44 protein-coding genes and 3 pseudogenes are annotated in these 48,000 nt (G+C 66.8%); 25 read left to right on the top strand and 22 right to left on the bottom strand.

Annotation, left to right across the window (positions count from 1 at the left end; translation table 11 throughout):
- Both phaZ and VNW74_RS21305 read left to right on the top strand, forming a co-directional pair.
- On the top strand, positions 1-783 hold a 783-nt coding region (gene phaZ, locus VNW74_RS21310; RefSeq protein ID WP_325680451.1), incomplete at its 5' end, for a poly(3-hydroxyalkanoate) depolymerase.
- A 55-nt stretch (positions 784-838) separates the two neighbouring features.
- Complete coding sequence (locus VNW74_RS21305; RefSeq protein WP_325680448.1) at positions 839-2,101, top strand: acyl-CoA dehydrogenase family protein; 1,263 nt, start codon at positions 839-841, stop codon at positions 2,099-2,101.
- Positions 2,102-2,284: 183 nt separating this feature from the next.
- On the opposite strand, the pseudogene VNW74_RS21300 reads toward VNW74_RS21305, so the two are convergent.
- Positions 2,285-2,476, bottom strand: a pseudogene (locus VNW74_RS21300) (DUF664 domain-containing protein); the annotation flags it as partial.
- A gap of 118 nt (positions 2,477-2,594) precedes the next feature.
- Here VNW74_RS21300 and VNW74_RS21295 point away from each other — a divergent pair.
- From VNW74_RS21295 to VNW74_RS21285, 3 genes are all read left to right on the top strand, one after another.
- On the top strand, positions 2,595-3,146 hold the full coding sequence (locus VNW74_RS21295; RefSeq protein ID WP_414686741.1) for a TetR/AcrR family transcriptional regulator: 552 nt from the start codon (positions 2,595-2,597) through the stop codon (positions 3,144-3,146).
- The gene (locus tag VNW74_RS21290) at positions 3,146-3,985 is read left to right on the top strand and encodes an enoyl-CoA hydratase/isomerase family protein (RefSeq protein WP_325680444.1); all 840 of its coding nucleotides are present in this window, start codon (positions 3,146-3,148) and stop codon (positions 3,983-3,985) included. The genes VNW74_RS21295 and VNW74_RS21290 overlap by 1 nt, the downstream gene beginning before the upstream one ends.
- An 89-nt stretch (positions 3,986-4,074) precedes the next feature.
- The gene (locus VNW74_RS21285; protein WP_325680442.1) at positions 4,075-4,752 is read left to right on the top strand and encodes a class I SAM-dependent methyltransferase; all 678 of its coding nucleotides are present in this window, start codon (positions 4,075-4,077) and stop codon (positions 4,750-4,752) included.
- On the opposite strand, the gene VNW74_RS21280 is transcribed toward VNW74_RS21285, so the two are convergent.
- Both VNW74_RS21280 and VNW74_RS21275 read right to left on the bottom strand, forming a co-directional pair.
- Positions 4,730-5,218, bottom strand: a complete 489-nt coding sequence (locus tag VNW74_RS21280; RefSeq protein ID WP_325680441.1) for a YbaK/EbsC family protein — start codon at positions 5,216-5,218, stop codon at positions 4,730-4,732. The genes VNW74_RS21285 and VNW74_RS21280 overlap by 23 nt on opposite strands.
- 11 nt (positions 5,219-5,229) lie before the next feature.
- Positions 5,230-6,078, bottom strand: coding sequence for an NAD(P)-dependent oxidoreductase (locus tag VNW74_RS21275; RefSeq protein ID WP_325680439.1), 849 nt, complete (start codon positions 6,076-6,078; stop codon positions 5,230-5,232).
- Positions 6,079-6,355: 277 nt separating this feature from the next.
- Here VNW74_RS21275 and VNW74_RS21270 point away from each other — a divergent pair, with 277 nt between their 5' ends.
- Both VNW74_RS21270 and rsrA read left to right on the top strand, forming a co-directional pair.
- Positions 6,356-7,051, top strand: coding sequence for a sigma-70 family RNA polymerase sigma factor (locus tag VNW74_RS21270; RefSeq protein WP_414686740.1), 696 nt, complete (start codon positions 6,356-6,358; stop codon positions 7,049-7,051).
- 56 nt (positions 7,052-7,107) lie between these two features.
- Complete coding sequence (gene rsrA, locus VNW74_RS21265; RefSeq protein ID WP_325680459.1) at positions 7,108-7,353, top strand: mycothiol system anti-sigma-R factor; 246 nt, start codon at positions 7,108-7,110, stop codon at positions 7,351-7,353.
- 13 nt (positions 7,354-7,366) lie between these two features.
- On the opposite strand, the gene VNW74_RS31935 is transcribed toward rsrA, so the two are convergent.
- Entirely contained in the window at positions 7,367-7,441 is a 75-nt protein-coding gene (locus VNW74_RS31935; RefSeq protein WP_414686739.1) for a 50S ribosomal protein bL37, read from the bottom strand.
- Positions 7,442-7,511: 70 nt separating this feature from the next.
- Positions 7,512-8,249, bottom strand: coding sequence for a hypothetical protein (locus tag VNW74_RS21260; protein ID WP_325680435.1), 738 nt, complete (start codon positions 8,247-8,249; stop codon positions 7,512-7,514).
- A 384-nt stretch (positions 8,250-8,633) separates the two neighbouring features.
- Between VNW74_RS21260 and VNW74_RS21255 the strand changes: the two genes are divergently transcribed.
- Together VNW74_RS21255 and VNW74_RS21250 are read left to right on the top strand one after the other, a co-directional pair.
- A complete protein-coding gene (locus VNW74_RS21255; protein ID WP_006245864.1) occupies positions 8,634-8,849 on the top strand; it encodes a biotin/lipoyl-binding carrier protein in 216 nt (71 codons plus the stop codon).
- Between the two features lie 37 nt (positions 8,850-8,886).
- Complete coding sequence (locus VNW74_RS21250; protein WP_325680433.1) at positions 8,887-10,392, top strand: sensor histidine kinase; 1,506 nt, start codon at positions 8,887-8,889, stop codon at positions 10,390-10,392.
- Between the two features lie 68 nt (positions 10,393-10,460).
- Here the strand turns inward: VNW74_RS21250 and whiB1 are convergent, their stop codons facing one another.
- Together whiB1 and VNW74_RS21240 are read right to left on the bottom strand one after the other, a co-directional pair.
- Complete coding sequence (gene whiB1, locus VNW74_RS21245) at positions 10,461-10,715, bottom strand: transcriptional regulator WhiB1 (protein ID WP_324855696.1); 255 nt, start codon at positions 10,713-10,715, stop codon at positions 10,461-10,463.
- A gap of 265 nt (positions 10,716-10,980) precedes the next feature.
- On the bottom strand, positions 10,981-11,949 hold the full coding sequence (locus tag VNW74_RS21240) for a diacylglycerol/lipid kinase family protein (protein WP_325680431.1): 969 nt from the start codon (positions 11,947-11,949) through the stop codon (positions 10,981-10,983).
- Positions 11,950-12,019: 70 nt separating this feature from the next.
- Between VNW74_RS21240 and VNW74_RS21235 the strand changes: the two are divergent.
- Positions 12,020-12,449, top strand: a pseudogene (locus VNW74_RS21235) (hypothetical protein).
- On the opposite strand, the gene VNW74_RS21230 reads toward VNW74_RS21235, so the two are convergent.
- The 3 genes from VNW74_RS21230 to VNW74_RS21220 are packed head-to-tail and all read right to left on the bottom strand — an operon-like array spanning position 12,401 to position 14,566.
- Positions 12,401-12,883, bottom strand: coding sequence for a GNAT family N-acetyltransferase (locus tag VNW74_RS21230; protein WP_325680429.1), 483 nt, complete (start codon positions 12,881-12,883; stop codon positions 12,401-12,403). The pseudogene VNW74_RS21235 and the gene VNW74_RS21230 sit on opposite strands and share 49 nt — an antisense overlap.
- Positions 12,880-13,977 carry an isochorismate synthase gene (locus tag VNW74_RS21225; protein WP_325680427.1) on the bottom strand — a complete coding sequence of 366 codons (1,098 nt, stop codon included), beginning with the start codon at positions 13,975-13,977 and terminating at the stop codon, positions 12,880-12,882. Before VNW74_RS21225 ends, VNW74_RS21230 begins: the two co-directional genes overlap by 4 nt.
- On the bottom strand, positions 13,967-14,566 hold the full coding sequence (locus VNW74_RS21220; protein WP_325680425.1) for an acid phosphatase: 600 nt from the start codon (positions 14,564-14,566) through the stop codon (positions 13,967-13,969). The genes VNW74_RS21225 and VNW74_RS21220 overlap by 11 nt, the downstream gene beginning before the upstream one ends.
- A gap of 108 nt (positions 14,567-14,674) precedes the next feature.
- On the opposite strand from VNW74_RS21220, the gene VNW74_RS21215 reads away from it, so the two are divergent.
- The gene (locus VNW74_RS21215; protein WP_325680423.1) at positions 14,675-15,472 is read left to right on the top strand and encodes a ParA family protein; all 798 of its coding nucleotides are present in this window, start codon (positions 14,675-14,677) and stop codon (positions 15,470-15,472) included.
- An 80-nt stretch (positions 15,473-15,552) separates the two neighbouring features.
- Here VNW74_RS21215 and VNW74_RS21210 read toward each other — a convergent pair whose 3' ends face one another.
- Positions 15,553-16,767 carry a hypothetical protein gene (locus VNW74_RS21210; protein ID WP_325680421.1) on the bottom strand — a complete coding sequence of 405 codons (1,215 nt, stop codon included), beginning with the start codon at positions 16,765-16,767 and terminating at the stop codon, positions 15,553-15,555.
- Between the two features lie 21 nt (positions 16,768-16,788).
- Complete coding sequence (locus tag VNW74_RS21205) at positions 16,789-18,330, bottom strand: DEAD/DEAH box helicase (RefSeq protein WP_414686738.1); 1,542 nt, start codon at positions 18,328-18,330, stop codon at positions 16,789-16,791.
- 300 nt (positions 18,331-18,630) lie between these two features.
- Between VNW74_RS21205 and VNW74_RS21200 the strand changes: the two genes are divergently transcribed.
- Positions 18,631-19,326 carry a ferritin-like fold-containing protein gene (locus tag VNW74_RS21200; RefSeq protein WP_325680419.1) on the top strand — a complete coding sequence of 232 codons (696 nt, stop codon included), beginning with the start codon at positions 18,631-18,633 and terminating at the stop codon, positions 19,324-19,326.
- A gap of 31 nt (positions 19,327-19,357) precedes the next feature.
- On the opposite strand, the gene VNW74_RS21195 is transcribed toward VNW74_RS21200, so the two are convergent.
- Entirely contained in the window at positions 19,358-20,023 is a 666-nt protein-coding gene (locus tag VNW74_RS21195) for an MmpS family transport accessory protein (protein ID WP_325680417.1), read from the bottom strand.
- A 357-nt stretch (positions 20,024-20,380) separates the two neighbouring features.
- Between VNW74_RS21195 and VNW74_RS21190 the strand changes: the two genes are divergently transcribed.
- Positions 20,381-20,629, top strand: a complete 249-nt coding sequence (locus VNW74_RS21190) for a DUF3107 domain-containing protein (protein ID WP_325680415.1) — start codon at positions 20,381-20,383, stop codon at positions 20,627-20,629.
- Here the strand turns inward: VNW74_RS21190 and VNW74_RS21185 are convergent.
- Positions 20,616-21,284 (bottom strand): TetR/AcrR family transcriptional regulator, encoded by a 669-nt coding sequence (locus VNW74_RS21185; protein ID WP_325680413.1) that lies wholly within the window; start codon positions 21,282-21,284, stop codon positions 20,616-20,618. The genes VNW74_RS21190 and VNW74_RS21185 overlap by 14 nt on opposite strands.
- Before the next feature lie 184 nt (positions 21,285-21,468).
- On the opposite strand from VNW74_RS21185, the gene VNW74_RS21180 reads away from it, so the two are divergent.
- From VNW74_RS21180 to VNW74_RS21170, 3 genes are all read left to right on the top strand, one after another.
- The gene (locus VNW74_RS21180) at positions 21,469-22,500 is read left to right on the top strand and encodes a DUF3152 domain-containing protein (RefSeq protein ID WP_325680411.1); all 1,032 of its coding nucleotides are present in this window, start codon (positions 21,469-21,471) and stop codon (positions 22,498-22,500) included.
- Positions 22,501-22,617: 117 nt separating this feature from the next.
- Entirely contained in the window at positions 22,618-23,805 is a 1,188-nt protein-coding gene (moeZ, locus tag VNW74_RS21175; RefSeq protein WP_325680409.1) for an adenylyltransferase/sulfurtransferase MoeZ, read from the top strand.
- 128 nt (positions 23,806-23,933) lie between these two features.
- On the top strand, positions 23,934-24,788 hold the full coding sequence (locus tag VNW74_RS21170) for a TIGR02569 family protein (protein ID WP_325680407.1): 855 nt from the start codon (positions 23,934-23,936) through the stop codon (positions 24,786-24,788).
- A 3-nt stretch (positions 24,789-24,791) separates the two neighbouring features.
- Here VNW74_RS21170 and VNW74_RS21165 read toward each other — a convergent pair whose 3' ends face one another.
- Positions 24,792-25,088, bottom strand: coding sequence for an MGMT family protein (locus VNW74_RS21165; RefSeq protein WP_325680405.1), 297 nt, complete (start codon positions 25,086-25,088; stop codon positions 24,792-24,794).
- 2 nt (positions 25,089-25,090) lie between these two features.
- Positions 25,091-25,870, bottom strand: a complete 780-nt coding sequence (locus VNW74_RS21160) for an alpha/beta hydrolase (protein ID WP_325680403.1) — start codon at positions 25,868-25,870, stop codon at positions 25,091-25,093.
- A 77-nt stretch (positions 25,871-25,947) separates the two neighbouring features.
- On the opposite strand from VNW74_RS21160, the gene VNW74_RS21155 reads away from it, so the two are divergent.
- The gene (locus VNW74_RS21155; protein ID WP_325680401.1) at positions 25,948-29,124 is read left to right on the top strand and encodes an ATP-dependent DNA helicase; all 3,177 of its coding nucleotides are present in this window, start codon (positions 25,948-25,950) and stop codon (positions 29,122-29,124) included.
- 5 nt (positions 29,125-29,129) lie between these two features.
- Positions 29,130-32,516 (top strand): ATP-dependent DNA helicase, encoded by a 3,387-nt coding sequence (locus VNW74_RS21150; protein ID WP_325680455.1) that lies wholly within the window; start codon positions 29,130-29,132, stop codon positions 32,514-32,516.
- On the opposite strand, the gene VNW74_RS21145 is transcribed toward VNW74_RS21150, so the two are convergent.
- Positions 32,513-32,908, bottom strand: a complete 396-nt coding sequence (locus VNW74_RS21145; RefSeq protein ID WP_325680399.1) for a hypothetical protein — start codon at positions 32,906-32,908, stop codon at positions 32,513-32,515. The two genes, VNW74_RS21150 and VNW74_RS21145, sit on opposite strands and share 4 nt — an antisense overlap.
- A gap of 39 nt (positions 32,909-32,947) precedes the next feature.
- On the opposite strand from VNW74_RS21145, the gene VNW74_RS21140 reads away from it, so the two are divergent.
- Together VNW74_RS21140 and nudC are read left to right on the top strand one after the other, a co-directional pair.
- Positions 32,948-34,015 (top strand): potassium channel family protein, encoded by a 1,068-nt coding sequence (locus VNW74_RS21140; RefSeq protein WP_325680397.1) that lies wholly within the window; start codon positions 32,948-32,950, stop codon positions 34,013-34,015.
- Position 34,016: 1 nt separating this feature from the next.
- A complete protein-coding gene (gene nudC / locus VNW74_RS21135) occupies positions 34,017-34,940 on the top strand; it encodes an NAD(+) diphosphatase (RefSeq protein ID WP_325680395.1) in 924 nt (307 codons plus the stop codon).
- A 2-nt stretch (positions 34,941-34,942) separates the two neighbouring features.
- Here the strand turns inward: nudC and mrx1 are convergent, their stop codons facing one another.
- Positions 34,943-35,197, bottom strand: a complete 255-nt coding sequence (gene mrx1, locus VNW74_RS21130) for a mycoredoxin Mrx1 (protein ID WP_325680393.1) — start codon at positions 35,195-35,197, stop codon at positions 34,943-34,945.
- An 87-nt stretch (positions 35,198-35,284) separates the two neighbouring features.
- Here mrx1 and VNW74_RS21125 point away from each other — a divergent pair, with 87 nt between their 5' ends.
- From VNW74_RS21125 to VNW74_RS21115, 3 genes are all read left to right on the top strand, one after another.
- Positions 35,285-37,483, top strand: a complete 2,199-nt coding sequence (locus VNW74_RS21125; RefSeq protein ID WP_325680391.1) for an ATP-dependent DNA helicase UvrD2 — start codon at positions 35,285-35,287, stop codon at positions 37,481-37,483.
- Between the two features lie 131 nt (positions 37,484-37,614).
- Complete coding sequence (locus VNW74_RS21120; RefSeq protein ID WP_325680389.1) at positions 37,615-37,776, top strand: hypothetical protein; 162 nt, start codon at positions 37,615-37,617, stop codon at positions 37,774-37,776.
- Positions 37,777-37,915: 139 nt separating this feature from the next.
- The gene (locus tag VNW74_RS21115) at positions 37,916-38,185 is read left to right on the top strand and encodes a WhiB family transcriptional regulator (protein WP_325680387.1); all 270 of its coding nucleotides are present in this window, start codon (positions 37,916-37,918) and stop codon (positions 38,183-38,185) included.
- An 87-nt stretch (positions 38,186-38,272) separates the two neighbouring features.
- On the opposite strand, the pseudogene VNW74_RS21110 reads toward VNW74_RS21115, so the two are convergent.
- The 4 genes and pseudogenes from VNW74_RS21110 to VNW74_RS21095 form a co-directional block, all read right to left on the bottom strand.
- Positions 38,273-39,617, bottom strand: a pseudogene (locus VNW74_RS21110) (ABC1 kinase family protein).
- A 154-nt stretch (positions 39,618-39,771) separates the two neighbouring features.
- On the bottom strand, positions 39,772-41,319 hold the full coding sequence (locus VNW74_RS21105) for an AMP-binding protein (RefSeq protein WP_325680385.1): 1,548 nt from the start codon (positions 41,317-41,319) through the stop codon (positions 39,772-39,774).
- 61 nt (positions 41,320-41,380) lie between these two features.
- Positions 41,381-42,250, bottom strand: a complete 870-nt coding sequence (locus VNW74_RS21100; RefSeq protein WP_325680383.1) for a cyclodehydratase — start codon at positions 42,248-42,250, stop codon at positions 41,381-41,383.
- A 36-nt stretch (positions 42,251-42,286) separates the two neighbouring features.
- Positions 42,287-43,672 (bottom strand): zinc-dependent metalloprotease, encoded by a 1,386-nt coding sequence (locus tag VNW74_RS21095; protein WP_325680381.1) that lies wholly within the window; start codon positions 43,670-43,672, stop codon positions 42,287-42,289.
- A 105-nt stretch (positions 43,673-43,777) separates the two neighbouring features.
- Between VNW74_RS21095 and VNW74_RS21090 the strand changes: the two genes are divergently transcribed.
- The gene (locus tag VNW74_RS21090; RefSeq protein WP_325680379.1) at positions 43,778-44,800 is read left to right on the top strand and encodes a PDZ domain-containing protein; all 1,023 of its coding nucleotides are present in this window, start codon (positions 43,778-43,780) and stop codon (positions 44,798-44,800) included.
- Positions 44,801-44,940: 140 nt separating this feature from the next.
- Positions 44,941-47,919 carry a UPF0182 family protein gene (locus VNW74_RS21085; protein WP_325680377.1) on the top strand — a complete coding sequence of 993 codons (2,979 nt, stop codon included), beginning with the start codon at positions 44,941-44,943 and terminating at the stop codon, positions 47,917-47,919.
- Positions 47,920-48,000: the final 81 nt, after the last annotated feature.

Here is a 48,000-nt window from a genome sequence, read left to right as displayed (position 1 = left end):
GGCGGGCAGCGGATCCGGGTGAACGTGCGGTGGGGAACCGGTGTGCCGCTGGTGTTGTGCAACGGCATCGGGGCGAGCCTGGAAGTGCTGGACCCATTGGTGGAGCAGCTGGATCCGAATACCACGGTGGTCAGATTCGATGTGCCAGGAACCGGGGGATCGCCCACATCCCTTGCGCCCTACGGGTTCCCGTACCTTGCCTGGGTGCTGGGCCGGGTACTATCCGAGCTGGGAATCAGCGTGGTGGATGTGCTCGGGCTGTCCTGGGGCGGGGCGCTTGCGCAGCAGTTCGCCTTTCAGAACCCGCGCCGATGTCGGCGTCTCATTCTGGTGGCGACGGGCACCGGCGCGCTGATGGTGCCCGCTCATCCACGAGTACTGGCGAAAATGGCTACGCCGCGCAGGTTTTCGGACCCGGACTACGCCGCATCCATTGCCGGCGAACTGTACGGCGGCACTGTCCGCGCTCACGGGGAGGATGTTGCCCGACTGTTTCTTCAGCAGTTGCACGCCGGATCGAAGATGGGTTACCTGCACCAGCTTCTCGCGGGTGCGGTGTGGACCAGCCTGTTCGCGCTGCCTGCGGTGCGGCAGCAGACGTTGATCGTGGCGGGTAGCGATGATCCGATTATCCCGTTGGTCAACGCGCGCATCATGAACGCGTTGCTGCCGCATTCGCGACTGCACCAACACGACGGCGGCCACATCGATCTCGTGCACAACGCCGCCGAGCTCGCACCCGTCATCGAGACGTTCCTGCACGAACTTGAAGAGCAGCCATGAGCGACACCAACATCGATACCTCGGACGTCTACCTAACGAACACCCGGGAACAACCATGACAACGACGCCAAAACCGCTCATCTCGTTTGAGACACGCGGCGCCAAGGATGCCGATCCAGCCACCGCCTCCCTCGTCGAGGACATCGGCGTTGCCCGGGAGACGGACTACTTCCTGATGAAGGATCAGCTGACCGAACAGGAAAAGGCGATTTTTGCCAAGGTCCGCGCGTTTGGCGAGGCCGAGATCCTGCCGATCGTCAATGAGTATTGGGAACGCGGTGAGTTCCCGTTCGAGCTGGTCCCGAAAATTGCCGCGCTGAACATTGTCGGCGACTACAACCTGGGCGACCACGGGTGCACATCGATGAGCGCGGTGGCCGCCGGCATGGTCACGTACGAGTTGTCCCGCATCGACGGGAGCATAGCCACGTTCTTCGCCGTACACCTCGGGTTGGCGATGCAGTCAATCAACATCCTGGGCTCCGAGGAACAGCGGCAGCGCTACCTACCGGCGATGGCGCGCCTGGAAAAGATCGGGGCGTTCGCCCTGACGGAGCCCGAGCACGGTTCGGACGCCGTCATGCTCGAGGCCACCGCCGAGCGGCAAGGCGATGAATGGGTGCTCAACGGCCGCAAGCGCTGGCCGGGCAACGCCGTGTGGTGCGACTACATCGTCGTATACGCCCGCGACACCGCGGACAACCAAGTCAAGGCGTTCGTCGTGGAGAAGGACAACCCCGGATACGCGGCGACCAAGATCGGCGGCAAGATGTCGCTGCGGATGGTACAGAACGCGGACATCATCCTCACCGACTGCCGCGTGTCCGAAGACGCTCGACTGCAGAACTGCAACAGCTTCAAGGATGTGGGCAAGGTGCTCGCCGGCACCCGCAATTCCGTCGCGTGGGGGTCGGCCGGACACGCAGTCGCGGCCTATGACATCGCCCTGAACTACGCGCTGCGGCGAAAGCAGTTCGGCAGGCCGATCGCCAGGAACCAGGTCATCCAGTCGATGCTGGTGGAGATGCTCGGCGATCTCACCGCGATGCAGCTGTACGCCATCCGAATGGCCCGGCTCATCGATGAGGGCAAGGTCGAAGAAACGATGGCCGCGCTCGCCAAGTACTACTGCACAGTCAAGGGCCGAAACGTGTGTCGACTGGCCCGTGACGTATTAGGCGGCAACGGTGTCGTGCTCGACTTCCACGTCATGCGCCACCTGTGCGACATGGAAGCCCTGGTCACCTACGAAGGAACTGCTGAAATCCAGTCCCTCATCGTCGGTCGGCACATCACCGGGCAGAGCGCGTTCGCCTGACCGGGCAACCTCAGGCCAGCGACGGCACACACCCGGTGCAGGCCAGCGGATCGACGGGCCGCCGCTGGATTAACTCGACGGGCGGCGTGGTCAGTGCATCTTCGCGTCAGCACTCTCGTTGACTTATCTGTAAGGGACCGAAAGCGTTCCAGTGCAGCTCGTCTGACGCCCAGACTGTTCAGTTCAGGCGTGGCCGGCGTGCCGGGCGGTTTCGGCGATCATGGCCACGTAGATGAATCGCAGGCTTACGGGGCCGACGATGTGGTGTTCGACGATGGCGTCGAGTGCGAAGGCGGCTGTCAGGTCGTTCGACCGTCGGCATCCTGCAGCGTATTCGGTGATCACCTTGGCGAGGGTTTCATCGTCGGACACGTGGAAGCTGCTGTCTACAAAGGTGCTTCATTTGTGCCAGAGGTTTGCCAGAGGATTCCTCGATAGCGATAGAGTATTCCTCGTGCCGAGATCCAACGCCGCCGACGCACGAGGCCGATTGATGCAGACCGCCCGCCGGCGGTTTGCGGCCGACGGCGCCATCGCGGCCACACTCGACGAGATCCGGCGTGACGCCGATGTCAGCGTCGGAGCGATGTATCACCATTTCCCAGACAAACCAGCGCTAGCCGCTGCCGTGTACGCCCAAGTCATGGGCGAATACCAGGCGGGATTCCTCGCCATGTTGCGCAGGCACGGCACCGCTGAGGGCGGGATCCGCGGCGGCGTCGCGCATCACCTGCGGTGGGTGGTCGACAACCGCAGCGAGGCGGCGTTGCTGCTGGGTGATCGGCCGGACAGCGCGGAGCTAGGTGACCGTAACCGGGAGTTCTTCGCCGCCGTGCGGGACTGGTGGCGTCCACACCACAGCTATGGCGCCCTGCGGCCGATGCAGGGTGGCATCACGGCCGCCCTGTGGTTCGGTCCGGCACAGGAATTCAGCCGGTACTGGATTGCCGGCGACGAACCGAGAATGCCGCGCGGGGTGGCCAAGACCTTTGCCGATGCCGCGTGGAAGGCATTGCGGGCCAATGATATCCAGGAGGACGATTGATGAGTGCAGCAGAATCGCTTTACCGCGGTATGGTCGCCGACGGCGATGACCCCGAGGCGCCACGGCGAATCCGCGTCGAGCATCGCGGTGACCGGGCCGTCGTGACCCTCGACGAACCCGACCGGCTCAACGTACTTTCCGCGCCGCTGGTGCGACAGCTACGACGAGCGCTCGATGCCCTCGTCGCCGATAGCGACATTCGCAGTGTGGTGCTCACCGGTGCCGACCCGGGCTTCAGCGCGGGTGGCGACTTGAAGATGATGCGTGCGGCGACCGAGCAGCTGAGCCAACCCGAGGGTGTGGCCGACGTCTGGCGCTGGATCCGCCGCGAGTTTGGGGGTATCGCCCGGCTGATCGCCGGGTCCGACACAATCTTCGTGGCCGCGCTCAACGGCCCGGCGGCCGGAGTCGGCCTGGCGTGGGCGCTGACCTGCGACCTCGCCATCGCCAGCGAGCGCGCGGTGATCGTGCCCGCGTTCGGCCGTCTGGGCCTGATTCCCGAGGTCGGCACCAGCTGGGCGTTGACCCGCCGGCTCGGCTACCAGGGTGCGCTTGCCTACTACTTGAGCGGGGAACACATCGATGCCCGAACCGCACAACGGTTGGGGCTTGTGCAGCAGGTCGTTGAGCACGACAGTCTGCTCGCTACTGCCGACGATTGGTGCTCACGCGTCGCTGCCATGCCGGCACATGCGGTGGCGATGACCAAGCCGCTGCTGCGGGCCGCGGCCGACGCCGGCTGGAATGACGCGCTCACCATCGAGGAATTCGCCGAACCCACCTGCTTCACCACCGCCGCGTTCGCCGACAGCGTGCGCACCATGCTGGCCGGTCGTTGATTCGATACGACCGAGCCGGACGCACGTATTCGGCGACGCGCCAACCGGATCCACGAATCGCTTCGCTCGTCGACCGGGCGCTACAGGGTATGGGTACGATCGCGAACATCGGCGCCGGGACCGGCTCCTACGAACCGTCGAACACGGTCGTCGCCGTCGAACCCAGCACGGTGATGATCAGGCAACGCAGGGGCGGCGCCGCACCGGTGGTGCGTGCTGTTGCCGAACACTTGCCTATTTGTGCAAACGCCGTTGATGCCGCGCTCGCAGTCCTGACCGTCCACCACTGGTCAGATGTCGACGCCGGCGTCGCCGAGATGATCCGCGTCGCCCGCCGGCGCATCGTTATCCTCACGTGGGACCACACCGTCTTTCGTCAGTTCTGGTTGCTGCGCGAATACCTGCCTGCTGCCGCGGAGATGGACATGCGTCTGGCCGTGCCGATCACCAAACTGCTGTCGCTGCTGGACAATGCATCGGTCCAGACGGTCCCGATTCCTTACGACTGCGCTGACGGATTCGGCGGTGCATACTGGCGTCGCCCACACGCCTATCTCGACGCCGAAGTCCGTGCCGGGATCTCGATGTTCGCATTGATGGCCGAACCTCAGCTGCGAGAAGGATTGTCGCGGCTAGGCTCCGATCTCGCCACGGGCGCGTGGACTGATCGCCACGCCGATCTTCTCGACAAGCCGCAGCTCGATCTCGGATATCGGCTTGTCGTATCGGATCTCGAACTTCCGCTCAAGCCTGAATCTCCGCGGTGACCGCGCCGGTAAGCCGGACCAGATCAGCGGGCGCAACCGCGACGTCCCATCCGCGTCGGCCCGCACTGCAGTACACCCGGTCCCAGGCCAGCGCGCTGGAGTCGACGACGGTGGGCAGCAGCGCGCGCTGCCCAAACGGCGAGACAGCACCGAGCACATAGCCGGTGGCCCGCTGCGCGGCGGCGGGTTCGGCCATGCCGGCTTTGGTCACCCCCAACGCGGCAGCGGCCGCCTTCAGTGACAATTTCGACGACGCCGGCAGTACCGCAACGGCCAACCCCTCCGGCACCGCGATGATCAGCGTCTTATAGATCTGCCCTGCCGCGATGCTGCCATCCGTGGTCAGCGCATGGACCGCCTCGACGCCGAACGAGCGTTCTCGCGAATCGTGATCGAACTTCACCAGCTCGTGCGGCACACCGGCAGCGATCAAAGCCGCAAGCGCCGGTGTCGCAGCGCCGGCCATGTAAGCGGCCCCTAGGGACCCGAGTACCCCGGCGGGTTGACGCCGTCCACCCAGAAGTCGACGCCGAGTTTCCCGCCGGGCACGCAGTCGTACACCGACAAGTCTTTGACACCGGAATCCACCAGCACGTCTTCGCACAGCAGCGTGTTGCCGGTGTACTCACGGGAGGGCTTGTTGAGGATGACGTAGGCCGCGTCGGAGTACACCTCTGGCTTGCGTGCGCGGCCCATCGCCTCGTCGCCGCCGAGCAGGTTCTGCACCGCGGCGGTGGCCACCAGCGTCCGCGGCCACAGCGTGTTGGACGCAATGCCCTCGTCGCGCAGCTCCTCGGCCATGCCCAGCGCGCACAGGGTCATGCCGAACTTGGCCATCATGTAAGCCGTCGGCTTCAACCACTCTTTTCCGAGCAGCACCGGCGGCGACAGCGTCAGGATGTGCGGGTTCTCACGGCCCTTCAGATGCGGGATGCACGCCTGAGACACCGCATACGTGCCGCGCACCTGGATGCCGTTCATCAGGTCGAACCGCTTCATCGGCACCTCGGTGATGGAGCCTAGGTTGATCGCCGACGCGTTGTTCACGCAGATGTCGATGCCGCCGAATTGCTCGACGGTCTTGGCTACTGCGGCCTCGACCGAATCGGGGTCGCGGACGTCCCCGACGATCGGCAGCGCCTGGCCGCCGGCCTCTTCGAGCTCTTTCGCGGCGGTGAAGACCGTACCCGGCAGCTTGGGGTGCGGTTCGGCGGTCTTGGCGATCAGGGCGACGTTGGCGCCGTCCTGAGCGGCTCGCTTGGCGATGGCCAAGCCGATTCCGCGGCTGGCGCCCGAGATGAACATGGTCTTGGCTTTCAAGGACATGAGCGTCACAGTAACGCTGCTCACAACCGGCCTGAATCGGCGGCCCGGATTGCGTCGCCGGCGTCGGTGGAAATGGATCGGAAATAGTGAGGCGATTGTTGCTGTTGAGAGGTGCGAAGCAGACACTGTCGGTCGCAGCCTTTAGATTGGGGAAGGGAGTCGGATGTCAACGGCGACGAGCCTTATTGGCGAAGAGCGGTTGGCCGGGTGCCAGACGGGTCCGGTGCTGATGGACCTGTTCACCGGCATCGCGACAGAAGGGACTGCGTTACTCAACATGGCCGACATCGATGGCGCTACCGAGTCGGAGATCGCGGACGCCTCACACGTCTCAGCCGTCTCGGAAGTCTCGGACACCGCTGCGCGTAGCCGCCGGGACGAGAGCGACGCGCAGCTGACCGCGCGCTTCGAGCGCGACGCGATTCCGCTGCTGGATCAGCTATACGGCGGCGCGCTGCGGATGACCCGGAATCCTGCCGATGCCGAGGATTTGCTTCAGGAAACCATGGTCAAGGCCTACGCCGGATTTCGGTCGTTCAAAGAGGGCACCAATCTCAAGGCGTGGCTCTACCGCATCCTGACCAATACTTACATCAACAGCTACCGCAAGAAGCAGCGCCAGCCGGCGCAGTATCCGACCGACCAGATCACCGACTGGCAGTTGGCGGCCACCGCCGAGCACTCTTCAACCGGCCTGCGCTCTGCCGAGGTCGAGGCGCTTGAGGCGCTGCCGGACACCGAAATAAAAGAGGCACTGCAGGCATTGCCCGAAGAATTTCGGATGGCGGTGTATTACGCGGACGTGGAGGGTTTCCCGTACAAGGAGATCGCCGAAATCATGGATACACCGATCGGCACGGTGATGTCGCGACTGCACCGCGGCAGGCGCCAACTCCGTGAGTTGCTGACGGATGTGGCCAAGGACCGGGGTTTCATCCGGGGCGATCAGGCGCCCGAGGAGGTGTCGTCATGACCGAGTTTTCGCCCGCCTCTAGCCCGGGCGACCCCGCGACGGGTGCCGACGCGCGCATGAAGGCCGAGTGTGCCGAAGTGATCGCCGAGGTATGGACATTGCTGGACGGCGAATGCACCCCGGAGAATCGGGACAAACTACGCAAGCACCTCGAAGAATGCCCGCCATGCCTGCAGTTCTATGGCCTGGAGGAGCGAATCAAGGTACTGATCGCGAGCAAGTGCCGCGGCGAGAAAGCCCCGGAGGCGCTGCGTGAGCGGCTACGGCTAGAGATCAGCCGGACCACGATCATCCGACGGTAGCCGCCCCGCCTGACTACGCGTTGGGGCGCCTACCGTGGTTGGCCTTGCTGTACTTGCGGTCACGCTTCTTGCGGCCTCGCTTGGCCATAACTGATCCTCCTGGCAGATGTATCTGCAGGTCAGTCTTTCATGCGTCGGGTGTTGCGTAGCCCGGGGGGCTACGCAATCGACCCCGTGCCCGCTGGCATGACCCCGGCAGGCTGCACCGGCAACGGCTGCCCGGGCATCGCCGTTGTCTGTCCGGGAATCCCCGCTGTCTGACCAGGCACCGGCGGCGTCTGCCCAGGTAGCGCCGGTGTCTGGCCTGGGAATCCGCCGGGCGTCTGGCCGGGAAGCCCACCGGGCGTCTGGCCTGCGAATCCGCCAGGCGTCTGTCCCGGAAGGCCGCCCGGGTAGCCAGGGTTCTGGCCTGGGAATCCGCCGGGGTTCTGGCCTGGAAGTCCGCCGGGATAGCCAGGATTCTGGCCTGGGAATCCGCCGGGGGGTTGTCCGGGGAGGCCGCCGGGGTAGCCGCCTGGGAGACCACCGGGCATTCCGCCTGGCATTCCGCCAGGGAGGCCACCGGGCATTCCTCCGAGGCCGCCGGGCATGCCACCGGGCATTCCGCCGAGGCCGCCGGGGAGGCCGCCGGGCATTCCGCCGAGGCCGCCGGGCGTGAGGGCACTGCTGGCCGGCATCAACAGGTCCCCGCTGCCGGGGATGACGTTATTCATCAAACCGCTCAGTGAGCCGAAGAGCGAATTGGCGATGCTCACGGCACTGCCGGCTCCGCCCAGGCCTGGAACGGGCAGTGGGTCGTCGGCAAGGAATGGTTGCTGGGGAGTGGCCGCGGCGACCCCTGCGCCAAGCCCGATGGTGGCGATCGCTGCCAGCGCAACCCCGATGCCGGCTTTCACTCGGGTAAATGGGCGTCGATTGGTCGTATTAGCAAACGTATTCTCGGACAACGGAATTCCCCTCAGATTCGGCTGAGGCACTAAATGTGCATCAGGCACTCCAATCACTCTGGAAACTCTGCTGCTCAAATGTCACATTAACAACACGACACGATCACAGGACGAACTCTATAGGTTCGCTTAGTAATCTTGGAGTTTGCTTACTGATATCTCCGCGATATCAGCCGGCCCCCTTCTCCCGCGCGCAGCAGCGGCCGACCTGCACTGTCGGCGCCGACACGACCCGACGGTAGGACTCACTCCCTCGCGTCCAGGTGAACTGGTTGTGGTTCGATGGAACGGCAGCACTGCGAAAACACCGGCTGGTTGACGAACGGGGTGATGATGGCCGAGGACGTCCGCGCAGAGATCGTGGCCAGCGTGCTCGAAGTCGTCGTCCACGAGGGCGACCAGATCGGCGAGGGTGACACGTTGGTGCTGCTGGAATCGATGAAGATGGAGATCCCGGTCCTGGCCGAGGTTGCCGGCACGGTAAGCAAGGTCAGTGTTTCGGTGGGAGACGTCATCCAGGCCGGCGACCTTATCGCCGTGATCAGCTAGCCATTTGCTCGCCTCTACGTCTTGGCGGGAGTAGCCGATGTCCACTCTCGGTGACCTTCTTGCCGAACACACCATGCTGCCGGGGAGTGCCGTCGACCACTTGCATGCGGTGGTCGGCGAGTGGCAGCTGCTCGCAGACCTCTCGTTCGCTGATTACCTGATGTGGGTCCGCCGCGATGACGGTTCGCTGGTATGCGTCGCACAGTGCCGACCGAACACCGCCCCGACGGTTCTACTGCGGGACGCAGTCGGTACCGTCGTCGCTGCCGACGAGATGCCGCTCATTGCCGCCGCGTTTGAGTCCGGCACTATCGGTCTGGAAAGCGATGCAGGCCAACAGTATTCGTGGCAGCAAACTGGACTGAACATCGAAGCAGTGCCGGTGCGGCACGCCGACAGGGTGGTCGCGGTGCTGACACATCAGAAGGCGGTCGGGGACACTCATAAATCCAGCCCATTGGAGACTGCCTACATCGACTGCGCCGCGGACCTCGTCACCATGCTCTCCGAGGGCACCTTTCCCAACGTGGGAGACCTGGCGATGTCGCGCTCCAGCCCGCGAGCCGGTGACGGCTTCATCCGACTCGACGTCAACGGAGTCGTCTCCTATGCCAGTCCGAACGCGCTGTCGGCCTACCATCGGATGGGCTTGACCTCGGAGTTGGAGGGCCACAACCTGATCGCGGTCACGCGTCCGTTGATCTCTGATCCCTTCGAGGCCCGTGAACTCGCCGAGCACGTGCTCAACTCCCTGGCCGGGGGTGCCAGCATGCGTATCGAGGTCGACGCCGGTGGTGCCACCGTCCTGCTGCGGACGCTGCCGCTGATGGTCCACGGCTCGGCAGCTGGCGCTGCGGTGCTGGTTCGTGATGTCACCGAGGTCAAGCGCCGAGACCGCGCGCTGATTTCCAAGGACGCCACGATCCGGGAGATCCATCACCGGGTGAAGAACAACCTTCAGACCGTCGCAGCGCTACTGCGCCTGCAGGCCCGCCGGACGACCAACTCCGAGGGTCGCGAGGCGCTCATCGAGTCGGTACGCCGGGTGTCGTCGATCGCGTTGGTCCACGACGCCCTGTCGATGTCGGTGGATGAGGAGGTCAACCTCGACGAGGTGATCGACCGGATCCTGCCGATCATGAACGACGTCGCGACGGTGGACACGCCGATCCGGATAGACCGGACCGGCGTGCTCGGCGTCCTGGACTCCGATCGTGCGACCGCGCTGATCATGGTGATCACCGAGCTCGTCCAAAACGCCATCGAGCACGCGTTTGACCCGGCAGCACGCGAACCCGCGGCCGGCGTGACCATTCGTGCCGAGCGTTCGGCACGTTGGCTCGACGTGGTGGTCCACGACAACGGTCGCGGGCTACCCGAGGGGTTCAGCGTTGAGCAATCTGACCGGCTAGGTCTGCAGATCGTGCGGACACTGGTGTCCGCGGAACTGGACGGCTCGCTGCTCATGCAGGACGCCCCCGAAGGCGGAACCGACGTGGTGTTGCGCGTCCCGATCGGTCGTCGCGTCCGCGCCGCGCAGTAGGGCCGCACACAACGGTGCGGCCCCGACAGTTCGTCGGGGCCGCACCGTTTACGCGACTTAAACCCGGGTCAGACCCCGCTTCGGGCCTTCGTCCGGGCGTTGCGACGCTTCAGTGCACGTCGCTCGTCTTCGCTCATTCCGCCCCATACCCCGGAGTCCTGACCGGTGTTGAGCGCCCAAGACAGGCACTCGGTGGTCACCGGACAGCGGTTACAGACCAGTTTCGCGTCAGCGATCTGCGCGAGCGCCGGTCCGCTATTCCCGACGGGGAAGAACAGCTCCGGGTCCTCATCGCGACACACCGCGTTGTGGCGCCAATCCATTAGTCGTTACTCCTCACTGTGTGCGCAGCAGGGCGCACGAGTATTTTTCTTCGGCTGTTAACGCAGGCACAAGAAATGTTTCCGTACCGTTGCAAGTGTTCACTCGATCGTTTCACAGGCTCAACAGATGTCAAGGGAGCTAGTTGGTCCGTGGGCAATCTCACTATGGCGATCTGTTACCAAATCCCTTAATCGTTTGTACTACACTTCGACCCTTCTGACCAGCCTTTTTGTGTCAGTCCGGGGCTTATCGCAGGTCAGAGCCTTAAGTTGGCCTTATGTTGCGGGGTGGGGCGACGACGTCCAGCGCGTCCGGAACCGCGCGGAACGTCATCTGCTCCCGCACGCCGAGGTAGTCGCCGTCGAACTGGCTGGCCATCGGGGGGTCGGCGCAGGTGACCCGCACGCAGGCGGCATCGTCGTCCCGGACGACCTGGCTGCCTTCGAGCCTCGGCTGCTTGGAGAACATCTGCCCGACCAGTCGCAGGCTCGGCACCACCTTCAAACGGGTGACGCCGAACACTCCCAGGCCTGACTCGAAGGTGGTTCCGGGATTGGTGTACATCGGCCGGTCGTTGGCGAAGGTCCACGGGCTGGAGTTGGACACGAAGACGAAGTAGACCCCCGAGATCGGCTCCCGTCCGGGCAAATGCACGGTCAGCCTCGGTTCACGACGGGAGTAGGCGACCGTAGCGCGCACCGCCGCGCGGATATAGCGCGCTGGCGTGACCTTGACGCCTTTGTCCCGTTTGGCCTCCACGGCGGCGACTGCTTCGGCGTCGACGCCCATGCCGGCGTTGAACACCGCCCACTGCTCACCGCAGTCGATCAGCCCGATCCGGCGCCACGCCTTTTGCGGTCCGTATCTGTCCAGCAGCCAGATCAGCTGGTTGGTGGCGTCAACCGGCCCTGGTGGGATTCCCAGTGACCGCGCCGTCACGTTCGCCGAGCCGCCCGGGACTATCGCCAGCGCCGGGACATGGCCGTTAGGCAACTCACCGGGAGGGCCGAGCAGGCCGTTGACCACATTGCTGACGGTGCCGTCGCCGCCGTGCACGACGACCAAATCCACCCCGTCCTTCACGGCGGCCTGCGCGATTTCGCCGGCGTGGCCGCGGTGCGTGGTGTGCTCGACTGTCAGCTCGAGGCGGCTCTTGAGAGCGTGTGCCAGCAAGTCGCGCCCCGCTGTGGTCGTCGACGTCGCGGTGGGGTTGACGACCAGCACAGCGCGCATGATGCCAAAGCCTACGGGAGCGGCGCGGCCCGGTGATTACGCTGGCGCTGTGAGTATCCGCCGCAAGCAGGTGGGCCCGCCTGCTCCGGCCCCGGTCCGAGGAGCCGGACTGATCGTGGCTCTGCAGGGCGCGGTCGGGTTGGTGACGGGCGTGGTTCTGCTATTGCGGGCGCTCGGCGGTGCAGATCAGCGGGTGGTCAACGGTTTCGGCACCGCAGCGTGGTTCGCTCTGGTCGGTGGGGCTGTTCTCGCCGCCGGGTGCGCGTTGCTGGTCGGCAGGCGCTGGGGTCGCGGGCTGGCGGTGTTCTCCGAGCTGTTACTGCTGCCGGTCGCCTGGTACCTGGCCGTGGGTTCTCATCGGGTGCTGGTCGGGGTCCCGGTGGGCATCATCGCGCTCACCGTGTTGGCGTTGCTGTTCAGTCCGGCCGCCGTGCGCTGGGTCGCCGGCGGGTCATAAGCGCCCGGCCAGCTCCGACAATTTCGGGCCGGACAGCCGATAGGTAGTCCACTCGCTCTGCGGCAGAGCGCCGACGGCCTCATAGAGGGCAATCGCATCGGTGTTCCAGTTCAGCACCGACCACGACAGCCTGGTGTGACCGTTGTCCACGCACTCCCTTGCCAGTGCCGTCAACAGCCCGCGGGCCAGGCCAAGCCGGCGAAATCGTGGACGCACGTACAGGTCCTCCAGATACACGCCCTCGACGCCGTCCCAGGTCGAGAAGCTGAGGAACCACAGGGCCATCGCGGCGACTTCGCCATCTACCTCGGCGACATGTCCGCGTAGCGTGCATGGATTGTCGAAAAGTGCTGTACTGATTTGCTTTTCGGCCACTGTGCATTGATCGGGCGCTCGTTCGAAGCGGGCCAGCTCGTGGATCATCGCGGTAATGGCGGCGACATCGGCAGGTGCGGCTCGGCGGATGTGCGGGGTCACGGATCAACTCCCAGCGCCGACAAAATAGTGACGAATTTCGTTGTGGTCTCGGCGACTTCGTCGTCAGGATCGGACTCGGCGACGATACCGCCACCGGCGTGGGCGAGCGCAGTACGGCGGTCAGCTGCGAGCTGCGCGCAGCGGATGGACACCACCCAGCGTCCGTCACCGCGCGCGTCGCACCAGCCGACGGCGCCGGCGTAGAAGCCGCGGTCGCCCTCCAGCGTGCTGATCAGTTCGGCGGCGGGGCCGGCGGGCACCCCCCCGACCGCGGGCGTGGGGTGTAGCGCCAACATCAAATCCATTGCCGTCCTTGATGTGTCGCGCAGTCGCCCACTGATCGGTGTGCTGAGATGCCAGAGCGCCGTGGTGCGGCTCAACTCTGGCGTTGGCGCGATCGTCAATTCGCTGCACAAGGGGCGCAAGGCGTCGACCATGGTGTCGATCACCAATTGGTGTTCGTGGCGATCCTTGGCGGAAGCGGCCAGTGCGGCGCCGGCAGCAGCGTCGAGCTCGGGGTCGGCGGCACGCGGCGCAGAACCGGCGAAGGGACGACACGTGACCCGGTCGCCGTCGCGTGCCACCAGCAGCTCCGGGCTGGCGCCGACCAAGGCCATGCCGGAATACTGGCCGCCGGCCGCTGACAGATCGACCAGATAGCCATTGGCGGCGGGGTCCTGTTCGACCAGCCGGCGCAGGATGACCCTGCCGTCCAGTGGAGCATCGGCGGCCAGCCGCAAGGCACGGGCCAGCACCACCTTCTGCAGGGTGCTGCCCGCAGCGGTCAGCCGCTCGCAGGCGCGTCGTACTCGGGCGCGGTGCTCCTCGGGCGCCGGAAACGCCCCGGTGACGTGCACGGCCGGCAGCGGGCCGGTCGGCCAATCGGGCAGTCCGTCAGTGCGTCGCACCGAATGTGGCACCATCAACGCTGCGGGACCGTGGACGTCAAAAGCTAACGCGCCCACAACTATTGGCGCTGACGCCGAACGCAGCGCCGTTTGCGCGGCGGTCACGTCGCTGTAGCAGTCCCGTACGCCGTCAGCGACGAGGGCGCCCGTCGGCCCGCACAGCACGAACCGTGGCTCAGCCGTCATTCGGATGCGGGTAGCCCAGCGCACTCAGCTGGCGGATGCCGTGTTCGAAGCCGCAGATCGCCATGGACGCGGGGCCCATCCCGAAGCGGCTGCCCTCAATCAGCGGTAGCTCGACCCAGCGGGTAATCACGGCGCGGGAAAAGTGACCGTGACCCACGAACACCACATCGCGCGATCCCATCTCCTTGAGCGCCAGCGCGACAGCCCGGTCGGCGCGGTCGCTGACCTGCGCGACGGATTCGCCATCCGGGCAGCCGTGTGTCCAGATCGACCAATCGGGCACTGTCTTGTGAATTTCGGCGGTCGTCACGCCCTCATAGGAGCCGTAATCCCATTCGGCGAGCAGCGACGATTTTTCCTCGACTGTCAGGCCGGCGAGCTCCGCGGTCAACACCGCACGCCGGAGCGGGCTGCTGATCACCTTGGGGTTGACGAGGTGCAGGTCGGCAACCGCCGGAGCGGCGGCCGCGGCCTGCGCGCGGCCGTGGTCGGTGAGGTCGAGATCGGTGTGCCCGGTGTGCTGGCCGGACTTGGACCACTCGGTCTCCCCATGGCGTAGCAACACCAGCCGATGGCTCTCGACTCCCATGCCGATCGATTCTGCCTGACACACATAGCCATCCGCGCGCGGGCACCAAGGGTTTGGTGCCAGGATAGGCATTGATCACCCGCCTGCAACAGGGAGGAGCGGCGCTACATGACGACTCGGGTGCTGGCAGTGGCCAACCAGAAGGGCGGGGTGGCCAAAACGACGACGGTGGCATCGCTGGGTGCGGCGATGGTGGATGCGGGACGGCGGGTGCTGCTCGTCGATCTGGACCCGCAGGGCTGTCTGACTTTCTCGCTCGGCCAAGACCCGGACAAATTGGCGGTGTCGATCCATGAGGTGTTGCTCGGTGATGTGGAGCCGGACGTCGCCCTGGTCGACACCGCGGAGGGGATGACGCTGCTGCCGGCCAATATCGACCTGGCCGGCGCCGAAGCCATGCTGCTGATGCGGGCCGGCCGCGAGTACGCGCTGAGACGCGCGCTGGACAAACTCGGTGACCGCTTCGACGTGGTCATCATCGACTGTCCACCGTCGCTGGGCGTGCTTACGCTCAACGGGCTGACGGCCGCCGGCGAGGTCATCGTGCCGTTGCAATGCGAAACGTTGGCGCATCGCGGCGTCGGCCAGTTCCTTCGCACGGTCGCCGACGTCCAGCAGATCACCAACCCTGCCCTGCGGTTATTGGGCGCGCTGCCGACGCTGTATGACCCGCGGACTACCCACACCCGCGACGTGCTGCTCGATGTCGCCGACCGCTACGACCTGCCGGTGCTGGCGCCACCCATTCCGCGCACGGTGCGTTTCGCCGAAGCCAGCGCGTCCGGCTCGTCGGTGATGGCCGCGCGCAAGAACAAAGGCGCGTCCGCCTACCGAGAGTTGGCAGAGACACTGCTCAAACACTGGAAGTCGGGCAAAGCCCTGCCGACGTTCGCCCTCGACGCCTGACGTCGTACGGCTTAGCGGCTTAGCGGCTTAGCCCGACTTCTCCTCGGGCCGTTCCGGCCCGCATCGTCGTCGGGCGCGGCTTAGCCCAGCGCGACGAGGGTGTTGCCGCGCTGCTCGAGCACCTGCGAACCCGAAACGGCGGGGATCACCGGGGCGTTGCCCGGCGGCCGGGTCACCGGCAGATAGCCTTCGCCGTCGCCGGTGATCGGATCACAAACGGCGATGCCACCCGTGACGGGGACGAGCAACTTGCCCGCCATCGTCGCCGCGGGCCCAACCGGAACCGAAGGCCCAGCGGCCCCAATGGAAAAGCGGTAGGTCAGCGTTGCCCCGTCGAAGACCATCACCTTGTCGCCGGTCCACCACGTCACCAGGTTGCCGGGCCGCGACACCACGCTCGACGTCGACGGCGGCTTGGGCAGCAGCGTGCTGGCCACAGTCACCCCGGAGTCGTCGACCACATCGACTCTGGGCTGCGGCGCTGGCAGGTAGATGAGGGTCTTGGTCTCGGCCACCGTCAGCACCCGGGCGCCGGAACCCACGCCGATCCCCGGCTCGGGCACGTCGCGCAGCTCCGGCTCGTCTTCTTCCTTGCTGGGGCGCAGCAGGGTGAGCCGCAGATCCGCCTGGCTGCCGCACGCACCGAGCACAGATACCGCGGACGAGCTGGCCGCCGCCGAAACCAAGCGGCATCCGGTGTGCAGTCCCTTCGAGGAGGGCTTCACGCGGGCGTCGATCTCGCCGTAGGAGAGCATCCGGACCATGTCAGAGCGCCACAGTTCCAGCCTGGTGTCGCCGGCGGACAACACCGTGATGCCGTCGGAGGACAGGTGGACATGATCGTCGGCGTAGCTGGTTCGGGCGGCTCCGCGGCTCCCAGTGGATCCGTCGATCGTGCTGACCTGACCGCAGCCCCGGTCGTCGCGGTAGACCGCGACCGCATAGCGGTAGACCCCGACAACCCCGCACAGATCGCTGCCGCGCGAGTAGCTCCACCGCACTTTGCCGGTGACCGGATCACGCCCCTGGACCGCACGCCCGTCGGCGGTGACGACGGTTCCGGCGACCGCGGCAGGCTGGTCGGTCGGCGCGTTGGGGGCGGTCCAGAGCTGCTTGAGCGAGGCCGGCACCTCGCGGGCCGACCTCGGGCTGGGCGGGAACCCCGCCGCGGGCCGGCTGATCGTTGCTCGGGCATCGCTGGTCCACCAGATCAACGCCGCCGCCACGGCGACCACAGCCGCGATCGCTGCCGCGGCCAATAGATCGGCCTTTGTGCGGCGCTCCGGTTTGACCATCAGGCGGCCGGCGACACCGGTTCAGTTGGCATTCGCGGCCACGCCCGCTGACTTACGCGGGCGCCGACGGCGACGGCGTCCGCTGTGTGCGCCATCGCCCGAGTCCGCGGTCGCACTGCCCGCTGATGGGGTAGTCGACGTCGCAGCCTCCGCATCGCCGTTGGTGGCGGCGGCCGCGACGGGGTGGCCTGTCGCCGTTTTGCCTCCGCGGGTGCGCTGCCGCTGCCGGCTGCTCTTGCGCTGCCGCGGCCCGGATCGGTCGCCGTCACGCTCACCCGAGGCGGCGCGTTTGGCCTGCGATTTACGCGGCGTCCCGACGGTGCCGCGGGCCTCGGTGGGGATGTCCATTTCGTCGTACAGGTGCGGCGAACTGGAGTAGGTCTCGGACGGATCCGGGCAGCCGAGGCCGAGCGCCTTATCGATCATCGTCCAGCGGGCGAGCTCGTCCCAGTCCACCAGGGTGACCGCGACACCGGTCTTGCCGGCGCGGCCGGTGCGGCCGATGCGGTGCACGTAAGCCTGTTCGTCCTCAGGGATCTGGTAATTGATGACGTGCGTGACGTCGTCGACATCGATCCCGCGCGCGGCCACGTCGGTGGCGACCAGGACATCGATACCGCCGCTACGGAATGCTTTGAGTGCCTTCTCGCGGGCTATCTGCCCCAGGTCGCCGTGCACGGCGCCCACTGCGAAACCGCGTTCGGCCAACTCGTCGGCGACCTTCTGGGCGGTGCGCTTGGTGCGGGTGAAGACCATGGTCGCGCCGCGTCCACGGGCCTGCAGGATTCGGCTGACCAGCTCGACCTTGTCCAGCGCGTGGGCGCGGTAGACGAACTGCTTGGTCAGGTCGTGGACCGCGGAGGAGTGCGGCGCCTCAGCCCGGATGTGGGTGGGCTGGTTCATGAACGTGCGGGCCAGCGTGATGATCGGGTCCGGCATCGTCGCCGAGAACAGCATCGACTGCCGCTCGTCGGGGATTTGGCGCAAGATGCGTTCGATGTCGGGCAGGAAGCCCAGGTCGAGCATTTCGTCGGCCTCGTCCAGGATCAGCACCGACAGCCCGCCCAGCTGCAGATGCCCCTGCTGGGCCAGATCAAGCAACCGGCCGGGGGTACCGACCACCACGTCGGCGCCGGCGCGCAGCGCCTCGATTTGCGGCTCGTAGGGCCGGCCGCCGTAGATAGAGACCACCGACAGCCGTCGGTCGTCGTCGGTGGTCAGGTACTTGGCGGCGGTGGCCAGGTCGCCAGACACCTGCAGGCACAGTTCGCGGGTGGGCACGACGATCAGCGCCCGCGGAATGCCGTTGAGCGGGCGTTGCGCTCCGGAGGTGGTGATCCGCTGCAGCAGCGGGACCCCGAATGCGAAGGTCTTGCCCATTCCAGTGCGGGCCTGGCCGATCAGGTCGTCCCCGGCTAGTGCGAGCGGCAGTGTGAGCTCTTGGATAGCAAAGGGATGCTTGATGCCTTCCTCGGTCAGTGCCTGCACTATTTCATCGCGGACGCCGAGTTCGGCAAAGGTGGTTTCGGACGTGGTTCTGCTGGGTGTGATTAATGGGGTCATGCGTGAAACGCGATGCCTTTCGGTGTTGTATTCGGTTAGTCAGTCGTTGCGGTCACGCGCGCACCAGTTGACTGTCGAATACGTTGCCGATTCGCGGGCCCTGCGCTTACTAGGCGGGCCAACTGCATGCACGCACATTTCGCCGGTAGCGGCAGTAAGGATCTAACGCCAATACCTACGTGCATCATAGCTGGTGGACCGCCGCGACCGCGGATCGCGGTCCGGTCGGGCATTTCGCGGCGATCGCCAGCGCGGTGAAGCAGGGCGCAGCGGGTCGCCACCGACGCATAGAGTGTTGCCATGACCTCGCTCTCGGGCGCCGACGAGCTGTCCGATCCGCCCCGGTCACGGGTGCCGGCGGACCATCCCGGCGTCAACGAATTGTTCGCGGTGCTGGCTTACGGCGAGGTCGCGGCCTTCTACCGGCTCACCGAAGAGGCGAAGATGGCGCCAGATCTGCGGGGCCGGATTTCGATGGCCAGCATGGCGGCGGCCGAGATGGGGCACTACGAACTGCTCCGCGACGCGCTGGAGAGCCGCGGTGTCGACGTGGTGCCGACGATTTCGAGGTACGCCTCCGCGCTCGACGGCTACCACCGGCTGACCACGCCGAGCACCTGGCTGGAGGCGCTGGTCAAGGCCTATGTCGGCGATGCGCTGGCCGCCGATTTCTATCTGCAGATCGCCGACGAGTTGCCCGATGAAGTTGCCGACGTGGTGCGCGCGACGATGTCGCAGACCGGGCACTCCCAGTTCGTCGTCGCCGAGGTGCGCGCCGCAGTGACAAAGAGCGGCAGACAGCGCAGCCGGCTGGCGTTGTGGTCGCGTCGGCTGCTCGGCGAAGCGATTACCCAGGCCCAGTACGTGCTGGCCGAACACGATGAGCTGGTCGACCTGGTGGCGTCCAGGACGGGGGGCCTGACACAGCTAGCGGGGTTCTTCGACCGGCTGCAGCGCACACACGACGACCGGATGCGCGATCTGGGCCTGGCCTAGCCGATGACGACGCGCCGCGGAGCAATCGGCTCTAGCGGGTGCAGGTCGCGATCATCGTGTTGGTGGTCGACATCGCGACCGGCTGACCCGCGCCGTCGGTGATCGAGCAGTTGAGACGACCGGTCAGGCTTGTCGCCACGATGGACCTGATGCCCACCCCCGGGTTCATGACCACGGTTCGCGACCAGGGCAGTGACACGTTGACGTCCGTCTGGGGCGCACCCTGGGCGTCGGTGTAGATGACGCTCACCAGGTCGAAGAGTTGCTTGGTACCGGTCACCCGATAGACGAAGGTCCGGGCAGCGACGTCCGGTGGTACCGAAGGGGCAGCCACCGGCGGCGGGACCACCGTCGGCGCATCGGTGGGACCTGCAGTAGGGGTTGGGCTGGGCTTTCTGGGAGGCGGTGTCACGGTGGTGACGGTCTCGCGGGGTAGCGACGGCACCGGGGGAGTGCTGAGCCGCGGTGACGTCACGCTGCGCGACGGCGGCACCACCGTCGCCGAGGTCGAGGCGCTGTCGCCGCCGTTGACGATCACCACCGTGGCGATCACCGCCAGGACGAAGACGATGCCGGCGATCACCGCGACTGGCCGCCACCGTTCGTCGATGGGCGCAACCGAGTCAGCGTCGTCGGCGTAGATGTCGTCGACGTCGTCATCTGGGTAGTCCTGGATATCCCGATCCAGGTAATCCATGGTGCTGATGGTGCAAATGTTATTGATGTGGGGATTCTCGTTGGCCGCGGCGCGCGGGCGTGTCAGGTCACGATTTGCCAACGGCGCCCGGGTCTTACCCGCATACGGAATCCTTGGTGCCGACCGGGTTTCGGCACCGGGCAGCGGCCTGGTTGCCCCACTCGCCCCCTCGCCGCTGCGCGGCTGGGAGGTACCCGCACCGCTGGCCCCTACATGGCCCGCATCGTCGCCGGGCGGGCGGGAAAGTTGTCCGGCTCCTTCTCGGGCCGCTGGCCCGCATCGTCGCCGCACGCACTAGCCTGCTTGCTGGAGAACGATTTCCGACGACTACCAGGGAAACAATGGGAAGGGGCCGACGTGGAGGTCAAGATCGGTATCACGGACAGCCCGCGTGAGTTGGTCTTCAGCAGTGCGCAAACGCCCACGGAGGTCGAAGCATTGGTCACCGCCGCACTGGGCAAGGAATCCGACGTGCTGGGCCTGACCGACGACAAGGGCCGCCGCTTCCTGGTCCACGCCGACAAGATCGCTTACGTCGAAATCGGCGTCGCGGACGTGCGTCGGGTCGGTTTCGGAATCGGCAGCAGCGCTGCTAGGAACGGGTAAGCGGCACGTGTGACAGCCCGCCCCAGGCGAACTGCACGGTGCCGTCTATGGCATCTTCCTTGGTAATTGGCCGATCGGTGTCCAACCAATACCGGGCGCAGTCGACGCTAAGTGCGACCAGGGCCACGGCGATCATCCGGGCCCGATGCGGGTCCAACCCGGAGTCGGCGCTGATCAGATCGAAGACCGCGTCGATGCACGATTCGGTGGCCACCCGCACCTGCGCGGCGACCTGGGGTTCGGTGACATAGTCGTTATCGAAGATCAACCGGTAGCCCTGGCCGTCGTGCTCGATGAAATCGAAGAACGCCTGGACCGCCGAGCGCAACCGCAGCCGGTTGTCGGTGGTAGTGCGCAGCGCCTGCCGCACGCCGGACACCAGGTTCTCGACGTGTCGCTGCAGGACCGCCAGATACAGCTCCAGCTTGCTGGAAAAGTGCTGGTAAAGAACGGGCTTGCTGACTCCGGCCCGCTCGGCGATCTCGTCCATGCCGGCGGCGTGGTAGCCGCGGTCCACGAAAATCTCGCTTGCTGCGATGAGGAGTTGGCCGCGACGCTCGTCCCGAGGCAGCCGGTTGCCGCGCCGAGCGGGTGTGCGACTGCTACCGCCTAGCTTGACCGGACCCCTGTCGGCGGCGTTGGCGAGATCGCTCATCAAGTCCTCAATCTGATTGTTGTACCGCCGGTGCAGCGGTGCGGGGCCTGATCGCAACGACACTACTACCGTCTCGCTTTTGGGATCGCCATCCACGCCCCGAATGTCGGCAGAACCACCTTGCACCGTTACCTGCGGGCGCGCCGAGAGTCGCAGCTAGCGACGGTTGTGCCATCCTGGGCAAGTGAGCTACGACCCGGATCGGCGCGGGGGCAACCGGGTACCGGTGCTCCGCGACGACTGGCGGGAACCGCTGCGTGCGCAGCGGGATCCTCTCGCATGGGGTTCGGGACGGGTCCGGTCCAATCGGGACAGCAGCCGCTGGCGCAAACAGAGCTGGCTAGGGCGCTTTGTGTCCACCTACGGCTGGCGCGCCTACGCGCTGCCGGCACTGGTCGCGGTCACAGGGGTGGTGGTCTACCAGACCGTGACGGGGACCAGCGTGCCCGCACCGGCCTCGGGAGAGCCCATCCAGGGCCCCCCGAAAATCGGCGCGGTGGGCACGTCGATCATCGACGCACCGCCCCGGGGTCTGACTCAGTTCGACGCCAACCTGCCCACCGGGATGCTGCCCAACGGTGGCCCATTCACCGAAGCCGGCGACAAAACCTGGCGCATCGTCCCGGGTGGTACGCCTCAGATCGGCCAGGGCACCGTCAAAGTCTTCAAGTACACCGTCGAAGTCGAAAACGGCATCGATCCCACCGCGTTCGGCGGTGACGAAGCCTTCGCCGGGATGGTCGACCAGACGCTGGCCAACCCCAAGAGCTGGACACACAACCCGCAGTTCGCTTTTGTCAGGATCGACGGGGCCGACAAGAGCAAGCCCGATATCCGAGTCTCGCTGAGCTCTCCGATGACGGTGCGAGACGGCTGCGGCTACGAATTCCCGCTGGAGACGTCCTGCTATAACCCGTCCTACGGTGCCGAGGTGCAACCCCGCGTCTTCATCAACGAGGCACGCTGGGTGCGCGGCGCGGTGTCTTTTCAGGGCGATGTCGGTTCGTACCGTCAATACGTGATCAACCACGAGGTCGGTCACGCCATCGGGTATCTGCGCCACGAGCCTTGCGATAAGCAGGGCGGTCTGGCGCCGATCATGATGCAGCAGACCTTTTCGACCTCCAATGACGACGCCGCGAAGTTCGACCCGGAATGGGTCAAACCCGACGGCAAGACCTGCCGATTCAACCCCTGGCCTTACCCGATCGCCTAGCTGGCGGCCGGGCCCGGGAAGCTCTGGCAGCTGTTTGCCGTTGTTGCCCGCAGCTGCTGTGATGGATGTGGCTGACGCGCGCAATGCCAACTTCAGTGACGAATCGAGGCGATATCGGTGTCTGGGCCAGACACGTCGTTGCCACCGCTTGTTGAGCCGGCTGCCGAGCTGACTCGGGATGAGGTCGCGCGCTATAGCCGGCATCTGATCATTCCCGACCTGGGTGTCGACGGCCAGAAGCGGCTCAAAAACGCGCGAGTGCTGGTGATAGGCGCCGGGGGGCTTGGCGCACCGACGCTGCTTTATCTGGCCGCGGCGGGGGTGGGGACGATCGGCATCGTCGACGACGACGTCGTCGACGAGTCCAACCTGCAACGCCAGATCATCCACGGGGTGTCCGATATCGGCCGAGCCAAAGCGCAGTCGGCGCGCGACTCCATCGCCGAGGTCAACCCGCTGGTAAACGTCCGCCTGCACGAGGTGCGACTGGAACCGGACAATGCCGTCGACCTGTTCGAGCAATACGACCTGATCCTCGACGGCACCGACAACTTCGCCACCCGGTATCTGGTCAACGACGCCGCTGTGCTGGCGCGCAAGCCCTACGTCTGGGGGTCGATCTACCGGTTCGAAGGCCAGGTCTCGGTGTTCTGGGAGGACGCGCCTGACGGTCGCGGCCTCAACTACCGTGACCTGTACCCGGAGGCGCCCCCGCCGGGCATGGTGCCGTCCTGCGCCGAAGGCGGGGTGCTGGGCGTTCTGTGTGCGTCGATTGCGTCCGTGATGGGCACCGAGGCGATCAAGCTGATCACCGGCATCGGCGAGCCGCTGCTTGGCCGGCTGATGGTCTACGACGCGCTGGAGATGAGCTATCGCACCATCACGATCCGCAAGGACCCGTCCACGCCCAAGATCACCGAACTGATCGACTACGAGGAATTCTGCGGGGTGGTGTCCGAGGACGCCGCCGAGGCTGCGGCCGGCTCCGCGATCACGCCGCGCGAGCTGCGGGAGTTGTTGGACTCCGGCAAAAAGGTGGCGCTGATCGACGTGCGCGAGCCGGTGGAGTGGGACATCAATCACATCGACGGCGCACAGCTGATTCCGAAGTCGTCGATCAACTCCGGTGAAGGCTTGGCCAAGCTACCGCAGGACCGGATACCGGTGCTGTATTGCAAGACGGGTGTGCGCTCGGCAGAGGCCTTGGCCGCGGTGAAGAAAGCCGGGTTTGCCGACGCGGTGCACCTGCAGGGCGGGATCGTGGCGTGGGCCAAACAGATGCAGCCCGACATGGTGATGTACTGAGTCGGTGATGACGCTGGCTGTGCGGGCGGCGCGGAGCTGGTCCCGCCGGAGTGGGCGTCCGAATTTGGGCGGATCCGGCTCATCGTGTCTAGGCCCGACAGTTCGCTGGCCCCGATTAGGCTGATCGCGTGACTGTCGAGCCGCCGCCCGAGCACGTGCTGGCGGCGTTCGGTTTGAGCGGTGTAGGGCCCATCCCGTTGGGGGCCAGCTGGGAAGGCGGCTGGCGATGCGGCGAAGTGGTGCTGTCGATGGTCGCCGACAACGCCCGCGCTTCCTGGTCCGCGCGGGTGCGCGAGACGTTGTTCGTCGACGGCGTGCGGTTGGCCCGGCCGGTCCGGTCGACCGATGGGCGCTACGTGGTTTCCGGCTGGCGAGCAGACACCTTTGTGGCCGGTAACCCCGAGCCGCGGCACGACGAGGTGGTGTCGGCGGCGGTGCGGCTGCACGAGGCCACCGGCAAACTGGAGCGGCCCCGGTTCCTTACCCAGGGGCCCACCGCACCGTGGGCCGACGTCGACGTCTTCATCGCCGCTGACCGCGCCGCGTGGGAGGAACGGCCGCTGCAGTCGGTGCCCGCGGCGGCACGGGCGGCGTCGCCCACTGCGGACGGGCAACGGTCGGTCGAGCTGATCAATCAGCTTGCCGGCCTGCGGCGGCCGACCAAGAGCCCTAATCAGCTGGTGGACGGGGATCTCTACGGAACCGTGCTGTTCGCGGGTGCCGCCGCCCCCGGGATAACCGATATCACGCCGTACTGGCGGCCGGCGTCGTGGGCGGCGGGGGTGGTCGTCGTCGACGCATTGTCCTGGGGCGAGGCCGACGAAGGGCTCATCGAGCGTTGGAACGCCCTACCAGAATGGCCGCAGATGTTGTTGCGCGCGTTGATGTTCCGGCTCGCTGTTCATGCGCTACACCCGCGTTCGACAGCGGCCGCCTTCCCCGGTCTGGCCCGCACGGCCGCCCTGGTGCGTCTGATCCTCTAGACCCTAGAACTCGTGACGGATCTCGCCCAGTGGGACCTTGCCGTCGACCGCGAGAACCCCTTCTGCCCGAAGCAGTTCCAACTGTCGGGTGGTCAAATGCTTTGCGGGACGGCCAGATGCCGTGATCACCCGGTGCCAGGGTAGGTCTGAGGAGTCCGTACGCATGATCCAGCCGACAATACGCGGGCTGGAAAGCCGTGCGGCAGTCGCGATATCACCGTACGTAGCGACTCTTCCGGCCGGTATCGAGGCAACCAGCGCGCGCACCCGCTCGACCTGGTCGTCGGTCACTTGCGCCACGATCAGGACATCCGCTCTCGGATCAGCGCGGCGACCTCGGCCGGCTTGATCTCAGCGACCATGTGGTCGCATTCGAAAGTGGTCAGCCGAAAATCGCTGCCCAGTCGCTCGTGCAGGCCGGCGATGAGCCGGTCGGTGACATACGGCGGCGACGTCCACGCTGCCCGCACCAACGTTGTCGCGATCCCGTTGGGCGGCAATACGATTTCGCGGGCCAACTGACTCCAATAGGACATCATCGCGGGCATGCTGACCCGCCAACCATATCGCCCGCCCGGCAGCGCGACGAGGTGGTCGTCGACTTCGGCGTCGAGCACGGCCGGATCCACCTCCGCCCAGGAGCCGGTGGCCTTCTCGGCGCGGGCTTCCGCGGCGTCCGGGTAGTCGGGGGAGGCCAGCATGGCGTCTGCGATCTCCCGCGTCCACCCGCCGTCCAGGCCGATCGCCGGGTCAAGCAGCACCAATGCTGCCACCCGGTCGGGATGTGCGGCGGCCAGGTGCAGCGCGACCGCGCTGCCGAAGGAATGCGCAACCACCACGACCGGGCGTTCGGCCTCATGCTCGAGCAGCGCGGCCATCGCGGCAACATTGGCCTCGATGGTCCACGGCGCCGCCCACGAGGACCTGCCATGCCCAATCAGATCGGGTGCGGCAACGGTGATCTCGGCCAGGTGCTGAGTGGCCAGCGGTTGCCAGCGTTTTCCGTGTCCGGTCAGCCCGTGGATCGCCAGTAGTCGCACGGGCCCCGAGGGGCCATAGCGGTGCACGTGTAGCCGGGTCACGCCTTGATGCTGCCAGCTGGACGTCCCCGCATTGCCGCCCGGGCGGACTTGTCGGACCCCCGTGGTGTCATGCCGCTATGTCTTACCGCTGGGATTCCGAGGCGCGCGCTCTGCTGGATCCCGGTCTGCGCGGGGTGGTGCGAGTGCTGGGCGGACCGGGAACCGGTAAGAGCAGCTTGTTGATCGACGCCGCGGCCGCGCGCATCGCCGCCGGCGCCGATCCGGAATCGGCGCTGCTGCTGACTGGTTCGGGCCGGATCGGGGCTCGGGCACGCAGTGCCTTGACGACGACGTTGCTGCGCTCGCAGCAGGTCGGTTCTTGCCATGGGCTCCCGGCGGTGATCCGAGAACCACTGGTGCGCAGCGTGCACAGCTACGCGTTCGCCGTGCTGCGGCTGGCGGCACAGCGCGTCGGCGGCCCGCCACCTCGGCTGGTCACCTCTGCGGAACAAGACGCGGTCATCGCCGAGCTGCTCGCCGGCGAGATCGAGGACGGCTCCGATGCGACCACGGCGTGGCCGGCTGAGCTGCGGGCCGCCCTGGGCACGGCGGGCTTCGCCGGCGAGCTGCGTGAGCTACTCACCCGCTGCGCCGAACGCGGCGTGGACCCGCAGCGGCTGCAGCAGCTGGGCCGGCTGTGCGGTCGTCCGGAATGGGCGGCCGCAGGCCAGTTCGCGCGCAAATACGAGCAAGTGATGCTGCTGCGCTCCGCTGTCGGAACGGCTGCGCCACAGGCGACCACGCCGGCAGTCGGCGCCGCCGAGCTGGTCGGGGCCGCTCTCGAGGCGTTCGCGGTCGACCCGGAGTTGCTGACGGCGGAACGCGCCCGGATCCGCGTGCTGCTGGTTGACGACGCCCAGCAACTCGACCCGCAGGCCGCTCTGCTGGTGCGGGTGCTGGCCGCCGGCGCTGACGTGACGCTGCTCGCCGGCGACCCTGGGCAGGCGGTGTTCGGCTTCCGCGGCGCCGAGCCGGCGGCACTGCTGGCAGGTGCCGCCACGCCGTCGGTGACGCTCAGGACGTCACACCGTTGCGCCCCGGCGGTGGCGCGGGCTGCCTCAGGCATCGCCGGTCGGCTTCCCTGCGGTAGCGAAATCGAAGGCACCGGAAACGATTTCGGATCGGTGGAAGTGCGGCTGGCCGCATCCGAAGGCGCGGAGGCGGCGCTGGTCGCCGATGTCTTGCGGCGCGCGCACCTTGTCTCTCGCGTGCCGTGGTCGCAGATGGCGGTCATCGTTCGGTCGGTGCCTCGTGCCGGCTCCAGGCTGTCGCAGGCGTTGGCGCGGGCCGGAGTTCCGGTCGCGTCGGCGACGGCCTGGGGGTCACTGCCCGAACAGCCGGCGGTGATGGCGCTGCTGACGGTGTTGGCCGTAACCGTCGACGGACTCGATGGCGAGCGTGCGCTGACGCTGCTGACCGGACCGATCGGGCGGGTCGACCCGGTTTCGCTGCGCCAGCTGCGACGGGGGCTGCGCCGAGCTGACATAGACAGGCCGCCAAGGGAATTGGGTGAACTGTTGGTGGAGGCCTTGACGACCGGGAGATTCTCCCGACTGACTCCGACGCAGGCCGGGCCGCTACGACGGGTACGCGCCGTGCTGGACGCCGCTGCCCGCGGTCATGCGCGCGGCGTGGGGGCAACATCCACTTGCCAGGGCGATCTGCATTACGCCCTCTGGGCGGCATGGCGCCGTTCGGGGCTGGAACGTCGCTGGCTGGCGGCGTGCGAGCGCGGCGGCCCGTCCGCCGCCCAGGCCGGCCGCGACCTCGACGCGGTGACGACGCTGTTCGACGCCACCGACCTGTACCTGTCGCGCACCGCCGGGGCGTCGCTGTCCGGGCTGATCGACCACCTCGGCACATTGCGAACGCCCGCCGTCGGGCCGGAGGCTACGGCCGCGGCCGAGCAGGTCACGGTGCTCAGCGCGCACGCGGCGCTGGGCCACGAATGGGACCTGGTCGTGATCGCCGGTCTGCAGGAAGGGCTGTGGCCCAACACGATTCCGCGCGGTGGCGTGCTCGGCACGCAGCGGCTGCTGGACGTCCTCGATGGGGTCGCCGAGAACGCGTCGATGCGGGCACCGCTGCTGGCCGAGGAGCGGCGGCTGTTGGTCGCCGCAATGGGCCGGGCGCGCAAGCGGTTGTTGGTGACGGCGGTAGACGGGGAGGCAAGTGACGGCCGCGAGGCGGCCTTGCCGTCGCCGTTCTTCTCCGAGATCGCGCAATGGGCCACCGGCAGCGCCGATGCCGCGCTGGAACCGGTGACGGCGCCGCGGGTGCTGTCGGCGGCGGCGGTGGTTGGCCGGCTGCGAGGGGTGGTGTGCGCGCCGCAAGGCGCGGTGAGCGACGCGGTGCGTGTTTGCGCGGCAACACAATTAGCGCGACTCGCGGCAGCAGGCGTGCCGGGCGCCGACCCGGCCGACTGGTACGGCATGACGCCGGTCAGCACCACCGAGCCGTTGTGGAGTAGGGGTGATCACACAGATCACATCGTGACGATGACTCCGTCGAGCCTGCAGACGCTTACCGACTGTCCGCTGCGCTGGTTGGCCGAACGCCACGGCGGAACCGATGCCCGCGATCTGCGCTCGGCGATCGGTTCGGTGGTGCATGCGTTGATCGCCGAACCGGTGGGCAGCGAGTCGCAGCTGCTCGCCACCCTGGAGCGGGCATGGCAGCATCTGCCCTTCGAATCCCGTTGGTATTCGGACAACGAGCTGGCTCGGCATCGCGCGATGATCCAGGCGTTCTTCGAGTGGCGAGCCCAGACCCGTGGCGAGCTGACTGAGGTCGGCGTCGAGGTCGACGTCGACGGGGTGTTCGATGGCCGCGCCGGCGCAAGCGTGCGGTTGCGCGGCCGGGTCGATCGGATCGAGCGCGACGCAGCAGGCCGGCTGGTTATCGTCGACGTCAAGACCGGCAAGACGCCGGTCAGCAAGGACGACGCGCAACGACATGCCCAGCTGGCCGCCTACCAGCTGGCCGTGGCCGAGGGTCTGGTGCCACACGGCGACGAACCGGGCGGCGCGCGGCTGGTCTACCTAGGCAGAAGTGGGCCCGCAGGCGCGACCGAACGCGAGCAGGACCCGTTGACGCCCGGGGCCCGCGCCGAGTGGCACAACGTAGTCCGGGACGCGGCCGAGGCGACGGCCGGGCCGCAGTTCATCGCCCGGATCAACGACGGCTGCGCACACTGCCCGCTGCGGCCGAGCTGCCCGGCCCATGCCGTCGCCGACGGGGAGGGCCTGCTGTGACGGCGATCGCGTCCAGCTCAGCGCGCTACGGCCCCGCCGAATTAGCCAGTGCCCTAGGACTTTTCGAGCCGACCGCGGAGCAGGCGGCGGTCATCGCCGCGCCGCCGGGCCCGCTGGTGGTCATCGCAGGGGCCGGGGCCGGGAAAACCGAGACGATGGCAGCGCGGGTGGTGTGGCTGGTCGCGAACGGCTACGCCGAACCAGGCGAGGTCTTGGGGCTGACGTTCACCCGCAAGGCCGCCGGCCAACTGCTGCGGCGGGTCCGCTCCCGCCTGGCCCGGCTGGGCGGCTCCGGATTGATGCTCGGCGGCCACCCGGGACCATCGCCCGGCGAGCCCGCGGGGACGCCGATGGTCAGCACGTATCACGCCTTCGCAGGCCAATTGCTGCGCGAATACGGTCTGCTGTCAACGGACACCGGGGAGCGCGCGCAGCCCATTGAACCCGATACCCGGTTGCTGAGCGAGACCGAGCTGTGGCAGCTGGCATTCGACGTCGTCAGCGGATATCGCGGGGAGCTGCACACCGACAAAACCCCGGCCGTGGTGACCTCGATGGTGTTGCGGTTGTCGGGTCAACTCGCCGAGCATCTGGTCGACACCGGTCAGCTGCGGGATACGCACGTCGGGCTCGAACGGCTGGTGCGCACGCTGCCTGGGGGCCGCTACCAACGTGACCGCGGCCCCAGCCAGTGGCTGCTGCGGATGCTGGCCACCCAGGCAGAGCGCGCCGAACTGGTGCCGCTGATCGACGCCTTGCACCGGCGGATGCGCGCCGAGAAGGTGATGGACTTCGGCACCCAAATGACCTACGCCGCGCGGCTGGCGAGCGCGGTCCCACAAATCGGTGAGCGCCTGCGTGGCCGCTACCGGGTGGTGCTGCTCGACGAATACCAAGACACCGGATACGCCCAGCGCATCCTGCTGTCGTCGCTGTTCGGTGGCGGAGTCGACGACGAGCTGGCGTTGACCGCCGTCGGCGACCCGATCCAGTCCATATATGGCTGGCGCGGGGCCTCGGCGACCAACCTGCCGCGGTTCACCACCGACTTCCCCCGACCCGACGGCACCCCGGCGCCGGTCCTGGAATTGCGAACTAGCTGGCGCAACCCGCCGCGGGCGCTGCGCGTGGCCAACGCCGTCTCGGCCGACGCCCGGCGACGATCGGTCGCGGTGCGTCCGCTTCGCTCCCGCCCTGACGCCGCGCCCGGCACCGTCCGCTGCGCGTTGCTGGCCGACGTGCAGGGCGAACGGGACTGGGTCGCCGATCATCTGCACCGGCGCTATCAGCAGGCCGCCGCGGACGGGGTCGCGCCGCCGACGGCCGCGGTTCTGTTGCGGCGCAACGCCGAAGCCGCGCCGATGGCCGCTGCGTTGCGCGCTCGCGGCATCCCGGTGGAGGTGGTCGGACTGGCCGGTCTGCTGTCGGTGCCCGAGGTTGCCGACGTCGTCGCGATGTTGCGGCTGGTTGCCGATCCGACTGCCGGAGCGGCCGCAATGCGGGTGGTCACCGGTCCGCGCTTGCGGCTGGCAGCCCGCGACATCGCGGCGCTGTGGCGCCGCGCGGTAGCACTCGACGGCGCGCCGGCGACACGCACCGGTGAAGCTGCCGAACGGATCGCCGAGGCGGTCGGGCCGGAGGCCGACACCGCGGGTCTGGCCGACGCGATCGCTGACCCCGGACCGGCGAGCGACTATTCCGCCGCGGGGTATCGGCGCATTGTCACGCTCGCAGACGAATTGAGCGTGCTGCGCCGCCACCTCGGTCATCCACTAGCCGACCTGGTCGCCGAGGTGCGCCGGCTGCTGGGCGTCGACTGTGAGGTTCGGGCGGCACTGCCCGCCGCGTCGGGTTGGGCGGGCACCGAGCAGCTCGACGCCTTCGCCGACGTGGTCAGCGGCTACGCCGACCGGGCCGCGGCCGTCACGTCCGCCACGCCGGCGTCGGTCCCCGGTCTGCTGGCCTACCTGGATGCAGCCACGGTCGTCGAGAACGGCCTGGCGCCGGCCCAACCCACCGTCGCTCAGAATCGGGTGCAGGTGCTGACCGTGCACGCCGCGAAGGGTTTGGAATGGCAGGTGGTCGCCGTGCCGCACCTGTCAGCCGGAGTGTTCCCGTCAACGGCGCAGGCTCGCACCTGGCTCACCGACGCCGCCGACCTTCCGCCGCTGCTGCGGGGCGATCGCGCATCGGCGGGTGTGCACGGCGTTCCGGTTCTGGACACATCGGACGTGACAGATCGAAAGCAGTTGTCGGACAAGATCTCCACCCATCGGCGTCAACTGGAGCAACGTCGGCTCGACGAGGAGCGCAGGCTGCTCTACGTGGCCATCACCCGCGCTGAGGACACCCTGCTGCTGTCCGGCCACCATTGGGGCGCGACCGGGATCAAGCCACGCGGCCCGTCGGATTTCCTTGTCGAGCTCAAAGACATCATCGACTCGTCGGCGGCGGCCGGCGAGGCATGCGGTGTGGTCGAGCAGTGGGCGCCAGCTCCGGCCGACGGCGACCGTAATCCCTTGCGTGACAGCGTTCATGAGGCAATGTGGCCCGTCGACCCGGCGGGCGGGCGCGGCGCCGACGTGCGGCGCGGGGCGGCGCTGGTAGCCGCGGCGATGTCGCTGGACGCGTCGCCCCCGACGCCCGAGGCCGACACCGAAGGTTGGGCCGCCGACGTCGATGCTCTCCTCAACGAGCGTGCTCGCGCCGGGCGCCCGCCGGCGCTAACGCTGCCCACACAAGTGTCGGTCAGCAGCCTGGTGGACTTGGCCCGCGAGCCGGAGCACGCCGTGCAGCGGCTGATGCGCCGGCTGCCGACTCGCCCGGACCCGCATGCGCTGCTGGGCAGTGCATTTCACGAGTGGGTCCAGCGGTTCTACGGCGCCGAGCGGCTGTTCGACCTCGCCGACCTGCCGGGTGCCGCGGACACCGACACCGCGCAGCGCGACGCTGAGGAGCTGGCCACGTTGCAGACGGCCTTCCTCGCGTCACCGTGGGCGGCCCGCACGCCAGTGGACGTCGAGGTGCCGTTTGAGATGGCCATCGGCGCCACCGTGGTACGGGGTCGCATCGACGCGGTGTTCGCCGACTCAGACGGTGGCGCCACCGTGGTGGACTGGAAAACCGGCGAGCCGCCACGTGGGCCGGAGGCCACCCGACAGGCCGCGATCCAGCTCGGTGTCTACCGGCTGGCCTGGGCTGCGCTACACGGGTGTCCGGAATCGTTGGTGCGCACCGCGTTTCATTATATTCGCACCGGAGTCACCGTCGTCCCCGATGCGCTGCCAGATGCCGACGAGCTAGCCGAGCTGCTGGCCGGGCCGGGGCGGGCTAGATCCGATTGCGGGGCTCCTCAGCCGCCCGCTGAGCGGGCCGCATCGTCGCCGCGCTAGGCGTTGCGGCTGACCTTGAGCGCCTCGGTGATCATCGGAATCTGCAACGGCAGCCGGGCCAAAGCGACGATGCGCATCGGCCACGGCTTGTCCCACCACAACCGCACCATGTTGAGGTTCCCCGGGAAGACCCCGACGAACAGCGCGGCAGCCGCCCGAGCGGCCAATCGCCGAGTGCGTGGAACCAGCAACAAAGCGCCGATGAGGACCTCGGCGACACCGGACGCATAGGTGTAGAACCGCGGATTTCCGGGCAACTCGGCGGGGATGATCCCGTCGAACGGTTTCGGCGCCAAAAAGTGGACGGTGCCGACGCCGAGCAGCAGCGCCGCGATTCGGTATGCGCCGGCCTGGCTGGCGTCACGTTGAGCGATTGGTGTGGTGGGGGTCATGGTTACATTGTGTCGTGCGCCCGGTCGATCCGATGAACTGTGGTCAAAGCTAGCTGGCGGCGAAGGGGTCTCGACGAGACGCTGACCGCCCAGCCCGGGTATGCCCTGGTCGGGGTGCTCCGTATCCCAGAGGCCGATATCGGCCCGGTTCGCGCGATCTGGAAACGAGTCGCGGTCGCACTGCTCGCGTTATTGGTCGCGGTGATCACCGTCTACCTGGGTCGCGACGGATACACCGACGTGCGCGGAGTGCCACTGTCGTTTATCGACTGTGTGTACTTCGCGACGGTCTCGTTGACGACCGTCGGCTACGGCGACCTCACCCCGTACTCCGAATTCGCTCGCCTGACCAACATCGTGGTAATCACGCCGCTGCGGATCCTGTTTCTCGTTGTGTTGGTCGGCACGACGCTTCAGGTGCTCACCGAACGGTCGCGGCAAGCGTGGAAGATTCAGCGTTGGAGGAGCAGAGTGCGCAACCATACCGTCGTTGTCGGATACGGCACCAAGGGCAAAACGGCGGTCGCCGCAATCCTCGAAGACGAATCAACCGCCTGTGACATCGTCGTCGTCGACACCGAACAGGCCGCCCTCGACCACGCCGCGGCCGCCGGCCTGGTCACCGTGCGCGGGGACGCCACCAGATCCGATGTGCTGCGTCTGGCCGCCGCCCAGCTTGCGTCGTCGATCGTCGTCGCCACTGGTCGCGACGACACCGCGGTGCTGGTCACCCTGACCGCCCGGGAGATCGCGCCCAAAGCCACGGTCGTGGCCTCCATTCGCGAGGCGGAAAATCAGCACCTGCTGCAGCAATCGGGTGCCAACTCGGTGGTCGTCTCCTCGGAAACCGCAGGTCGGTTACTTGGCATTGCCACCACTACGCCCAGCATCGTGGCGATGATCGACGACCTGCTGACGCCGGCCGAGGGATTCGCCATCGCCGAGCGCGATGTTGAGCAGACCGAGGTCGGCGGCTCACCGCGGCATCTGTCCGACATCGTGCTCGGTGTGGTCCGCAACGGCCACTTGCTGCGCGTCGACGCACCCGAGGTCGACGCCATCGAGGCCGGCGACCGGCTGCTCTACATCCGCAGTGGAGGTAAGTGACATGGACTTCCAGTTACAAAGCGTGCCGTTGCTGTCTCGCATCGGCGCCGACCGCGCCGATCAGGTGCGAACCGACGTCGATGCGGCCAGCGAGGGCTGGGCGGAAGCGGCCCTGCTGCGGCTGGATTCACGCAATCAGGTGTTGGTCGCGGGTGGCCGGGTGGTGCTGGGCAGCGCCAAAACGCTGGCTGACAAACCGCCGCCGGATGCGGTGTTCCTGGGTCGTATCGAGGACGGTCGACATGTGTGGGCGGTCCGGGGTGCGCTCGAAGCACCCGACGATCCCGACGTGGAAACCGAGGTGGCCGACCTGCGCCGGGGTGGCCAGCTTTTCGACGAGGTCGGCGCTCAGCTGGTGTCGTCGGCCGCAGCATTGCTGAATTGGCATGCCAGCGCGCGGTTCAGCTCGGTGGACGGCTCGCCCACCAAGCCGATCAGAGCGGGCTGGGCCCGGGTCAACCCGGTCACCGGGCATGAGGAATTTCCCCGCATCGACCCCGCCGTGATCTGCCTGGTGCATGACGGCGGCGACCGCGCGGTACTAGCTCGCCAGACCGTGTGGCCGGAGCGGATGTTCTCGCTGCTGGCCGGATTCGTGGAAGCCGGCGAGTCGTTTGAAACCTGTGTCTTGCGAGAAATCCGCGAAGAAATCGGTCTGACCGTCCGCGATGTGCGCTACCTCGGCAGCCAGCCGTGGCCGTTCCCGCGCTCCGTGATGATCGGCTTCCATGCGATCGGCGATCCCGATCAGGAATTCTCCTTCAACGACGGGGAGATCGCCGAGGCCGCCTGGTTCACCCGCGACGAGGTGCGCGCAGCGCTGGCCCTCGGCGACTGGAGTAGCGCCGAGGATGCCAAATTGCTGCTGCCGGGCTCAATATCGATCGCGCGGGTGATCATCGAATCCTGGGCAGCGCTCGACTGAAGCTATCCGGCCAGTTCGGCCAGCTTCGCCTCGATCTCGTTCGCGGCTGGGTTGGTCAGCGTCGAGCCGTCGGCGAACTTCACCGTCGGAACCGTCTGGTTGCCACCGTTGACTGAGCCGACAAACTCCGCTGCTGCGGTGTCCTGTTCGATGTCGACCTCGTCGTAGCTGATGCCCGAGGCCTTCAATACGGTCTTGAGCCGATTGCAGTAGCCGCACCAGGGCGTGGTGTACATGATCACCGAGGCATTGTTCATAGTCGCTCAAACATAACGCGCGTCCTCGTTATGCCGCGGCGTGGCGCTGCCCGGGGTTTGTCGGCGACCACTGCCAAGATGGACGACATGGCGGTGATCACGGACTCATTGGTCGCCGACCTCGATGATGAGCAGCGCGAGGCCGTGCTGGCTCCGCGCGGACCGGTCTGCGTGCTGGCTGGAGCGGGAACCGGTAAGACCCGCACCATCACCCATCGGATCGCCCAGCTCGTCGCCACCGGACACGTGGCCGCGGGTCAGGTGCTGGCGGTGACATTCACCCAGCGTGCGGCCGGCGAGATGCGCTCCCGGTTACGGGCGTTGGGGGCCGCCGCACCAACCGGCTCCGGCGTCGGCGCGGTGCAGGCGCTGACTTTTCACGCGGCCGCGCGCCGACAGCTTCGGTATTTCTGGCCACGCGTCGTCGGTGATACGAGCTGGCAGTTGCTGGAGACCAAGTTCGCCGTGGTCGCGCGGGGCGCGAGCAGCGTCCGGTTGCAACTGAGCACCGATGACGTCCGCGACGTGGCCGGCGAGATCGAGTGGGCCAAGGCGTCGCTGATTTCGCCCGAGCAGTATCCGGACGCGGTGGCCGCCGCCGGCCGCGACATTCCGCTGGACGCCACGCAGGTCGCCACGGTGTATGCGGCCTACGAGTCCCTCAAATCCCGCGGCAATGACGGTGCGCTACTCGACTTCGACGACCTGTTGCTGCACACGGCCGCCGCGATCGAGGACGACGCCGCGGTCGCCGGAGAATTCCGCGACCGCTACCGCTGCTTCGTCGTCGACGAATACCAGGACGTGACACCGCTGCAGCAGCGCGTGTTGTCGGCGTGGCTGGGGGACCGGGACGACCTGACCGTCGTCGGCGACGCGAACCAAACCATCTATTCGTTCACCGGGGCCTCACCGCGCTATCTGCTGGACTTCTCCCGGCGGTTCCCCGAGGCGACGGTGGTGCGCCTCGAACGGGACTACCGGTCCACACCGCAGGTGGTGTCGCTGGCCAACCGGGTGATCGCCGCCGCCCGCGGGCGGGTGGCCGGCAGCAAGCTGCACCTGGTCGGTCAACGTGACCCTGGACCGGTTCCGTCGTTTCGTGAACATCCCGACGAAGTTGCCGAGGCAGCGGCGGTGGCAGCGTCGATCTCCCGGCTCGTCGAATCGGGCACGCCGCCCGCCGAGATCGCGGTCCTGTACCGGATCAACGCGCAGTCCGAGGTCTACGAAGAGGCGTTGACCGAGGCCGGCATTCCCTACCAGGTCCGTGGCGGCGAAGGCTTTTTTAGTCGCCAGGAAATCCGCCAAGCTCTGCTGGTGTTCCAGCGGGCGGCCCACCGCGGCGCCGAGGGTGACGGCACGCTGCCTGATGGCGGCGACCCGCGCTTGCGATCGCCGCTGTCCGATGGCGGCGACCCGCTGCGCCCGGCTCCGCCGCGCTTGCGATCGCCGCTGCCCGAGGTGGTGCGGGCACTGCTCGAACCGCTGGGTTTGACGGCCGAACCGCCGACGGGAACCCGCGCCCGGGAGCGCTGGGAGGCGCTTTCCGGGCTGGCCGACCTGGTCGACGAAGAGGTGGCGCACCGCCCGGAGTTGGACCTGGCCGGTCTGTTGGCCGAGCTGCGGACCCGCGCCGATTCGCGCCACCCCCCGGTGGTGCAGGGGGTCACGTTGGCCTCGCTGCACGCCGCCAAAGGGCTGGAGTGGGATGCGGTGTTCCTGGTCGGACTGACCGATGGCACGCTGCCGATCACGCATGCGTTGGCCCACGGCGCTGAGAGCGAAGCGGTCGAAGAGGAGCGCCGACTGCTCTACGTCGGAATCACCAGGGCTCGGATGCATTTGGCGCTCAGCTGGTCGTTGTCCCGAAATCCGGGCGGCCGGCAGAGCCGCAAGCCGTCCCGATTTCTCAACGGCCTTGCCCCACAAACTCAACCCGATCCGACGCCGAGCCGGCCGCGTCGGAATCGCGCCACCGCGTCGCGCTGCCGGATTTGCAATAACCAGCTGACCACACCGACGGCGATCATGCTGCGCCGCTGCGAGACGTGCGCAGCCGATATCGACGACGAACTGTTGCTGCAGCTCAAAGAATGGCGGCTACAGACCGCCCGCGAGCTGAGCGTGCCCGCGTATGTCGTGTTCACCGACAACACGCTGATCGCGATTGCCGAGATGCTGCCCACCGACGACGCCGCGCTGGTCGCGATCCCCGGTATCGGCGCCCGCAAGCTGGAGCAGTTCGGGCCGGACGTGTTGGAGCTCGTCCGCAGTCGCAGCTAAAGCCGGGCGCAGCGGGTCGACACAAAGCCGCAGGTCAGAAAATCGGTTGCCGGGTCCGGCTGTTAGGATCTAGCCTCGAACCGCGAGTTCTGCGCTTGGCGGCAGCTACCACAGGAGAGGAGGGAGCCACGATGATCACCATGAACACGTTCGGTGTATGCCCCGTATTTGCGGCAGGCGACACTGGCTCCCACCACGCTGCCCATGCCGCCGCGGCGGCCGGCTTGGCCGCGGCGTACAAGCGCCGTAACGCCGCCGCCGCCGACGCGTCCGTGGATCGGGGCTCTACCTAGGTAAGAGCTCACGATCTCGCCAAATGGCCACGGACCCGAAGTCAAAGGATCCGTGGCCACAGTTTTTGGGTCGGCAGCCCATCACCTGGTCCGGATCTCTCCGAGACAGCCGTCAGATCAGGAAGCAGGTGAACTGGATATGTCGACATCGACAGTCCCCGACGAGCAGCAGCCGGAGTTGCCTTGTCACGTCGGCGATCCCGACCTGTGGTTCGCCGACAGCCCGTCCGATCTGGAGCGCGCCAAGGCCTTATGTGCCGACTGCCCGATTCGAACCGAGTGCCTGGCCGCGGCATTGCAACGCGAGGAGCCGTGGGGAGTCTGGGGTGGGGAAATCCTCGACCGCGGCTGCATCGTGAATCGCAAACGGCCGCGTGGACGTCCGCGCAAAGATTCGGTGGCTGCATAAGCCAGAACTCCACGTCGAGATTGACGTTAGTGCACGCGCCCCAGGTTTTCTGCACCAGCGCCGATCTCGGCTTCTCCGCCGATGGGTTTAGACGACGGCCGTGTCGGGTTCGGCGAAGCCGGGAATCAGCTCCTCCGACAGCGCCCTGATCGGCACGTGCGCATCCAACTGGCACAGAATCGCGGCCACCGACGCGATGACCCGCATCGGGATTGCCAGCTTCGGCGGCAAGTCCATCTGTCGGGCCGTCTTGATCTGCGACACCGACCGATCCATCTGACTTATCGTCATCTTTTGCAGCCACCTGCGGGTGTAGTGGAAGACCTCAACCTCGACGGGTTGGACGTACTGACGCAGCATCTCGTCGATGTCGCGCACCGACACCTGCTGGCCTTTCTGAATGAAGCCGACCTTTTCCATGGTCGGCAGCAACAGGTCGTAGTTCTTCTCGCGGGCCAGCCGGATCGTCATCCCAAGCTCGATCGGGAACCCACCGGGAAGCGGTGCCACCGCGCCGAAATCGATGACACCCATCCGGCCGTCGGGCAGCAGCATGAAGTTGCCCGGATGGGCGTCGCCGTGCATCATCTCCAGCCGGCGCGGCGCGTCGAAAGTGAGCTCGAGCAGCCGGAACCCCAACAGGTCACGCTGTTCGACGGTGCCGTCGCGGATGATCTCCGCCATGTGCGTGCCGTCGATCCACTCCTGGACCACGACCTTGGGGGCGCTCGCCACGATGTGCGGGACCAGGAAGTGCGGGTGACCCTCATACGCCTTGGCGAATGCCCGCTGGTTGTCGGCCTCCAGCCGATAGTCCAATTCCATCTCGGTGCGCTCGATCAGCTCATCGACGACACCCTGCACGTCGGCGCCCGGAGCAAGCTGTTTGATCACCCCGATCATGCGCTGCATGGTCTTCAGGTCGGCACGCAGCGCCTCGTCGGCGCCCGGGTACTGGATTTTGACGGCCACCTCGCGACCGTCTGACCACACTGCCTTGTGCACCTGCCCGATGCTGGCCGAGGCCACCGGTGTGTCGTTGAAGTCGGAGAACCGTTGGCGCCACTTGGTTCCGAGCTGGGCGTCGAGCACCCGGTGCACTTTCGCCGCGGGCAGCGGTGGCGCATCCTTTTGCAGTTTCGTCAGCGCTTCCCGATACGGTTCGCCGAACTCGTCGGGAATCGCTGCCTCCATCACCGACAGCGCTTGGCCGACCTTCATCGCGCCGCCCTTGAGCTCGCCGAGAACGGTGAACAGCTGGTTGGCGGCCTTTTCCATCAGTTCGGCGTTGACCTCGTCTCTCGACTTACCGGTCAGCCGCTTGCCGAACCCGAGCGCTGCCCGGCCGGCGAAGCCGACCGGAATGCTGGCCAGCTTCGCGTTGCGAGCGGCGCCGCCGCGTTTGATGTCTGCCACGCCAACCATCATCCATGACGAGTCGGCGCTCGCCCGCATCGATCTGGCAACAAGCGCTGTCAGTGCGAATGGTGAAGATTGGTGAGGGCCGGTAAACATACGGTGAGCAGCAGCGATCTGGCTGTGTCAAACCCCAATGAACCGGAACTGCCGAGGACGAATCGCCTCTTTCAGACGATCCGGCTCTGGTGGTCAGTCCAATACCGATCGCGCAGTAGGCGCTTGTAGAGCTTGCCGGTGGGCAGGCGCGGCAGCTCGTCCTCGAAGTCGATCGAGCGGGGCACCTTCTGCCGCGACAGATGCTCACCGCAGAAGGCGATCAGCTCCTCGACGAGCTTCTGCCCCGGCTGAACTCCGGGCATCGGCTGCACGACCGCTTTCACCGCTTCGCCGAGGTCCTCGTCGGGCACCCCGAAAACCGCGGCGTCAGCCACTTTCGGATGGGTGATCAGCAGGTTCTCGCACTCCTGAGGGTAGATGTTGACTCCGCCCGAGATGATCATGAATGTCGCGCGATCGGTGAGGTACAGATAGCCGTCGTCATCGACATAGCCGACGTCGCCGACGGTGGCCATCCTGCCGTCAGGTGAGTGGCCCTCCGCGGTCTTGACGGGATCATTGAAGTAGGAGAATTCGGTCCCGGCCTTGAACCACAAAGTGCCGGGCTCACCTTTCGGGGCGGGGCGCATGTTCTCGTCTAGCACTTGCAGCTCGCCAAGCACGATCCGGCCGACTGTGCCCCGGTGGCTTAGCCACTGCTCGCTGTCGCAGGCCGCGAAACCCATTGCCTCCGTAGCGCTGTAGTACTCGAGGATGATCGGACCCCACCAGTCGATCATCTGCTCCTTGACCTGCACCGGGCAGGGCGCGGCGCCGTGCACCGCGACCTCCAGCGATGACACGTCGTATCGGCGGCGCACCTCATCGGGCAGTTTGAGCATGCGCGAGAACATCGTTGGCACCAATTGGGTGTGGCTTGGCCGAAAGGTGTCCACCAGCTTCAGGTAGCGCTCCGGATCGAACCGTTCCATGAGCACGGCCGTTCCGCCCATCCGGATGGTCAGGTTCACCCCGGCATGGGGCGCCGAGTGGTAAAGCGGCGCGGGCGAGAGATAGATCATGCCTTCGCGATAACGCCACAGGTTGGAAAGGAATTGATAGACCGGCAGCGCTTGCGCTGGGGAGACTTCCGGGAGCGGTCGAACGATTCCTTTGGGCCGCCCGGTGGTGCCGGAGGAATAGAGCATGGCGATGCCGAGCGACTCGTCTGGGATGGGTGTGGACGGGAACCCGGTTGTCGCATCGTGGAGATTGAAAATCTGGCGGTCGCCGGGGGCGTCGACGATGATTGCGACTTCGACGTTCGGACAGTCCTTCAACGCCTCGGTGGCCACCGAACGCTTCTCCTGCGAGAAGATCAGCACCTTCGATTCGCTGTTGTTGACGATGTAGGCGACTTCCTCGGGAGTCAGGAATGAGTTGATGCACGTGTAATACAGCCCGGCGCGTTCGCCCGCGGCGCAGCATTCGAGGTAGCGAGCGTTGTTTTCCATGAAGATCGAATAGTGGTCCAGGCGTCTGAGCCCAACGCTTCGTAGGAAATGGGCAAGGCGGTTGGAGCGCGCCTCGAGATCGGCATGGGTGATTGCCTCGCCGGTCTGAGCCATGATGAAGGCGGGCTGATCGGCTCGGCTGCGCGCGTATTCGGCCGCATACATAGCGGCACGCTATCGCCTACAAACTGCGCCGATCTTGAATTCGCCAAACCAGCAAGCGCTGTCAGCATGAACACAGCGGATGTCTGGGCCAGTGCCGCGCGACGATCGAGCCGGCGTGGACGTCGAACTCCAGCGTGGCGTTCAGCGCCGTCGGCGGTTCGGGATCGGGCCCGGCCTGCGGCTCGGAGCCACGACGGATGGCGCCGATCACCCGGTTGACTTGGCTGAGCGCCAGCGCCGCCGTCGCCAGCAGGGTCGCGCGATCGGCCACGCCGACGGTGTCGCGCAGCTGTGCGGCGACGGCAGGCCACGCCGCGTCGCGGTCCCTGCGGTGCAGATCCGCACACCCCAAGCAGCTGGTGACGCCGGGGATGACCAGCGGACCGATCAGGCCGGTGCCGTCGCGCACCCGGACCGCGAGGTGCGCGACGCCCTGGCTGTGCAGGTCGCGCAGCATCCGCGGGTCGGCGACCAGGTTGTCGGACAACACCACCAGGTCGGCTTCGGCGGAGGTCACCGCCGCGTGAGGTTGGCTGCTGTGCTTGACCCGCGCACCCGAACAGCGCAGCGACTCGATCAACAGTTCTGACAGCGGGCCGCGACCGTGCACGCGGATCGACGCCGACCGGACGGGCCGGGGCCGGTGGCCACGGGTCGCGACCCCGGCCGCGACCAGCTGCGCGACCAGATCGCCGAGCTCGCCGGCGGGCACGCCGCCCTGCCGGTCAGCTTGACGTTGGAGCTCGCTCATCGGTACTGGCGAATTCATCGTCCGCAACAGGGTGGCCAAGCCCGCGGATGTCACGCCGCGCGGTGGGCGGACTAGCACGGCGCGGCGCGGATTCCATCCCACCTGAACGGCGCCGTCGGGGCGCAGCAGCACCGGCAAAGCCGGGTCGAGCGCATACAACGGCGACGTGGGCTGCGCCATTCTGGCACTGTGCCACGGCGGGGCGGGACGGCCGGCTCAGCTATCCACAGAGCCGGCGCCGTCATCGGTGTCGGCGTGGCCGGCGTCTGTGCCCCGCTCGAACTCGGCGATCGCCTCATCGATTCCGCTGGTATCGCCGCCGATGACCCGGTCGATGAACGCCGCCGGGTCGTCGAGGTCTTCTGTCTCGGGCAGCAGGTCGGGGTGTTGCCAAACCCGGTCGCGGGCGTCGACACCGGCCGCCTGGGTCAGCCGCTCCCAAAGCGCGGCCGCCTCCCGCAGCTTGCGGGGCCGCAGCTCGAGGCCGACCAGCGTGGCGAAGGTCTGCTCGGCCGGTCCGGCGGTGGCCCGACGCCGGCGCAGCGTCTCGCCGAGGGCGGCCGCGCCGGGGATGCGGTCGCCGAGCGCCGCATTCACCACCGTCTGCACCCAGCCCTCGATCAGCGCCAACAGCGTCTCGAGCCGTTCCAGCGCCTGGGTCTGCTCCGGCGTGGCCTGGGGCTCGAACACGCCTTGGGTCAACAGCTGCTCGACGGCGGCCGGATCGTTCAGCGTGGCCGGGTTGAAGTCGCGGGCCAACTCCTCGATTCCCCGCATGTCGATCTTCATGCCCTTGGCGTAGGCCTCGACGGCGCCGAGCAGCTGACTGGCCAGCCACGGCACGTGACTGAACAACCGGTGATGGGCGGCCTCACGAGCCGCCAAGAAGGTGACGATCTCGCTGCGCGACTGCTCGAGCCCGGCCGCGAAGGACTCGATAGCCTCCGGCAGCAGTGCGGCTATTCCCTTGGGCCCCAACGGCAAACCGATATCGGTCGACGTCAAAACCTCGCGCGACAACCGGGCCAGCGCCTGGCCCAGCTGCGACCCGAATGCCATGCCGCCCATCTGCGACATCATCGACAGCAGGGGACCGGCCATCGTCTTGGCTTCTTCGGGCAGGGCCGCCGCCCACACCGTCGCGATCTGCTGGGCCATCGGATCGCACAGCCGCTTCCACGTTTCGAGGGTGTTGTCCACCCAGTCGTTGGGGGTCCACGCGATCGCCTTGCTGGTACCGGCCGGCAGCGCGGTCACCCCGTCGAGCCAGGTTTCGGCAAGGTGGACGGCGTCGCCGATCGCCTGGTTGGTGGCGGCCGGAATTGGTGCCACGAATCCGATCGAACTCGCCGCCAGTTGCCGGGCCAGCTCGTAGTTCACCGGCCCGGAGGCCTGGCCGCCGGCCATGGCCGAGCCCGCGCCGCTGAACATCTGCCCGAGCCGGGTAAAGATCTGGCCCAGGTCGGCCATGTCGAATTCGCCGCCGAGTCCGCCCAGACCGAACGGGTCGGCCGGTCCTTTGCCGGAATCGGGATCGTTTTCCCCGCGCTTTTCGTGGTCCGGGTCGTCTCCGGCGGAGAACCCGAAAGGCACGTCAGCCATGCCCCCAACGTTACTCACCGGCGGGGCGCGGCGCGCGAGCCGCCGTCACGCTCTGAGTGAACCGGCCGCCAATTCGCCCTGACCAGTCCGTCTAGTGTTAGCGAGGTGAACAGGCGGATTCTGACGCTGACCGTGGCGCTGGTGCCGATGGTGGTCTTCGGTGTTCTGCTTGGGGCGGTGACGGTGCCGTATGTGTCACTTGGCCCGGGCCCTGCGTTCGACACGCTCGGCGAGGTCGACGGCAAGCAGGTCGTCGACATCAAAGGCACCCAGACACACCCGACGTCGGGTCACCTGGACATGACGACGGTGTCGCAGCGCGACGATCTGAGCTTGGCGGAGGCGCTGACACTGTGGCTTTCCGGACAGGAGCAGCTGATGCCGCGCGACCTGGTCTACCCGCCGGGACAGTCCCGGGACGAAATCGACAAGGCCAACGACGCCGATTTCAAGGAGTCCGAACACAGCGCCGAGTACGCGGCCCTGGGATACCTGAAGTACCCGCAGGCCGTCACCGTCGCGGCGGTCACCGATCCCGGGCCCTCGGTGGGCAAGCTGCAGGCGGGCGACTCGGTGCAAGCGGTGAACGGTACGCCCGTCGCCACCGTCGAGCAGTTCACGTCCTACTTGAAGAACACCAAGCCCGGCCAGCCGGTCACGGTCGACTTCCGCCGCAAAAACGCACCCCCCGGAGTCGCTCAGATCACGTTGGGCAGCAACAAGGATCGCAAGTACGGCTTTGCCGGCCTCTCGGTGATGGACGCGCCGTGGGCGCCGTTCGTGGTCGATTTCAACCTCGCCAACGTCGGCGGGCCCTCGGCGGGTTTGATGTTCAGCCTGGCGGTCGTCGACAAACTCACCACGGGCAATCTCGCCGGCTCCAAGTTCGTCGCCGGCACCGGCACGATCAAGCCCGACGGCACTGTGGGCCGTATCGGCGGCATCGTGCACAAGATGACTGCAGCCCGCGATGCCGGGGCGACGGTGTTTCTGGTGCCGGCCGAAAATTGCTATGAGGCAACCTCCGGTAAGTTGCCCGGACTGCAATTGGTGAAGGTCGACAACCTCGGTGCAGCGGTAAATGCGCTGCATACCGTGACGTCCGGCGGCCAACCGCCGAGCTGCTAACGCCCTGCGACGATGCGGGCCGGAACGGGCCGAGGACGAGCGGGGCAAGTCACAGAGGTGCGTACAGTTGTGATACGTCGAGGACGACGGCCTAAGAAGAAGGGCAGTCCGCTGTCGACATGGAGCAGGGAGCTTAGCTAGTGGGTATGCGGCCCGCCGCGAAAATGCCGAAGCTGACTCGGCGCAGCCGGACTCTCATCACGATCGCGCTGGCGGTGATCTTGCTGCTGCTGGTCGGCCCGCGCTTGATCGACGGCTATGTCGACTGGCTCTGGTTCGGCGAGCTTGGCTACCGGTCGGTGTTCACCACCGTGCTGCTGACCCGGCTGGTGTTGTTCGTGGTGGTGGGGCTGCTGGTCGGTGGCATCGTGTTCGCCGGCCTGGCGCTGGCCTACCGCACTCGGCCGGTGTTCGTCCCGAGCAACGGCAACGATCCGGTGGCGCGGTATCGCACCGTGGTGATGTCGAGGCTGCGCGTGATCGCAGTCGGGATTCCGGTCGCGATCGGCCTGCTCGCCGGGATCATCGCGCAGAGCTACTGGGTCCGCGTTCAGCTGTTCTTGCACGGCGGCGACTTCGGCATAGACGATCCACAGTTCGGCAAGGACCTCGGCTTCTATGCATTCGACTTGCCGCTCTACCGGCTTGTCCTCAGCTTCATTTTCGTCGCGGTGTTTTTGGCATTCGTAGCAAATTTGTTGGCGCACTACGTGTTCGGCGGTATCCGACTGTCCGGGCGCACCGGCGCGCTGAGCCGTTCGGCCCGCATCCAGCTAGTTAGCTTGGTTGGCACACTGGTGTTGCTCAAGGCCGTTGCCTACTGGCTGGACCGCTACGAGCTGCTTTCGCACACCCGCGCCGGGAAGCCTTTCACCGGCGCCGGGTACACAGATATCAACGCGGTGTTGCCCGCCAAGCTGATTCTGTTGGCGATCGCGTTGATCTGCGCGGCCGCGGTGTTCACGGCGATCGTGTTGCGCGACTTGCGAATCCCGGCTATCGGCCTGGTGCTGCTGTTGCTGTCGTCGTTGATCGTCGGCGCCGGCTGGCCGCTGATCGTCGAGCAGATCAGCGTCAAGCCCAATGCCGCGCAGAAGGAACGCGAGTACATCAGCCGAAGCATCAGCGCGACCCGGCAAGCCTACGGCCTCACCAATGACGTTGTGACCTACCGCGATTACAGTAACGACGCGCGGGCGACAGCCGAGCAGGTCGCCTCCGACCGCGCCACCACCTCCAACATCCGGCTGCTCGACCCGACGATCGTCAGCCCGGCGTTCACACAGTTCCAGCAGGGCAAGAACTTCTACTACTTCCCCGACCAGCTGTCCATCGACCGCTATCGCGACCGTGACGGCATTCTGCGCGATTACGTCGTCGCCGCCCGCGAGCTCAATCCGGACCACCTGATCGATAACCAGCGGGACTGGATCAACCGGCACACCGTCTACACCCACGGCAACGGCTTCATCGCCTCGCCGGCCAACACCGTGCGCGGTATCGCCAACGACCCCAACCAGAACGGCGGATACCCGGAGTTTCTGGACAACGTCGTCGGCGCCAACGGCGGAGTGCTCTCCGAAGGTCCGGCGCCGCTGGACCAGCCGCGGGTCTACTTCGGGCCGGTCATCTCCAACACGCCAGCCGACTACGCGATCGTCGGAAAGACCGGTGTTGACCGGGAATACGATTACGAGACCAACACCGAGACCAAGAACTACACCTACACCGGAAGCGGCGGAGTGCCGGTCGGCGGCTGGGTGTCGCGGAGCGTCTTCGCTGCGAAGTTCGCAGAGCGAAACTTCCTGTTCTCCAATGTGATTGGGTCCAACAGCAAGATCTTGTTCAATCGCGATCCGGCGCAGCGGGTTGAGGCGGTGGCGCCGTGGTTGACGACCGACAGCAACATATACCCGGCGATCGTCAACAAGCGGCTGGTGTGGATCATCGATGCCTACACCACGCTGGACAATTACCCGTATTCCGAGCTCACCTCGCTGTCGTCGGCCACCGCCGACTCCACCGAAGTCGCCTTCAACCGGCTGGTGCCCGACAAGCAGGTGTCCTACATCCGCAACTCGGTGAAGGCCACCGTCGACGCCTACGACGGGACGGTCACGCTTTATCAGCAGGACGAGCGCGACCCGGTGCTCAAAGCGTGGATGAAAGTCTTCCCCGGGACCGTCAAGCCCAAGAGTGATATCACCGCCGAATTGGCTGCCCACCTGCGCTATCCGGAGGACCTGTTCAAGGTGCAGCGGATGCTGCTGGCCAAATATCACGTCAACGACCCGGTGACGTTCTTCTCCACGTCGGATTTCTGGGATGTGCCGCTGGACCCGAACCCAACCGCCAGCAGCTATCAGCCGCCGTACTACATCGTCGCGAAAGACATTGCCAAAGGCGATGATTCGGCATCGTTCCAGTTGACCAGTGCGATGAACAGGTTCAAGCGGGACTACCTGGCCGCTTACATCAGCGCCAGCTCCGATCCGGCGACTTATGGCAAGATCACCGTGCTGACCATCCCGGGCCAAGTCAACGGGCCGAAATTGGCCAACAACGCGATCACCACCGACACCGCGGTGTCCCAGGACCTTGGTGTGATCGGGCGTGACAACCAGAACCGGATCAAGTGGGGCAATCTGCTCACGCTGCCGGTCGCCCAGGGCGGGCTGCTGTATGTCGAGCCGGTTTACGCTTCACCCGGCTCCAGCGACGCCGCCTCGTCGTATCCCCGCTTGATCCGGGTGGCGATGATGTACAACGACAAAATCGGATACGGCCCCACCGTCAGCGACGCGCTGACCGGGCTGTTCGGGCCCGGCGCCGGCGCGACCGCGGCCGGGATCGCGCCGACCGAGGCGGGCGCGCCCGCCGGTCCGCCGCCGGCCGCTTCGCCCCCCGCCGATGGTGCGCCGCCGCCCGTGGCTGCGGCCGTCCCGCCGTCGCCGACCGGGGCCGTCACCCTGTCGCCGGCTAAGGCCGCCGCGCTTAAAGACGTTCAGTCGGCATTAGGCGCCGCGCGCGACGCGCAGAAGAGCGGCGATTTTGCCGCTTACGGATCCGCATTGCAGCGGCTGGACGACGCGATTACCAAGTACGACAACACCAAGTAGTCCCGCTTGCTTCGGCAAGGAGGTACGCGATATGGCCGATATGGACCACATTCCGGTGACGGTCGTGCAGTCCGGAGAAGG

The sequence above is a fragment of the Mycobacterium sp. genome (genome assembly GCF_035570115.1).
In the GTDB taxonomy this organism is placed as follows: Bacteria; Actinomycetota; Actinomycetes; order Mycobacteriales; family Mycobacteriaceae; genus Mycobacterium.
The sequence above is the reverse complement of the archived record's forward strand: the minus strand, read 5'-3'. Positions and strand labels throughout refer to the sequence as shown.

Bases quoted from the DNA above. Each gene is read 5' to 3' on its own strand.
- VNW74_RS21185 (WP_325680413.1), bottom strand. From the start codon at position 21,284: ATGAGCGATCTCGCCAACGCCGCCGACAGGGGTCCGGTCAAGCTAGGC.
- VNW74_RS21195 (WP_325680417.1), bottom strand. From the start codon at position 20,023: ATGGATTACCTGGATCGGGATATCCAGGACTACCCAGATGACGACGTC.
- VNW74_RS21280 (WP_325680441.1), bottom strand. From the start codon at position 5,218: ATGGCCGGCGCTGCGACACCGGCGCTTGCGGCTTTGATCGCTGCCGGT.
- VNW74_RS21205 (WP_414686738.1), bottom strand. From the start codon at position 18,330: ATGACCCCATTAATCACACCCAGCAGAACCACGTCCGAAACCACCTTT.
- VNW74_RS21105 (WP_325680385.1), bottom strand. From the start codon at position 41,319: ATGTATGCGGCCGAATACGCGCGCAGCCGAGCCGATCAGCCCGCCTTC.
- VNW74_RS21220 (WP_325680425.1), bottom strand. From the start codon at position 14,566: ATGGGAGTCGAGAGCCATCGGCTGGTGTTGCTACGCCATGGGGAGACC.
- VNW74_RS21305 (WP_325680448.1), top strand. From the start codon at position 839: ATGACAACGACGCCAAAACCGCTCATCTCGTTTGAGACACGCGGCGCC.
- VNW74_RS21255 (WP_006245864.1), top strand. From the start codon at position 8,634: ATGGCCGAGGACGTCCGCGCAGAGATCGTGGCCAGCGTGCTCGAAGTC.
- VNW74_RS21155 (WP_325680401.1), top strand. From the start codon at position 25,948: ATGTCTTACCGCTGGGATTCCGAGGCGCGCGCTCTGCTGGATCCCGGT.
- VNW74_RS21095 (WP_325680381.1), bottom strand. From the start codon at position 43,672: ATGGCTGACGTGCCTTTCGGGTTCTCCGCCGGAGACGACCCGGACCAC.
- VNW74_RS21250 (WP_325680433.1), top strand. From the start codon at position 8,887: ATGTCCACTCTCGGTGACCTTCTTGCCGAACACACCATGCTGCCGGGG.
- nudC (WP_325680395.1), top strand. From the start codon at position 34,017: ATGGACTTCCAGTTACAAAGCGTGCCGTTGCTGTCTCGCATCGGCGCC.
- VNW74_RS21225 (WP_325680427.1), bottom strand. From the start codon at position 13,977: ATGACGGCTGAGCCACGGTTCGTGCTGTGCGGGCCGACGGGCGCCCTC.
- VNW74_RS21290 (WP_325680444.1), top strand. From the start codon at position 3,146: ATGAGTGCAGCAGAATCGCTTTACCGCGGTATGGTCGCCGACGGCGAT.
- rsrA (WP_325680459.1), top strand. From the start codon at position 7,108: ATGAAGGCCGAGTGTGCCGAAGTGATCGCCGAGGTATGGACATTGCTG.
- VNW74_RS21100 (WP_325680383.1), bottom strand. From the start codon at position 42,250: ATGGCGCAGCCCACGTCGCCGTTGTATGCGCTCGACCCGGCTTTGCCG.
- VNW74_RS21120 (WP_325680389.1), top strand. From the start codon at position 37,615: ATGATCACCATGAACACGTTCGGTGTATGCCCCGTATTTGCGGCAGGC.
- VNW74_RS21210 (WP_325680421.1), bottom strand. From the start codon at position 16,767: ATGGTCAAACCGGAGCGCCGCACAAAGGCCGATCTATTGGCCGCGGCA.
- VNW74_RS21240 (WP_325680431.1), bottom strand. From the start codon at position 11,949: ATGCGCGCTGTGCTGGTCGTCAACCCCACCGCGACGTCGACGACCACA.
- mrx1 (WP_325680393.1), bottom strand. From the start codon at position 35,197: ATGAACAATGCCTCGGTGATCATGTACACCACGCCCTGGTGCGGCTAC.
- whiB1 (WP_324855696.1), bottom strand. From the start codon at position 10,715: ATGGATTGGCGCCACAACGCGGTGTGTCGCGATGAGGACCCGGAGCTG.
- VNW74_RS21145 (WP_325680399.1), bottom strand. From the start codon at position 32,908: ATGACCCCCACCACACCAATCGCTCAACGTGACGCCAGCCAGGCCGGC.
- VNW74_RS21215 (WP_325680423.1), top strand. From the start codon at position 14,675: ATGACGACTCGGGTGCTGGCAGTGGCCAACCAGAAGGGCGGGGTGGCC.
- VNW74_RS21200 (WP_325680419.1), top strand. From the start codon at position 18,631: ATGACCTCGCTCTCGGGCGCCGACGAGCTGTCCGATCCGCCCCGGTCA.
- VNW74_RS21125 (WP_325680391.1), top strand. From the start codon at position 35,285: ATGGCGGTGATCACGGACTCATTGGTCGCCGACCTCGATGATGAGCAG.
- VNW74_RS21285 (WP_325680442.1), top strand. From the start codon at position 4,075: ATGGGTACGATCGCGAACATCGGCGCCGGGACCGGCTCCTACGAACCG.
- VNW74_RS21275 (WP_325680439.1), bottom strand. From the start codon at position 6,078: ATGTCCTTGAAAGCCAAGACCATGTTCATCTCGGGCGCCAGCCGCGGA.
- VNW74_RS21115 (WP_325680387.1), top strand. From the start codon at position 37,916: ATGTCGACATCGACAGTCCCCGACGAGCAGCAGCCGGAGTTGCCTTGT.
- VNW74_RS21270 (WP_414686740.1), top strand. From the start codon at position 6,356: ATGGCCGACATCGATGGCGCTACCGAGTCGGAGATCGCGGACGCCTCA.
- VNW74_RS21295 (WP_414686741.1), top strand. From the start codon at position 2,595: ATGCAGACCGCCCGCCGGCGGTTTGCGGCCGACGGCGCCATCGCGGCC.